Below are 57,671 nucleotides of genomic sequence, written 5' to 3' on the forward strand. Positions count from 1 at the left end.
AGGAAACCCGGGGCGATTCATTCAGAACCATTCTGGATCATCTGAAAACAGCATGCTGGTACTCAGACAGGGACCGAATATAGGACCTTTGGCCCACGATTTATATGACCTGATGCACCCATTGGAGAAAAACCGCAGGTTTTCCCAGCCATCGGCAAACGCCAACCCGGCAGAACCCTCAGAGAGCGAGATTTCGCAGATACTGCCGTGGCGATATTTCATGCCGGTGTTTCCCCAGGTTCCTGAGCTAGGAACCCACAGCCGTAGCTGTTCCTTTTCTCAAGCAAGCTCCTGTCTGCCCGACATCGATAAGCCTTCTCAGATTATCGAGAATATCGAACTCCTTTACTTCTCCATCCTTAGCGATGAGGATCCCGGCTTTAGTCAGCCATAGATACCCTTCCTTGCTTTGATTAGGGATGACAGTCACGACGATATTTAATGTCGGGTCCTGTGGACGACTTTCCGAAACCTTGGATTCAGAGAAATTGAAAGTCAGTTCATTATCATCGCTTGGTGAAACGCTTTGCGCGCTGACAACAGGCAGCCGTGCCTTTGAAGCGGAAGGAAACTCAGCGGAATACAACACACTTCCACCCTGTACCTGCTTGGTTATTCTTAAGAAATATTGCTCCAGGTCTTTCGTATTCGTTGGTGTCGTGCAGTCTTCGCCTTCAGCGGCAAAATATTCCCCCTCAAACTCATAAGAGGGCCCTTTCTCACAGGCTGCAAGGGACAGCGACACTACGCCGGCCAAAACCAACTTCCACTTCTTCACCGCGGTCACTCCATGATTTTCGGGCGTCATTATGCGCAATGCCCCTGGCTGGTACTACCCGGCTCATGACTCGCGCAGGCGTGAATAACTGGCACCAACCTCGTCCAGCCACAAAAAACCGAAACTAAATAGTGCCGAGCAAACCGCCAGAAACTCAGTACAGGATGCTGAATACAGACGTGGAAGGTTTTCGTTGAGACAAGTCTCTCTGCCAGCCAATTCCCCATAAACAATGAGCCACGCTTCAACCAACAACTACAAGAGCGCTCAATTGAATAGCACCGAGGACCTTTGAAACTTCCAGAGCACACTTCTGCCAGTGCTTCGTCGCCCTCTGCCTTTCAATGGCGCTCATTCAAAGCCTGGCAAGTTTTGTTGGGAGGGTGGAGGCAGCCATAAACTGCTCCAAAGCTGAAATATGGTGCCGGAGACAGGAATCGAACCTGCGACCTTCGCGTTACGAGTGCGCTGCTCTACCGACTGAGCTACACCGGCGTGGGCTAAAACCTAGCACCAGTCCCCTGGGCCGGCAACCGAGAGGCTTGTAGCGCAGATAGCAAAACGCCCCGAACCAGTCGGGGCGTTTGCTTGTTCAGCGTAAGGTCAAAGAGCGATTAAACGCCCGAAGCCTTGGCTGCTGCCACGTCTTTGATGGACAGCTTGATACGGCCGCGGTTGTCCACGTCCAGTACCAGCACTTCCACTTCCTGACCTTCTTTGAGGATGTCGGTGACTTTCTCAACGCGAGCGTCGCTCAGCATCGAGATGTGCACCAGACCGTCCTTGCCCGGCAGGATGTTGACGAAGGCGCCGAAGTCGACGATGCGCTCAACCTTGCCGACGTAGATCTTGCCGATCTCGGCTTCCGCGGTGATGCCCAGAACGCGCTGACGCGCGGCCTCTGCAGCTTCCTTGGTTTCGCCGAAGATCTTGATCGAGCCGTCGTCTTCGATGTCGATCGAAGCCTTGGTCTCTTCGCAGATCGCACGAATGGTGGCGCCGCCTTTACCGATGACATCACGGATTTTGTCGGTGTCGATCTTCATCGCGATCATGGTCGGAGCGTTGGCCGACAGTTCGGTACGCGACTGGCCAATGATCTGGTTCATCTGGCCGAGGATGTTCAGGCGAGCTTCCAGGGCCTGGCCCAGGGCGATCTCCATGATTTCTTCGGTGATGCCCTTGATCTTGATGTCCATCTGCAGCGCGGTCACGCCTTTGGCGGTACCGGCTACCTTGAAGTCCATGTCGCCCAGGTGGTCTTCGTCACCCAGGATGTCGGTCAGGACGGCGAACTTCTCGCCCTCTTTAACCAGGCCCATGGCGATACCGGCAACCGGCGCCTTCATCGGTACACCCGCGTCCATCAGGGCCAGGGAAGCACCGCAAACGGAAGCCATGGAGCTGGAACCGTTGGACTCGGTGATTTCCGAAACCACACGGATGGTGTACGGGAACACGTCAGCGGCTGGCAGCATGGCCTGGACCGAACGACGAGCCAGACGGCCGTGGCCGATTTCACGACGACCAGCGCCGCCCATGCGACCACACTCGCCCACCGAGAACGGAGGGAAGTTGTAGTGCAGCATGAAGGGGTCTTTCTTCTCGCCTTCCAGGGTGTCCAGCAGCTGTGCGTCACGGGCAGTACCCAGGGTCGCAACGACCAGGGCCTGGGTTTCGCCACGGGTGAACAGGGCCGAACCGTGAGTCTTCGGCAAAACGCCGACTTCAATGTTCAGCGGACGTACGGTGCGAGTGTCGCGGCCGTCGATACGTGGCTTGCCGTTAACGATGTTTTCGCGAACGGTGCGGTATTCGATCTCGCCGAAAGCCGCTTTGACTTCGCTGGCGGAAGGCTGGCCTTCTTCACCGGACAGCTTGGCGACCACTTGGTCTTTCAGCTCGCCCAGACGGGCATAGCGATCGGCCTTGACGGTAATGGTGTAGGCCTGGGAGATGGCTTCGCCGAACTCGGCACGGATAGCGCCCAGCAGTGCGGTGGCTTCTGGAGCAGCAGCCCAGTCCCAAGTCGGCTTGGCAGCTTCGGCGGCCAGCTCTTTGACAGCCTTGATCACCGACTGGAATTCGTCGTGGGCGAACAGTACGGCGCCCAGCATCTGGTCTTCGGTCAGCTCTTTGGCTTCCGATTCAACCATCAGTACGGCTTCTTCGGTACCGGCCACGACCATGTCCAGGCTAGATGCCTGAAGCTGCTCGTAGGTCGGGTTCAGCAGGTAGCCGGTGCTTTCGTGGAATGCCACGCGAGCGGCGCCGATCGGGCCGTCGAAAGGAATGCCGGAGATCGCCAGGGCAGCCGAGGTACCGATCATCGCAGCGATGTCCGGATCGGTCTTCTTGCTGGTGGAAACCACGGTGCAGACAACCTGCACTTCGTTCATGAAGCCTTCTGGGAACAGAGGGCGGATCGGACGGTCGATCAGACGCGAGGTCAGGGTTTCTTTCTCGGAAGGACGGCCTTCACGCTTGAAGAAACCGCCAGGGATCTTACCGGCAGCGTAAGTCTTTTCCTGGTAGTGAACAGACAGAGGGAAGAAACCCTTGCCTGGATCGGCTTGCTTGGCGCCAACCACGGTCACCAATACGCTGACGTCGTCGTCAACGGTGACCAATACTGCGCCGGAGGCCTGACGGGCGATGCGGCCAGTCTCGAGGGTAACGGTCGACTGACCGAACTGGAATTTTTTGATTACCGGGTTCACGGTGTCCTACCTTCTTTGTGGCTCTTGGGGAAACTTGCTTCTTGCGAAATTCTTGGGCAATGCGGGGAATCGGCCCAGCCTTTGTCCAGGTAAAACGGTGCTGCAGATAAAACTTGAGGCTGGGAGCCTGCCATACGCCGGCGGAAAAACCGCTGACGCATGGCAAACAACCAACCTCATAGCGCAATCGCTGATTAGCGACGCAGACCCAGACGACCGATCAGGGTGCTGTAACGGCTCAGGTCCTTGCCTTTCAGGTAGTCCAGCAGCTTACGACGCTGGTTTACCATGCGGATCAGGCCACGACGGGAGTGGTGGTCTTTACCGTTGGCCTTGAAGTGACCTTGCAGTTTGTTGATGTTGGCGGTCAGCAGTGCAACTTGCACTTCTGGCGAACCAGTGTCACCAACAGCTTGCTGGTAGTCGGTTACGATCTGAGCTTTTTCTTCAACGCTGAGTGCCATGTGGGCATTCCTTATATCAGGAAACTGTTCAAGAACAGTTTCAACAGGCCAGGGACAAATCCCTGTATCTAAAAATGAGTAGTGACCGTGCCTGCTAACAGCCACCCTCTCCAACCTGCTATGACACAGGCTGGTTCCGGTCATTCTGACCGAATCAAGCGACGCGGCGCGATGCGCCCGTCTTCGCTCACTTCACCGATACCGATGAAGCGACCGTTGTGATCCTGTACCCGAACCATGCCGAACTTCGGGGCATCGGGAGCGCGAACTGGCTGGCCGTTGAGCCAATAGAACGCGCTGTGTTCCGAGAACTGCAGCAGCGGCCAATCCAGCAAGCCGCTGTCCGATGGCATGAGGAAGCGGTCTACCGCTTCGTTGCCGCCTTCGGCATGTACAGCTTCAAGCTCTTCCAGAGTGACCGTCTGGGCCAGGCTGAAAGGTCCGGCCTGGGTCCGTCGCAGCTCTGCAACGTAGGCACCGCAGCCGAGTTTTTCACCAATATCCTCCACCAGGGTGCGGATATAGGTGCCTTTGCTGCAGTCCACCGCCAGACGGGCAGTGTCGCCTTCACAGGCGAGTAATTCCAAGCGCGCAATAGTAACAGAACGCGGTTCGCGCTCCACTACTTCCCCTGCGCGAGCCAGTTTGTACAGCGGCTGGCCATCACGCTTGAGGGCGGAGTACATCGGCGGTATCTGTTTGATTTCACCGCGAAATTCCGGCAATACCGCTTCAATATCGGTACGACCAACGGTCACCGGCCGCTCCAGCAAAACTTCGCCTTCGGCATCGGCGGTGGTGGTGGTCTTGCCCATCTGCATCAGGGTTTCATAACCCTTGTCGGAATCGAGCAGGTATTGCGAGAACTTAGTGGCTTCACCAAAGCACAACGGCAGAACACCGGTGGCCAAGGGGTCGAGGCTGCCGGTATGACCGGCCTTCTCGGCATTGAGCAACCAACGGACCTTTTGCAGCGCCGCGTTGGAAGTGAAGCCCAGGGGCTTGTCCAGCAGGATGATGCCGCTGACGTTACGACGGATACGCTTGACCTGAGCCACCGCTTACTCCTTGGCGTCTTCAGGGGCTGGCGCGTCGCCATGCTGGCTGTCTTCAGCCACGGCACGCTCGATCAGGGCCGACAGGTGCGCCCCGCGGGCCACGCTCTCGTCGTAATGGAAGTGCAGTTGCGGCACGCTGCGCAGCTTCATTTCGCGGGCCAACTGCATGCGCAGGAAGCCTGCGGCCGAGTTCAGCACCTTGATGCTCTGGGCGATCTCTTCGGCGTTTTCCTGGCCCATCACAGTGATGAAGATCTTCGCGTGACCGACGTCGCGGCTGACTTCCACAGCGGTGATAGTCACCAGGCCGACGCGTGGATCCTTGACTTCACGACGGATCAGTTGCGCCAGCTCACGCTGCATCTGATCACCGATACGTTGGGTACGGCTGTATTCTTTTGCCATGTCTTGTTACCTGTTACTGCCCCACGGTGAAACCCGTGTGGTCTGAAAGCGGCAAACGCCCGGCCTGACGGAAGCCAGACCGGGCGTTGCGTTTAGAATCCGCTGGAGGCGCCGTGCAATTGCATGGGGCTGACCACCAGGGCTCTTGAAGTGCGCGAGTTAGAGGCTGCGAGCAACCTGGACCTTCTCGAAGACTTCGATCTTGTCGCCGACTTTGACGTCGTTGTAGCTCTTCACGCCGATACCGCATTCCATGCCGGCACGCACTTCGGAAGCGTCATCCTTGAAGCGGCGCAGGGATTCCAGCTCGCCTTCGAAGATAACGATGTCTTCGCGCAGTACGCGGATTGGACGGTTACGGTGCACGACACCTTCGATGACCATGCAACCGGCGATCGCGCCAAACTTCGGCGAGCGGAACACGTCGCGAACTTCGGCAACACCCAGGATGTTCTCCCGAACGTCGCTGCCCAGCATACCGGTCAGGGCTTTCTTGACGTCTTCGATGATGTCGTAGATCACGTTGTAGTAACGCATATCCAGACCTTCCTGCTCGACGATCTTGCGTGCGCCAGCATCGGCACGCACGTTGAAGCCGAACAGTACTGCGTTGGAGGCCAGTGCCAGGTTGGCGTCGCTCTCGGTGATACCACCGACGCCGCCGCCGACTACGCGCACTTGCACTTCGTCGTTGCCCAGGCCATTCAGAGCGCCTTGCAGCGCTTCCAACGAACCACGGACGTCAGATTTGAGGACGATGTTAAGCGTCTTCTTCTCTTCCTGGCCCATGTTCTCGAAGATGTTTTCCAGCTTGCCGGCGTGAGCACGGGCCAGCTTGACTTCACGGAACTTGCCTTGACGGAACAGAGCCACTTCACGGGCTTTCTTCTCGTCGGCCACTACGCTCATCTCGTCGCCAGCGTCCGGGGTACCGTCCAGGCCGAGGATCTCGACCGGGATGGAAGGACCGGCTTCCTTGATCGGCTTGCCGTTCTCGTCGAGCATGGCGCGCACGCGGCCATAGTTCGAACCGACCAGCACCATGTCGCCTTGGCGCAGGGTACCGTCTTGAACCAGAACGGTGGCAACCGGGCCACGGCCCTTGTCCAGGCGGGACTCAACCACCACACCACGGCCAGGAGCCGAAGGAGTGGCCTTGAGTTCCAGGACTTCGGCCTGCAGCAGTACAGCTTCCAGCAGGTCGTCGACACCTGTACCCATTTTCGCGGAAACCGGTACGAATGGAGTATCGCCACCCCAATCCTCGGACGTTACGCCGTGAACCGAAAGCTCACTGCGGATACGGTCCAGGTCGGCGCCCGGCTTGTCGATCTTGTTCACTGCGACAACCAGCGGTACGCCAGCGGCCTGAGCGTGCTGAACGGCTTCAACGGTTTGCGGCATCACGCCGTCGTCCGCTGCAACCACCAGGATCACGATGTCGGTCGCCTTGGCACCACGGGCACGCATCGCGGTAAACGCGGCGTGACCAGGGGTATCGAGGAAGGTGACCATGCCGCGCTCGGTTTCTACGTGGTAGGCACCGATGTGCTGGGTAATGCCACCGGCTTCGCCCGCGGCCACTTTGGCGCGACGGATGTAGTCCAGCAACGAGGTCTTACCGTGGTCAACGTGGCCCATTACAGTCACGACCGGCGCACGGGCAACCGCTTCACCTTCGAACTTCAGGGACTCGGCCAGGGAATCTTCCAGGGCGGTATCGCTGACCAGGGTCACTTTGTGGCCCAGTTCTTCAGCAACCAGTTGGGCAGTTTCCTGATCCAGTACCTGGTTGATGGTGGCTGGAGTACCCAGCTTGAACATGAACTTGATGATTTCAGCAGCCTTGACCGACATCTGCTGGGCGAGATCGCCCACAGTGATGGTCTCGCCGATCTTCACTTCGCGCACGACAGGGCCGGTAGGGCTCTGGAAACCGTGGGCGTTGCGCTTCTTCAGCTTGGCCTTGCCGCGACCACCACGACGGAAACCGTCGCTTTCTTCGTCGGTAGTGCGTGGAGCCACGCGTGGCGCCGGCGCCTTTTCCTTGACCGAAGCACGGTGCGGAGCGTTTTTGCGCTCACCGTCACTGTTGCCACGACGATTGCTATCGTCGCTGCGAGGCTTGTCAGGGCGACGTGGTTCTTCGCGCTTGCGGGCGTCCGCTGCTGGAGCAGGTGCCGCTGCCGGTGCGTCTTGCACAGGTTCGGCAGCCACAGGAGCAGGAGCTGCCACTGCTTCGGCCACTGCTGGCTGAGCAGCTGCTGGCTGGCGACGCGCTTCTTCTTCGGCGCGACGCTTGGCTTCTTCTTCAGCCTTCTGACGGGCAGCATTCTCTACTGCGCGACGTTCTTCCAGTTCACGTTGACGCTCGGCTTCGATTTCTTCCGGGCTGCGCTGCACGAAGACTTTCTTCTTGCGCACTTCAACGCTGATGCTCTTGCTGCCGGCAACACGCAGGGTGCTGGTGGTCTTGCGCTGCAAAGTGATCTTGCGTGGTTCTTCCACTTTCGCCTTGTGGCTGCTCTTCAAATGAGTCAGCAAGGATTGCTTCTCACTGTCGCTCACATGTTCCTCGGCGGCGGTGTGCGGCAGACCTGCCTCACGCATCTGCTGCAGCAGGCGCTCTACCGGTGTTTTGACCTCATCGGCCAGTTGTTTCACCGTGACTTGCGTCATGCACTTCTCTCCTCAGGCCGCGCCTAATTACTCGAACCAGTGGGCTCGGGCGGCCATGATCAACTTGCCGGCACGATCATCGTCAATGCCGTCGATGTCGAGCAGGTCGTCAATAGACTGCTCGGCCAGGTCTTCGCGGGTAATTACGCCGCGCACCGCCAGTTCCATCGCCAAATCCTTGTCCATACCCTCAAGCGAGAGCAGGTCTTCGGCCGGATGGGCGTCTGCCAGCTTTTCCTCAGTAGCGATGGCTTTAGTCAACAAGCGATCCTTGGCCCGAGCGCGAAGCTCGTTGACGATGTCTTCGTCAAAGCCGTCGATGTTGAGCATTTCTTCCAGCGGTACGTAGGCAATCTCTTCCAGGCTAGTGAAGCCTTCATCCACCAGCACCTGCGCCAGCTCTTCGTCGACTTCCAGCTCGTCGATGAAGTTGCGCAGGATGTCGCCGGTTTCTGCTTGCTGCTTGGCCTGGATGTCCGATTCGGTCATCACGTTCAGGGTCCAGCCAGTCAACTGGCTAGCCAGACGCACGTTCTGACCACCGCGACCGATGGCCTGAGCCAGATTGTCTGCGCCTACGGCGATGTCCATGGCATGGGCATCTTCGTCGACGATAATTGCCGCGACTTCAGCCGGCGACATGGCGTTGATCACGAACTGCGCCGGGTTCTCGTCCCACAGGACGATGTCCACACGCTCGCCACCCAACTCGCCGGAAACGGCCTGGACGCGCGAACCGCGCATACCAATGCACGCGCCCTGGGGGTCGATGCGCTTGTCTTTGGAGCGGACGGCGATCTTGGCCCGCGAACCCGGATCACGGGAGGCGGCCATGACTTCGATCAGGCCTTCGGCAATTTCCGGCACTTCGATACGGAACAGCTCGATCAGCATTTCCGGTGCGGTACGCGACAGGATCAACTGCGGGCCGCGGTTCTCGGTGCGGATTTCCTTGAGCAGCGCACGCAGACGCACGCCAACCCGGAAAGTCTCACGGGAGATGATGTCTTCACGGGCCAGCAGCGCCTCGGCGTTGTTGCCCAGATCGACGATCACGTTGTCACGGGTCACTTTTTTCACGGTGCCGGAGATGATCTCTCCCAGGCGCTCGCGATAGGCGTCAACCACCTGCGCGCGCTCGGCTTCGCGAACCTTCTGCACAATGACCTGCTTGGCAGTCTGGGCAGCGATGCGGCCGAACTCGATGGATTCGATCTTCTCTTCGATCACATCACCGACTTTCGCATCGGGATGAGTCTCGCGAGCCTTGCTCAACCAGGTCTCAACCGCTGGATCATCCAGGTCGGCTTCGTCGACCACCGTCCAGCGACGGAAAGTCTCGTAGGATCCGGTGTGGCGATTGATCTCCACACGCAGGTCCACTTCGTCTTCAAAACGCTTTTTGGTAGCAGTGGCCAGGGCCAGCTCCAGCGCTTCAAAAATCACGCTTGCCGGTACGCCCTTTTCATTGGATACCGACTCAACAACCAGCAGTACTTCTTTGCTCATCGTACGCCTCGCCTTTCGCAAGCCATTGGATCCGCGGGATCCGCGTCTCAGTCAAAACTGGGAATTATGTTGGCCTTGTCGATCATATCGATCGGCAACAGGAACTCGTGGTCATCCACCTGCACCACGACGTCCTGTTCCTCCACCCCGCGGAGAAGGCCCTGGAAGTTACGCCGGCCTTCGAAAGGCGAGCGCAGCTTGATCTTCACTTGCTCACCGACATACTTGGCAAACTGTTCAAGGGTGAACAGCGGGCGTTCCATGCCTGGAGAGGAAACTTCAAGGGTGTATTCAACGGAGATCGGATCTTCTACGTCGAGAACACCACTGATCTGGCGGCTGACGATGGCGCAATCGTCCACCAGCACACCGCCTTCTTTATCGATATAAACGCGCAACATTGAGTGGCGACCCTGAGCCGAAAACTCAATACCCCAGCATTCATAGCCAAGGGCCACGACCACCGGGGCCAACAAGGCCTGCAACTGTTCTAGCTTGCTCGACACCTGAACCCCCTCGTGCATGCTTGTGCAAATAAAAAATGGGCGAAACGCCCATCCCGGAAACGCCGTCGAATAGCGGCGTTATAAAGAGTCCAGCTAACAAAAAGCCCCTGAAAAGGGGCTCCGCTAAAACTGGTTGCGGGGGCCGGATTTGAACCGACGACCTTCGGGTTATGAGCCCGACGAGCTACCAGACTGCTCCACCCCGCGACAAAGCTGGGGCGGAAGTATACGACCGATCCCTTTTAGGGTCAATGTAACCTTCCACCTACAAGAAAGCCCGCAACAGCGGGCTCTCCTGATAATTGGTACCGAGAAGGGGACTCGAACCCCTACACCCTATGGGCACAACCACCTCAAGGTTGCGTGTCTACCAATTCCACCACCTCGGCATAGACTGCATTACTGCGTGAAACTCTTCTTACTTCTGCTCTTGAGCTGGAGGTACGTCAGTCGCACTGGTTGCCGACTTTTGCTCTTGAAGCACCGGGACATCATCAGAAGCCGGTTTTTGCTTTGGTACTTCCAACACTGCTGGATCTGGCAAACCTACTTGAGTCAGCTGATGAGCTTTCTCTTTAGCAAAGTAACCTAACCCCAAGCTGGTTATGAAGAAACCGGCGGCAAGTATAGCAGTAAACTTACTAAGAAAGGTAGAGGAACCTTGGCTTCCGAACACAGTATTTGAAGCACCTGCACCGAAAGACGCGCCAGCATCCGCACCTTTACCCTGCTGCAGCAAAACCAGAGCAACTACGCCCAAGGCACCCAGCAGATGAAAAACGACTACGACTGTTTCCAGCATTTTTTCAGTTTCCCGCGGCGCGACAAATCGCACCGAACTCATCTGCGTTCAGGGAAGCCCCACCAATGAGCCCCCCATCGATATCCGGCATGCCGAACAGTTCGACCGCATTGGCCGCCTTCACGCTGCCGCCGTATAGAAGCCGCACACCTCGTGCCACTTCAGAATTCTCTGCCGCCAACTGTGCGCGAATGGCTGCATGCACATCCTGCGCTTGTTGCGGTGTCGCAGTCAGCCCGGTACCAATGGCCCAGACCGGCTCGTAAGCAATAACAGCATTGGCGAACGCACCAACACCCAACTCTTCGATGATGCTGCCCAGCTGACGCCCGACAACCTCAAGAGTCTTCCCGGCCTCACGCTGCTCGAGGGTTTCCCCTACACACAGAATCGGCTTCAAGCCACAAGCCTGTGCGGCCGCGAACTTGCGGTTGAGAGTCGCGTCACGCTCGCCCATGATCAGGCGGCGTTCGGAGTGCCCAACCAGCACCAGGGAACAACCTGCATCCACCAATTGACTCGGGGCAATCTCACCCGTCAGTGCACCTTGCATGGACTCCACCGCAGAATTCTGCGCGCCGACCGAAATCGACTTGCCTTTCAAGCCATCAATCACTTGATTGATATACAAGCAAGGCGGGAATACCGCGACATCAACACCGCTTGGCAAGGCCAGATGACGAAGGCCATTGATCAGCTCAGCGACGCTGGCGCGGGTACCGTGCATCTTCCAGTTACCAGCTACCATAGGGCGACGCATGCTGTACCTCGTCGGTCAAAGTGGGCGCAGATGTTACCCAACCAAAACAACACTGGCAAGCCGAAATCAGGCAGAAACTTCTGCAACCAGTTTTGCCAGCTCATCGGCATAAGCGCGAACCAGTGCCTCATCATCACCTTCGACCATGACGCGGACCAAAGGCTCGGTGCCAGACTTGCGCAACAGAACCCGGCCACGCCCCGCCATAGCAGCAGTAACGCGCTCGCAAGCCTCTTTCACAGCAGGATGCTCAACCGGGTTGTCGCCCCCGCCAAAACGCACGTTGACCAGCACCTGAGGGCACTTGCGCAGCCCCTGACGTGATTGGGCCAGGCTTTCACCACGGGACTTGAGTGCCATCAGCACCTGCAGTGCGGCGATGATCGCATCACCCGTGGTGGCATGACGGAAGCACACGATATGCCCGGAGTTCTCGCCCCCCACCAGCCAGCTGCGCTCCAACAATTCAGCGATCACATAACGGTCGCCAACATTGGCCCGGACAAAAGGAATGCCCAAGTCCGCCAGCGCCAGCTCCAGGCCGAGATTACTCATCAGAGTGCCTACTACGCCGCCTTGCAGCTTGTCACGCTCATGCAGGTCCCGAGCGATGATGAACAGCAACTCGTCACCATCAACAATCGCCCCGGTCTGATCGACCATCAACACCCGATCACCATCGCCGTCAAAGGCAATGCCCAGGTCAGCATGCTCAGCCAGGACGGCAGCCTGCAACTGCCCCATATGGGTCGAGCCGCAGTTTTCGTTGATATTCAAGCCATCGGGCTGAGCAGAGAGCACGGTCACTTGTGCGCCCAGCTCCCGGAAAACGCTGGGGGCCACCTTGTAGGTTGCACCGTGAGCACAGTCGAGCACGACCTTCAAACCCGCAAAGCTGGTGCTGGAGGGCACGCTGCTCTTGCAGAACTCGATGTAGCGTCCAGAGGCATCATTGATCCGGGACACCTTGCCGAGCTTGCTCGACTCCACCACGGTCATCGGTGCATCCAGCAATTCTTCGATCATCAGCTCGACTTCGTCAGGCAGCTTGGTGCCCTCGCCCGAAAAGAACTTGATGCCGTTGTCATGATGGGGATTGTGCGAGGCGCTGATGACGATGCCGGCTTCCGCATGGAAGGTACGCGTCAGATAGGCAATTGCCGGAGTCGGCATCGGTCCCAGCAGGAGCACATCGGCACCGGCAGCCGACAGCCCGGCTTCCAGTGCAGACTCGAACATGTACCCGGAGATACGTGTGTCCTTGCCCACCAGCACCCGACAGGCGCCCATGCTGCGAAAGGCCATGCCCGCCGCCCAACCGAGCTTGAGCATGAAATCAGGAGTAATAGGGAATTCGCCCACACGACCACGAATGCCGTCGGTGCCAAAATATTTCTTAGTCATAAGTACTCCATCATTCTTATTCGGCGGATTCCACTGCCGCAATCATTCGCACTACATCCACCGTCTCGGCAACATCATGGACGCGGATAATTTTCGCCCCCTTGGTCACTGCCAGTGCCGCCAACGCCAGGCTTCCATGCAGTCGCTCGGCCACCGGGCGATTCAACGCCTGGCCAATCATGCTCTTGCGCGACACGCCAACCAGCAGCGGCCGCCCAAGGCCATGCAACTCCTGCATATGCTTGAACAGGCTCAGGTTGTGCTGCAGGGTCTTGGCGAAACCAAAACCGGGATCGAGGACTATCCGCTCGGCACCGATGCCGGCCGCGGCACACTGGGCCATGCGCTCGAGCAGGAACGCCGCCACTTCCTGAGTGACATTCTGGTAATGCGGATTGTCCTGCATATCTCCCGGCTCCCCGAGCATATGCATCAGGCACACCGGCAAACCAGTGGCCGCCGCCGCATCCAGGGCGCCATCACGACGCAGCGAGCGCACATCATTGATCAAGCCAGCACCCAAGCGGGCGGTTTCACGCATCACCGCAGGCGTCGACGTATCAACGGAGATGATCACATCCAACTCGCGGTTAATCCGCTCAACGACAGGCGCAACACGCTCCAACTCCTCCAGGGGCGATACCGCACGCGCACCAGGCCGAGTCGACTCACCACCGATATCGATCAGCGTAGCACCGGCCACAACCATGGCTTCGGCATGCCGCAACGCGACATCCACCTGGCTGAAGCGCCCACCATCGGAAAAGGAATCTGGGGTTACATTCAGGATGCCCATGACATGCGCATGGGCCAAATCAAGAACCCGATTGCCGCAAGGCAACCGGGTGGAGACAGGAACTGAAGTCATTTAAAACCTTAGTGGTCGGCAGCAGGGCCGCCGATGGGTGTTTCCGGACGTTCGTTCTGCACTACTGGAGGAGTAGTACCCGAGCCGCCCTCCCAATCACGAGGTTCACGCGGGGGACGACCAGCCATGATGTCGTCGATCTGATCGGCATCGATGGTTTCATACTTCATCAAGGCGTCCGCCATGGCATCCAGCTTGTCACGGTTGTCGGTCAGGATCTGCTTGGCGGTGCCATAGCACTGGTCAATGATGCTGCGCACTTCAGAATCGATCAGCTTCGCCGTTTCGGCAGACAGGCTGGCATGCTGACTACCCGCACTACGACCCAGGAACACCTCGCCTTCTTCCTCGGCATACATCAGCGGGCCCAGCTTTTCGGAAAGCCCCCACTTGGTGACCATATTCCGGGCAATCTGGCTGGCACGCATGATGTCGTTGGAGGCGCCAGTGGTTACACCGTCAAAGCCCAGGGTCATCTCTTCGGCGATACGGCCGCCGTAGAGCGAACAGATCTGGCTGATCAAGGCGCGCTTGGAAAGGCTGTAACGGTCCTCTTCCGGCAGGAACATGGTTACACCCAATGCCCGACCGCGAGGAATGATCGACACCTTATAGACCGGGTCATGCTCTGGCACGACGCGACCGACAATGGCGTGGCCTGCTTCGTGATAAGCGGTGTTCTGCTTTTCCTTCTCGGACATGACCATGGATTTGCGCTCGGCGCCCATCATGATCTTGTCCTTGGCCAGTTCGAATTCTTTCATCTCGACGATGCGCTTGCCGGTACGAGCCGCAAACAGCGAGGCCTCGTTCACCAGGTTAGCCAGGTCGGCACCGGAGAAACCCGGGGTACCACGGGCAATAACGGCCGGAGCAACGTCATCACCCATTGGCACTTTGCGCATGTGCACCTTGAGAATCTGTTCGCGCCCACGGATGTCCGGCAACCCCACCACTACCTGACGGTCGAAACGGCCCGGACGCAGCAGCGCAGGGTCCAGTACGTCAGGGCGGTTGGTCGCGGCGATAACGATGATGCCATCGTTCATTTCGAAGCCATCCATCTCTACCAGCAACTGGTTGAGGGTCTGCTCACGCTCATCATGACCGCCGCCCATGCCGGCACCACGGTGACGGCCGACCGCATCGATTTCGTCGATGAAGATGATGCAAGGCGCGTGCTTCTTGGCCTGCTCGAACATGTCACGAACACGGCTCGCGCCGACGCCGACAAACATCTCGACGAAGTCGGAACCGGAAATGGTAAAGAACGGCACCTTGGCTTCGCCAGCAATGGCCTTGGCCAGCAGGGTCTTACCGGTACCTGGTGGGCCCACCATCAGCACACCGCGAGGAATACGACCGCCCAGGCGCTGGAACTTGCCCGGATCACGGAGGAACTCAACCAACTCGCCCACTTCTTCCTTGGCCTCGTCGCAACCGGCAACGTCAGCCAAAGTAGTCTTCACCTGGTCTTCGGAGAGCAGGCGCGCCTTGCTCTTGCCAAAACTCATCGGCCCGCCTTTACCACCGGCACCGCCTTGCATCTGGCGCATGAAGAACATGAAGACCGCAATGATCACCAGAATCGGGAAGCTGGCTACCAGCAGTTGAGTCCAGATGCTTTGCTGTTCAGGCTGCTTGCCTTCGACCACAACATGGTTATCCACCAGGTCTCCAATCAGGCCGTTGTCCTGAATGGCCGGGCGGATGGTCTTGAAGCTGTCGCCATCGTTGCGCTTGCCGGTAATCACATAGCCATCAACGGCTACGCGCTCGACCTTGCCATCCTTAACTTGCTGGAGGAAGTCGGAATAGTTGAGGGTCTGCGGCTCGTTAGGGCTGGAGAAGTTGTTCATCACCGTCACCAGGACAGCCGCGATGATCAACCAAAGGATCAGATTCTTTGCCATGTCGTTCAATTAACTACCCTCTGAAGCAAGCTCCGCTACTGGCGCGCGCTTCGCATGATATTCACCGGCCTAACTTACTACATTACTTACAGCTCTGGCAGGCGCTGTCTGTAACCCTATGTGAAACTTAGACTACACAATATGCGCTTAATCCGACGGGACGAAATACGAAAATCCTATCGCCCCAGTCAAAACTCTTACTCACTCACTGCGGCCACGGAAACCGCGTCCCAGCAGGTATTGCTCCCGAGAACGGTCACGGGAAGAGGTCGGCTTGCGCATCTGCACTTTGTCGAACATCTGCCGAACGCTCTTGTGGTACTCATCGAAACCTTCACCCTGGAAGATCTTGATCAGGAAATCACCACCCGGACGCAGTACCCGACCCGCAAGATCCAGTGCCAACTCACACAGGAACATCGCTCGCGGCATATCTACGGCTGGTAACCCACTCATATTGGGGGCCATATCGGAAATCACAAGGTCAACCTCGGAATTTCCGACAGCCTCGAGAATCCGCGCCAACACTGCGTCTTCAGTAAAATCGCCCTGGATAAAGGTCACATCGGGGATGCTGTCCATCTCCAGGATATCGGACGCAATCAATCGCCCCTGCCCACCAATCAGACGACTGGTCACCTGCGACCAGCCCCCGGGGGCGGCGCCAAGGTCGACAACACTCATTCCAGGGCGGATAAGGCGGTCCTTTTCCTGGATCTCCAGCAGCTTGTAGCTGGCACGGGAACGGTACCCATCTTTTTGCGCCATCTTGACGAATGGGTCGTTGAAATGCTCTTTCAGCCAGTTCTGGCTGGTTTTGGAACGGGCCACGGGCCACCTCAAAATAAAACGGGTCGTGATTAACTGGGCGGTCCCGGACTCGCTCGGGTAAACTGGCCGCCGCTTTTTACAAGATCAGACGCAGGGGTCAGATTATGCCGCTCACTCAAGAGCAGAAGAAACAGTACAAATCCATTGGCCACCATCTGAAACCAGTATTGACTGTGGCTGACAACGGTTTGACCGAAGGTGTGCTAGCCGAACTTGAACGCGCCTTGAGCGATCACGAGCTGATCAAGATCAAGCTCAACATCCTCGAGCGCGAGTCGCGCCTGGAAGCCATTGCCGAACTGTGCAAGGCCGGCAAAGCGGATCTGGTGCAAGTCATCGGCAAGATGGCGTTGATCTACCGCAAGAACGCCAAGGTAAACAAGCAATTGTCGAACGTCCATCGTTTCCACTGACGTCGACCCGGGTCAAGGGTGTGCCTGGCGCACCCTGCCACCCCATCCCGGCACCGGCTGCAACACCAGCAGCAGACCGGAAAACCCCAGGATCAGATAGCTGAACAACTGCCAGCGCTGAGCCTCCGGCAAAAAAAAGCGCACGATGAAATACATCGCACACGCGTACATCGCCATCAACAGCAGTTGCCCCCGAATATCCCGCCACAAACTCCTCAAGCCTTCGGACTGGGTCAATATCAGCACCTGAAGAACGAGGCACGCCGCCGAAAAACCCACCAGAAGCGCACTGAGCATCGATGAAATCTCATCGATCAGCAACGGAGCAAGGCCTATCTGCCCCAAAACGGGCAGCATGCCAATATGCAGTAACCACAAGCCGCCGACCCACAACATCTGGGTCAGCTGCCAAAGCATGGCGCCCGCATGCAGCGGGCGCCTTCTTTCAGATGTGACGGACTTCGACAATCTCGTACTCGATAACGCCGCCTGGCGTTTTGACTGCCACCACATCACCCTCTTCCTTGGCGATCAAGGCGCGAGCAATCGGCGAACCGACAGAGATTTTACCAAGCTTGATATCAGCCTCGTCCTCACCAACGATCTGGTAGGTCACGCTTTCGTCGGTTTCGACGTTGGCGATCTCCACCGTGGTGCCGAAGATCACCTTGCCGGTATGAGGAATCGACGTGACATCGATGACCACCGAGTTCTGCAGGCGCCCTTCAATATCCCGAATCCGCGCCTCGACCATACCCTGTTGCTCGCGGGCAGCATGGTATTCAGCGTTTTCCTTCAGGTCACCCAGCTCGCGGGCCGTACCGATGTCCTGGCTGAGCTTCGGACGCACGACCTTGGTCAGGTGGTTATGCTCTTCTTCCAGGGCGCGAGCGCCCTGGACGGTCATTGGGTATTTGGTCATGCCTTCAATCCTGCGTGTAGATCCTGCAAGCGACGCACGGTTTTTTCAGGACCGAACTTCAACGCTTCACAGATAGCTTCGCCAGCAGCAATGGTGGTGGTGCAGTAGATCTTGTGCTGCAAGGCGTTACGACGAATGGAGTAAGAGTCAGCAATCGACTGACGACCTTCGGTGGTGTTGATGATCAGGGTGACTTCGTCGTTCTTGATCATGTCGACCACGTGCGGGCGACCTTCGGTCACCTTGTTCACGCGACGCACTTTCAGGCCGGCCGCCTCGATCAGCTTGGCGGTGCCCGCAGTAGCGACCACTTCGAAGCCCAAGTTGATCAGATCACGGGCTACGCCTGCAACCAGAGGTTTGTCGTCGTCGCGCACGCTGATGAAGGCAGTGCCGCCAGTCGGCAGCACTTCGCTGGCACCCATCTGGGCTTTGGCAAAGGCCTCGCCAAAAGTGTCGCCCACGCCCATCACTTCACCGGTGGACTTCATTTCCGGGCCGAGGATCGGATCGACGCCCGGGAACTTGGCGAACGGGAATACCGCTTCCTTGACACTGTAGAAGTTCGGAATGATTTCCTTGGTGAAGCCCAGCTCTTTCAGGGTCTTGCCGGCCATCACACGGGCCGCGATCATCGCCAGGGAGACACCGATGCACTTGGAAACGAACGGCACGGTACGCGAAGCACGTGGATTGACCTCAATCACGTAGATGTCTTCGCCCTGCAGCGCCAGCTGAACGTTCATCAGACCGACAACGCCCAGTTCCAGGGCCATTTTCTTGACCTGTTCGCGCATCTCGTCCTGGATATGGGACGGCAGGGAATACGGCGGCAGGGAGCACGCGGAGTCACCGGAGTGAACACCGGCCTGCTCGATGTGCTGCATGATCGCACCGATCACCACGTCGGTGCCGTCGCAGACCGCGTCCACGTCCATCTCGATGGCGCAATTGAGGAAGTGGTCCAGCAGCACCGGGCTGTCGTTGGACACTTGCACCGCTTCACGCAGGTAGCGCTTGAGCTCTTCTTCTTCGTAGACGATTTCCATCGCCCGGCCGCCCAGCACATAGGACGGACGCACCACCAGCGGGTAACCGATCTTGGCAGCAGCACGAATCGCTTCGTCTTCGCTGCGCACGGTGGCGTTTGGCGGCTGACGCAGGTTCAGGCGCTCGACCATCTGCTGGAAGCGCTCGCGGTCTTCGGCACGGTCGATAGCGTCAGGGCTGGTGCCGATGATCGGTACGCCGGCGGCTTCCAGGGCACGCGCCAGTTTCAGCGGAGTCTGACCGCCGTACTGCACGATCACGCCTTTTGGCTTCTCGACACGGACGATTTCCAGCACGTCTTCCAGGGTCACTGGCTCGAAGTACAGGCGATCCGAAGTGTCGTAGTCGGTGGAAACGGTTTCCGGGTTGCAGTTGACCATGATGGTTTCGTAACCATCATCGCGCAGCGCCAGAGCCGCGTGTACGCAGCAGTAGTCGAACTCGATGCCCTGGCCGATACGGTTTGGACCGCCACCCAGGATCATGATCTTGTCGCGGCTCGAAGGTGCGGCTTCGCACTCTTCTTCATAAGTCGAGTACAGGTAGGCGGTGTCGGTGGCGAACTCCGCGGCGCAGGTATCAACGCGCTTGTAGACCGGGAACACTTCCAGTTTTTGGCGATGGGTACGCAGGTTCTTCTCGGTCACACCCAGCAGCTTGGCCAGACGCTGGTCGGAGAATCCTTTGCGCTTCAAGCGGAACATCAGGTCGCGGTCGATGGCCGACAGACCCAGGGTCTTGACCTTCTCTTCTTCCTTGATCAGGTCTTCGATCTGCACCAGGAACCAAGGGTCGATCATGTTCATGCCGAAGATCTGCTCGACGGTCATGCCGGCACGGAAGGCATCAGCCACGTACCAGATACGCTCGGCGCCCGGCACGGTCAGTTCGCGCTTGAGCACGTTCATGCTTTCCGGATTGCTCAGGTCGAGCTTCGGATCCAGGCCGCAAACGCCCACTTCCAGGCCACGCAGGGCTTTCTGCAGGGATTCCTGGAAGGTCCGGCCGATGGCCATGACTTCACCCACCGACTTCATCTGGGTGGTCAGGCGCGCGTCGGCCTTGGAGAACTTCTCGAAGGCGAAGCGTGGCAGCTTGGTCACGACGTAGTCGATGGACGGCTCGAAAGAGGCTGGAGTCTTGCCGCCGGTAATGTCGTTGGACAGCTCGTCCAGGGTGTAGCCCACAGCCAGCTTGGCCGCGACCTTGGCGATCGGGAAGCCGGTGGCTTTCGAAGCCAGTGCCGAGGAGCGGGATACCCGCGGGTTCATCTCGATCACGACCATGCGCCCGGTGTCCGGGCAGATGCCGAACTGCACGTTGGAGCCGCCGGTTTCCACGCCGATCTCGCGCAGTACCGCCAGGGAGGCGTTACGCAGGATCTGGTATTCCTTGTCGGTCAGGGTCTGTGCCGGAGCCACGGTGATCGAGTCACCGGTGTGCACGCCCATCGGGTCGAAGTTCTCGATGGAGCAGACGATGATGCAGTTGTCCTTCTTATCGCGGACCACCTCCATCTCGTACTCTTTCCAGCCGATCAGGGATTCGTCGATCAGCAGTTCCTTGGTCGGCGACAGGTCCAGACCGCGGGCGCAGATTTCTTCGAACTCTTCGCGGTTGTAGGCGATACCGCCACCGGTGCCGCCCATGGTGAAGGACGGACGGATGATGCAAGGGAAACCCAGCTTGTCGAGGACCGCATTGGCCTCTTCCATGCTGTGGGCGATACCGGAACGCGGGCACGCCAGGCCGATGGACTTCATGGCGGCGTCGAAACGCGAGCGGTCTTCAGCCTTGTCGATGGTGTCGGCGTTGGCACCGATCATCTCTACGCCGAACTTTTCCAGAACGCCTTCGCGCTCCAGGTCCAGGGCGCAGTTCAGTGCGGTCTGGCCGCCCATGGTTGGCAGCAGAGCGTCCGGACGCTCCTTTTCGATGATCTTGGCAACGGTCTGCCACTTGATCGGCTCGATGTAGGTGGCGTCGGCCATGGCCGGGTCGGTCATGATGGTCGCCGGGTTGGAGTTCACCAGGATGACCCGGTAACCCTCTTCGCGCAGGGCCTTGCAGGCCTGGGCGCCGGAGTAGTCGAATTCACAGGCCTGGCCGATTACGATCGGGCCAGCGCCAAGAATCAGGATGCTTTTAATGTCTGTACGTTTTGGCATGGGTTGTCACTCAAATCCGCAGGTCAGTCGGCAAGCCGTCTTGAACATTCTCTGAGGCACCCGAGGGGATTCCACCGGACTTGCCGGGACCACCCTCAGGTGCTCGCTACATTTTCAAGGCGAGCGCTTAGCGTCGCTTGGCCATCTCGTTGATGAAGCGATCGAACAGCGGCGCCACATCGTTCGGGCCCGGGCTCGCCTCAGGGTGCCCCTGGAAGCTGAACGCGCTCTTGTCGGTACGCTCGATACCTTGCAGGGTGCCGTCGAACAGCGATTTGTGGATCGCCCGGACGTTGCCTGGCAGGGTGGCTTCATCCACTGCAAAACCGTGGTTCTGGCTGGTGATCATGACCACGCCGGTATCCAGGTCCTGGACCGGATGGTTGGCACCGTGGTGGCCGTGACCCATTTTCAGGGTCTTTGCGCCAGAGGCCAGGGCCAGCAGTTGGTGCCCCAGGCAGATACCGAATACCGGGATCTCGGTTTCCAGCACTTCCTTGATCGCCTTGATCGCGTAGTCGCAAGGCTCGGGATCGCCCGGGCCGTTGGACAGGAACACGCCGTCGGGCTTGAGCGCCAACACGTCACTGGCCGGTGTCTGGGCTGGCACCACGGTGACACGGCAGCCGCGCTCCACCAGCATGCGCAGGATGTTCACCTTGACACCGTAGTCATAGGCCACGACGTGATAAGGCAGATCCGCAGCATCGATGGTTGCGTGACTGTCGGTTTTCAGGTCCCAGACAGTCGAACGCCACTCGTAGCTTTCCTTGGTGCTGACGACTTTCGCCAGGTCCATGCCTTTCAGGCCCGGGAAGCCACGCGCAGCTGCGATTGCCGCCTCTTCGGAAATGTTGTCCCCCGCCATGATGCAGCCGTTCTGCGCGCCTTTCTCACGCAGGATGCGGGTCAGGCGACGAGTATCGATACCGGCGATCGCCACTACATTGTTGGCTTTCAGGTAATCGGAGAGGGGCATCGTGTTACGCCAGTTGCTTGCAACCAGCGGCAGATCGCGAATCACCAGGCCAGCCGACCAGACGCGGTTGGATTCGGCATCTTCCGGCGTGGTGCCGGTGTTGCCGATGTGCGGGTAGGTCAGGGTAACGATCTGTTGGGCGTAGGAAGGATCAGTAAGGATTTCCTGATAGCCGGTCATTGCGGTGTTGAACACCACCTCACCAACGGTTTGACCGTCGGCTCCAATGGCTTCGCCGCGAAAAATGCTGCCATCAGCAAGGGCGAGTATGGCTGGCTTAGTCAAGAAGACCTCCCGTAAATAAAGCATGAAGGGGCGATCGCAGGTTGCAAAAAAGCGGAATGACGTATAGACACGTCACCCCGCTTCTTCGTCGAATTATCTGCGCGCTTTTAGTGGACACACTAAAGCTGTAGCTTACAGAAAAAGGCTTTTTCGGTCCACCGCTAATGAGCCTTAAAGGCGGGAGAATGCGACAGAACATCGCTTAGCGGTTCGAGACGGGGCCCAAGCAAGGCTTCAGCCCCGTTTCAGATACATCTCAACGCAGTTCCAGCACATCCTGCATGTCGTACAGCCCGGCCTCGCGACCAGCCAGCCACAAAGCGGCACGCACCGCCCCCTTGGCGAACGTCATCCGACTGGAAGCCTTGTGGGTGATTTCGAGACGCTCACCCTCGGTGGCGAACAACACGGTGTGATCCCCCACCACATCACCGCCACGGACCGTGGCGAAGCCGATGGTTTCACGTGCGCGTGCTCCGGTATGGCCTTCACGCCCATAGACCGCGACCTGCTGCAGGTCGCGACCCAAGGCACTGGCCACCACTTCACCCATGCGCAGGGCGGTGCCCGATGGCGCATCGATCTTGTGCCGGTGATGGGCCTCGATGATCTCGATATCCGCATCATCGCCCAGCACCCGCGCCGCCATGTCCAGCAGCTTGAGCGACAGATTGACCCCGACACTGAAGTTGGCAGCAAAGACGATGGGAATCTCCTTGCCCGCCTCGGCCAGCAGTTGCTTTTCCTTGGCCCCCAACCCCGTGGTACCAATCACCATGGCCTTGCCCGCCTTGCGGCAGAGCGCCAGGTTCTTGAGCATCACGTCCGGCAGAGTGAAGTCGATCAGCACGTCGAACTCATCGATCACCTTTTCCAGGCTATCGGACAACGGTACGCCGAGCCGCCCCAGGGACGCCAGCTCACCGGCATCCGCCCCCACCAGAGAGCTGCCCGGACGCACGATCGCCGCGGTCAACCCAGAGAGCGGAGAACGCTGCTGCACCGCCTCGACCAGGTTCTTGCCCATGCGCCCTGCGGCACCCATCACTGCTATACGTCGCATGCGTTACTCCTTACAGGTCGCCGAAGAAGCGCTTGACGCCCTCGAACCAGCCGGTGGTTTTCGGCGAATGGGAATTGTCGCCATCCAACGAACCACGCAGCTCCTCCAGCAGCTCGCGCTGACGACGACTCAGATTGACCGGCGTCTCCACCGCAACCCGACACATCAGGTCGCCAGCACCACCACCGCGTACCGGAGCAACGCCCTTGCCGCGAATCCGGAACTGCTTGCCGGTCTGAGTCCCCTCAGGAATCTTCAACTTGACCCGACCGTCCAGGGTAGGAATTTCCAGCTCGCCACCCAGGGCCGCATCAACAAAGCTGATAGGCACCTCACAGAACAAGTGCTTGCCATCGCGCTGGAAGATCGAGTGCTCACGCACATTGATCACCACATACAGGTCGCCGGTCGGGCCACCCTGAGTGCCCGCCTCGCCCTCGCCGGACAGGCGGATGCGGTCGCCGGTATCGACACCGGCCGGCACTTTCACCGATAGCGTCTTGTACTCTTCGACCCGGCCTTCGCCATGGCACGACTCGCACGGATCGGAAATGATCTTGCCCTGACCATGGCAACGCGGGCAGGTCTGCTGCACGGAGAAGAAGCCTTGCTGCATGCGCACCTGGCCAATACCGCCACAGGTCGGGCAGGTGACAGGCGACGAGCCTTTCTTGGCACCCGAGCCATCGCACGGCTTGCAGTTGACCAGCGTCGGCACACGGATATTCACCGTGGTACCACGTACCGCCTCTTCCAGGTTCAACTCCAGGGTGTAACGCAGATCGCTACCGCGCTGCGCGCCACCACGGGAACCGCCGCGACCGCCACCGAAGAAATCACTGAAGACATCGCCAAAGATGTCAGAGAAGTTCTGCCCGCCAAAGCCGGCACCGCCGCCGCCCATGCTCGGATCAACACCGGCATGGCCGTACTGGTCGTACGCCGCACGCTTGCTGGAATCGGACAGGACCTCGTAGGCCTCGTTGGCCTCCTTGAACATATCTTCCGACGCTTTGTCGCCGGGATTACGGTCCGGGTGATGCTTCATCGCCAGGCGGCGGTAAGCCTTTTTCAGCTCGGCCTCACTGGTGCCTCGCTCCACACCCAACACTTCGTAATAGTCACGCTTTGCCATAAGTCTTTGCACTCTTAAGGACGTCCGACAAACCTCTCCTGAGCCCTGCCAAACTCGCTGAGCCCCAATACAGGCCCGGACCCAACTCACGTCAATTCAACGATCCTGGACTTGGATGGACGACCCGCTCACGGGCCGCTGATTGCGGTCTTCGCAGCCGGAAAGCAGGAGCTTCTCCGACCCGACCGCCAGCGCACAAATCTAGGCTGCACGCCGTCAATAATTCGCTGACTCCAGACACGCCAACGCGGGAGCAAGCTCCCGCGCGGCGACATCCTACCAGTCACCGCCTGAAGGCAGTCAACCGGCCGACCAACAAGCCATTACTTGTGGTCTTTTACTTCTTCGAACTCGGCGTCGACAACGTCGTCGGCTTTTTCAGCAGACTCGGCGTGTGGCGCCGCGCCTTCAGCAGGCTGAGCCTGTTCGGCGTACATCTTCTGGGCGACTGGCGCCGAGACTTTCGACAGCTCCTCGACCTTGGCGTCGATGGCAGCCTTGTCATCGCCTTTTACAGCGGCTTCCAGGGCAACCACGGCAGCCTCGATGGCGGTCTTCTCTTCGGCGGTCACTTTGTCACCGGCGTCAGCCACCATCTTGCGAGTCGAGTGCACCAGCGCATCACCCTGGTTACGGGCAGTGGCCAGCTCTTCGAACTTGCGGTCCTCTTCCGAGTTGGCTTCAGCGTCACGAATCATCTGCTGGATTTCTTCATCCGACAGACCGGAGTTAGCCTTGATCACGATCGACTGAGTCTTGCCGGTAGCCTTGTCTTTCGCGCCGACGTGCAGAATGCCGTTGGCGTCGATGTCGAAGGTCACTTCGATCTGCGGCACACCACGTGGAGCGGGTGGAATGTCAGCCAGGTCGAACTTGCCCAGGGACTTGTTCTGCGCGGCTTGCTTGCGCTCGCCCTGCAGCACGTGAATGGTCACCGCGCCCTGGTTGTCGTCGGCAGTCGAGAACACCTGGGATTTCTTGGTAGGAATCGTGGTGTTTTTCTCGATCAGCGCAGTCATCACGCCACCCATGGTTTCGATACCCAGGGTCAGCGGGCTTACGTCCAGCAGCAGCACGTCTTTCACGTCACCGGCCAATACCGCGCCCTGGATAGCAGCACCCATGGCTACCGCTTCGTCAGGGTTGACGTCTTTACGCGCTTCTTTACCGAAGAAGTCGGTAACGGTCTTCTGCACCAGCGGCATGCGAGTCTGGCCGCCGACCAGGATCACGTCGTTGATCGCGCCAACGTCGATACCAGCGTCTTTCAGAGCGATGCGGCAAGGCTCGATGGTGCGCTGAACCAGGTCTTCGACCAGCGACTCCAGCTTGGCGCGGGAGATCTTCACGTTCAGGTGCTTAGGACCGGTGGCATCTGCAGTGATGTACGGCAGGTTGACGTCGGTCTGCTGGCTCGAGGACAGCTCGATCTTGGCTTTCTCGGCAGCTTCTTTCAGACGCTGCATGGCCAGCGGGTCACCCTTGAGGTTCATGCCGCTTTCTTTCTTGAACTCGTCGACCAGGTAGTCGATCAGGCGGATGTCGAAGTCTTCACCACCCAGGAAGGTATCGCCGTTGGTGGCCAGAACTTCGAACTGATGTTCGCCATCGACTTCAGCGATCTCGATCACCGAGACGTCGAAAGTACCACCGCCCAGGTCGTAAACGATCACGGTGTGATCGCCCTTGGCCTTGTCCATACCGTAGGCCAGAGCGGCTGCGGTTGGTTCGTTGATGATACGTTTCACGTCCAGGCCCGCGATGCGGCCGGCGTCCTTGGTCGCTTGACGCTGGCTGTCGTTGAAGTAGGCCGGAACAGTGATGACCGCTTCGGTCACTGTTTCACCGAGGTAGTCTTCGGCGGTCTTCTTCATCTTCTTGAGAATTTCAGCCGAGATCTGTGGCGGAGCCATTTTCTGGCCGTTCACTTCGACCCAGGCGTCGCTGTTGTCAGCCTTGACGATCTTGTAAGGAACCATCTGGATGTCTTTCTGCACAACCTCTTCGTCGAAACGACGACCGATCAGACGCTTTACCGCGTACAGGGTGTTGTGCGGGTTGGTGACAGCCTGACGCTTGGCCGACTGACCTACCAGAATCTCGCCATCGTTGGCGTACGCGATGATCGACGGCGTGGTACGCGCGCCTTCAGCGTTTTCGATAACTTTTACGTTGCCGTTTTCAAGAATGGAGACGCACGAGTTGGTGGTCCCCAAGTCAATACCGATAATCTTGCCCATGTTAACTCTCCCGGAACTTTGGATTTGGATGCCGCAGCTGTGGTGGCAAACTGCGGTAGCACTTAAACGCTTGACTGATAAATGGGGGCTCTACAGCCGTTTTCAAGCCTTCTCGTCAATCGAAGGCGAAACCGGTGCAGGCGCCTTGCTGACCACGACCATGGCCGGGCGCAGCAGGCGACCATTGAGCTGATAGCCCTTCTGGAACACCTTCAGAACACTATTGGGTTCGACATCCGCGCTTTCCTGCATGGCCATCGCCTGATGCTGTTCAGCATTGAACGGTTCACCATGAGGATCGATGGCTTCCAGCTGATAGCGCTTGAGGGTGTCGTGGAACATCTTCAAGGTCAGCTCGATGCCTTCACGCATCGGACGAATACTTTCGTCATCCGGATTCGACAACTCCAGGCCGCGCTCCAGGCTATCGATCACCGGCAGCAGGTCGCCGGCAAACTTCTCGAGAGCGAACTTGTGGGCCTTCTCCACGTCCTGATCGGCGCGGCGGCGGACGTTCTGCAGATCGGCCGCAACACGCAAAGCCTGATCCTGCGCACCAGCCAGTTGCTCTTCGAGCACTTGTACACGAGCCACCAGGTCTTCACCCGAAGCCTCGGGAGCCTGATTGGCGTCTAGATTTTGCGTATCCAGCGTCTGTTCGTCAGCCATGAAATTCTCCTTTCAATATCGTCTGTGAGCCGGGCTCACTCTTCTGCCCAGCTATATGGGGTCGCATTTTCAGGGTTCAAGTCCGCAACCGTGGCAAAACTCATCAGCGGCATGGAAACCCGCTCAACAGACATGCTCGAACGCACTAAAAACCCAAGACAGCCAAGCGAATCGAGCTAAGGGAAAGCATTGTCAGGCAGAAACAAAACACTGTATAAATAACCAGACATCTAGTTTGGGAGCGGCCTTAATGCTGGTGCACCTGTCCGTACATAATTACGCCATCGTCGAACACCTGGATCTGGAACTGGATCGCGGGATGAGCGTCATTACCGGCGAAACCGGCGCCGGCAAGTCGATCATGCTCGACGCGCTCGGCCTGACCCTGGGCGATCGTGCCGACAGCGGAGTGGTACGACCAGGAGCCGACAAGGCCGACATCCTCGCCACCTTCGATCTGGCGGATATCCCCGAAGCCCGCACCTGGCTGGCCGAGCGTGACCTCGATAGCGATGGCCCGTGCATCCTGCGCCGGGTCATTACTGCCGAAGGACGTTCCCGCGGCTATATCAACGGTACGCCCTGCCCCCTTGGCGATCTCAAGGCCCTGGGCGAGCTGCTGATCGATATCCATAGCCAGCACGAGCACCAATCACTGCTCAAGACCGATACCCATCGTCGCCTGCTGGATGAATATGCCGGCGCCACCGATCTCGCCCGCCAGGTTCAGTTGGCCGCCCAACGCTGGCGCCAGACCCGCCAGGAGCTGGAGCGCCTGTCCAACTCCGGCGATGAGCAACGCGCTCGTCACCAGTTGCTCAGCTACCAGCTTGAAGAACTGGAGAACCTCGGCCTGGGGGAAAACGAACTCGAACAGCTGGAGCAGGAACACAAGAACCTGACCAACGCCGAAACCCTGCTGGGCATCTGCCGCCAGGTGGTGGAGCAATGCAGCGAAAGTGATTCAGGCAATGTCCTCAATGCCCTGACCGTCAGCCTCAACCGCCTGTCGAGCATCGGCAACTCATCCGGCTCCCTGGGCGAGGCCACCAACCTGCTGGCCAGCGCGCAGATCCAGGTCGAAGAAGCCGTGGGCGAGCTGAATCGCTTCCTCGACCACTTCGACGCCGATCCGGCACGCCTGCAACAGCTCGAAGAACGCCTCGACGCCATCTATACCCTGGCGCGCAAGCATCGCATCCAGCCCTTCGAACTCGCCGCCATGCAGCAAACCCTGCTGGATGAAATCGAGACTCTGGACGCCAATGACGAATCCATCGAACGACTGGGCGAAGAGCTGCAATCCTTCGCTCGTCACTATCAGGAGAAAGCCCAGGAGCTGAGCCAATTGCGCCAGCAGGCCGCGACCAGCCTGGCCAGCGCGGTGGAGCAGGAAATCCAGCGCCTGGGCATGCCCGGCGGGCGTTTCACCATCGAACTGCGCGCCAACAGCAGCGATGAATTGCTGCCCAACGGCCTGGAGCAGGTGGAACTGCTGGTCAGTGCCAACCCCGGGCAACCGCTCAAGGCCCTGGCGAAAGTCGCTTCCGGCGGTGAGCTGTCACGTATCAGCCTGGCGATCCAGGTCATCACCGCGCAGACCTCGCGGGTTCCCACATTGGTGTTCGACGAAGTGGACGTGGGGATTGGCGGCCCGACAGCCGAGATCGTCGGCCAGTTGCTGCGCCGCCTTGGCGAACGTGGCCAGGTATTGACCGTGACCCACTTGCCGCAAGTCGCCGCCCAGGGGCACCAGCACCTGTTCGTACACAAGGTGCGAGGCAGCGATGCCACGCATACCGCGGTATCCAAGCTGGGCAAGAATGAGAGGGTCGAGGAGGTGGCGCGGATGCTCGGCGGCATCGACCTGACCAAGGAGTCCCTGGCCCACGCCAAGAAAATGGTGGTGACCGCCAAGGCCTGAGCCTTCGGCGCTTCTTTTATATAGGCACAAAACACGAAGGCGACCCTAGGGTCGCCTTCGATCGTTTCACGACGATAAACGTCGCGTGAGGGGCTTACTTCTTCTTGCGCACATACAGCACAAGATTGTGATCCACCAACTCGAAACCGTGCTTTTCGACAATCGCCTTTTGAAGCTTTTCGATTTCTTCGTCGAAGAATTCGATCACTTCACCAGACTCCACGTTGACCATATGGTCGTGGTGACCGCCATCCGCCAGCTCGAATACAGCGTGACCGCCATCAAAATTATGGCGTACCACCAGTCCGGCTGCTTCGAATTGAGTCAGTACACGGTAAACCGTGGCCAGACCCACATCCTCACCAGCTTCCATCAGCGCCTTGTAGACATCCTCAGCGCTCATGTGCCGCTGCTCGGTGGAATCGAGCATTTGTAGAATTTTGACTCGTGGCAGAGTCACTTTGAGGCCGGCTTTACGTAGTTCGCTATTTTCAACCATGGTCAGCTTTCTCGCCGATGCTGCTTCGCAGCTTCTCTTAATGCGGGTATGATCGGGGTTTACGTTGTCCCAGCCAAGATAGTGGAAGTCGCCCACCGATGCAAAACACCAAGCTCTTGCTAACCAGTTTCACCTTCGTGGGACTGCTCGCACTCGCCGGTTGTTCATTCCCCGGGGTTTACAAAATCGACATCCAGCAGGGCAATGTCGTCACGCAGGACATGATAGACCAGTTGCGCCCCGGAATGACCCGACGGCAAGTACGGTTTATCATGGGCAACCCTCTGCTGACCGACACGTTCCATGCCGATCGCTGGGATTATCTCTACAGCCTGCAGCCTGGTGGCGGTGAACGCCAACAGGAACGCGTGAGCCTGATCTTCAACGGCAACGACCAGTTGGTCAGCTTGGCCGGCGACTTCATGCCCGGCGTAAGCCGCGACGAAGCCCTGCTGGGCAAGGACAGCGCTAATACTGTCAACGCGCCTGCCGAGAACGTCGAGAAGCCAAAAGCAGAGAAGCCGGCCAAGCCTGGCTCGCTGCTGGACCAGATCCAGAAGGATGTGGACGGCGTGAAAACCGTTCCAGTACCGACGCCGGAACCGCTGGACACTTCGCCAGAATAAATTGTGGCGAAATAAAAAAGCCCGGGCATGCCCGGGCTTTTTATTGCCAGTCACAATCCATCACTGCTCGCGCTTGCGTGCCTCCGCGGCCTTGAGCGCACGCAAACGTCGAACCTCTTTCGGGTCAGCCAGCAACGGACGATAGATTTCGATTCGATCCCCCGCCTGGAGCAAATGTTGCTCAGGCTCAGCGATCTGTTTGCCGAAGATCCCCACGAGACAGGTCGCCAGATCCAGTTCGGGAAACCGCTCCCCTATAGATGAGATCAACAACGCCCCACGCAGGGTCGAACCCTGGGGCACCTGCGCACTGACCAGCAACTGGCGATCGAGCGCAGCGTAGACCACCTCGATGGCAATCAGCGACTCAGCCATGCAGTTGCTTGGCCCGCTGGCAAAACGCATCCACCAGGGTATTCGCCGCCTGGTTGAACAGCGGCCCCAAGGTCGCACGGACCAAGGGGCCCGCATAGTCGAAGGACAGGTCGAGACTGATCTTGCAGGCCTTTTCACCCAGCGGCTTGAACACCCACACACCGTGCAACTGATTGAATGGCCCTTCTTCCAGGTTCATCTCGATCGACTGCCCCGGCACCAGCTTGTTGCAGGTCACGAAGCGCTGGCTCATGCCGCCCTTGGCCACCGCCAGGCTGGCGCGCATCCGCTCTTCGCTGCTTTCCAGCACCTCGGCCGACGAGCACCAGGGCAGAAACTCCGGGTACCGGGCCACGTCATTGACCAGGTCATACAGGAACTGCGCCGGATAGGGCAAAAGGGCCGAACGTTGAATATGGGTCGTCATGTGAGCTTCATTTCCACAACTGGGCGGCAAACACCACAAGAATGCCGACGGGCGCCACATAGCGCATCAAAAACAAGGCCAGGGCGAATAACAGCGGGCTACGTAGCGACAGTTCATCACGAACTGCCTCACGGCCCATCACCCAACCTGCAAATACCACGAAGCACAAACCGCCAAGAGGCAACATGATCCGCGAGGTGAAGAAGTCGATCACGCCAAAGAAGTCCAGACCGCCGGCCGCGCCCCACCGGTAGAGGTGAAAAACGCCACCATCGTTCACGAAAAATTTCGCCTGCTGCCAGATGTTGAAGGAAAACACCGTTCCCAACCCTACGAACCAGCAGCTGAACGCCAGCCAGAATGTCACCCAGCCGCGGCGGATTTTAGTCTTCTCGACGAGATAAGCCACCATCGGTTCCAGTAGGGAGATGGCCGAACTCCACGCCGCAATCGCCACCAGGATAAAGAACACTACGCCCATAAGCTGGCCGAACGCCACATTGCCGAACGCAAAGGGCAGGCTGATAAACATCAGCCCGGGCCCTTCGCTGGGGTTCAGGCCTGCGGCAAACACGATGGGAAATAGCGCCATCCCTGCCACCAGGGAAACGAAGGTATCCAGCAGCGCCACCCCCACCACAGTGCCGGACAGGGACGAATGCTTGGGCATGTAGGCGCCGTAGATCATGATCGAGCCGACCCCCACGCTGAGGGAGAAGAACGCATGCCCCATGGCCGGCAGCAATCCGTCCAGCAGCCGGTCCAGGCTGAAATCGAACATGAAATGCAGGCCCTGCATGAAGTGCCCGGTGGTCATGCTGTAGCCCAGCAGCACCAGCAGCATCACGAACAGCAGCGGCATCATGATCCGCAGGCTGCGCTCGAGCCCGGCCACTACGCCCTTGGCAATCACCCAGGCCGACAACAGCATGAACAGGGTGTGCCACAGCGTCAGGCGCCAGGGATCGGCCGTCACCGCAGAGAAATAGGCCCCGACCTGATCCGCCGTAACGCCCTGAAAATCGCCGCGCCCCATGTCGATGATGTAGTCCAGGGACCAGCCACCCACTACGCTATAGAAGGAAAGGATCAGCAATGCGGTGATCATTCCGGCAAAGGCGCCCCAGGACCACTTGGCCGAGTGCCCCGCCTCGAGCGCCAGCACCTTCAAGGCATTCGCCGGGCTTTGCCGGGCACGGCGGCCGATCAGGGTTTCCGCCAGCATCACCGGCAAACCGATCAGCGCAATGCACGCCAGAAACACCAGGACAAAAGCGCCACCGCCATAGACGCCAACCATGTAGGGGAACTTCCAGATGCTCCCCAGGCCCACGGCCGAACCAGTTGCAGCGAGTATAAAGACCCAGCGGCTTGCCCAGCCGCCGTGGACAGAGACCCTGTCTGTCGACATCGTTAACACGCCCAACCGAAAAAAAAGAGGCCGCATTGTCCGGGATTCAATCAACCTGCTCAAGCACGCTGCGTCACCGTAGCCGACGCGCGCGCAACTCCCTATAATGCCGCCCCTATGGCTAAACAGAAGAAACACCCAACAGGGACCATCGCGCAAAACAAAAAGGCGCGACACGATTACTTCATCGAACATCGGTTCGAGGCCGGCATGGTCCTGGCTGGCTGGGAAGTAAAGAGTCTGCGTGCAGGCAAGGCACAGCTGGTCGACAGTTATGTGCTGCTCAAGGATGGTGAAGCCTGGTTGCTCGGCAGCCACTTCACGCCATTGACCACCGCCAGCACCCACGTCATCGCCGACCCGACGCGCTCGCGCAAGCTGCTGCTCAACCAGCGTGAGCTGGAAAAGCTGTTTGCAGCCGTGCAGCAGAAGGGTTACGCCTGCGTATGCCTTTCGCTCTACTGGAGCAAGCACCTGATCAAGTGTGAAATCGCACTGGGCAAGGGCAAGAAGGAATACGACAAGCGCCATACCGAACGCGAGCGCGATTCCGATCGCGAACTGCAGCGTGCGGTGCGGACCAAGGGCAAGGAAGACTGATCTTCCTGCCTTGAGGTCGCTTTCGCCGGCAAGCCGGCTCCTACAACACCCTGGTAGGAGCTCGCTTGCCGGCGATTTGCCTTATATGCCCTTGCGCCGTTCGGCCCGGGCCACTCGCTGCACTTCCTGACGCACTTCTTCCAGCACTTCCTGCACATAGAGAATGTGCCGGCTGGAGATTTCCCGCGCCTCTTCGGCTCGCCCTTCGATAATCGCCTGGTACAGGTCGCGGTGCTGACTGATCAGCATGTCGCGGGTTTCCGTACGCTGCTTGTACATGCCGCCGATGTTGGTCACCACGTTGCGCTTGAGCAGGTCGAACAGCCCGCGAATGGTGTGCAGCAACACCGCGTTGTGGCTGGCCTCGGCAATTGCCAGGTGAAACTTGGCATCCGCCGCCCCCTCCTCGATACGGCTGACATCGTCGGAACGTGAGTAGCAATCCTGCAACTCCTCGAAGGCTTGAGTCAGCCGCTCGCGATCCACCGCCGTCGCCCGCAACGCCGCGTAATAAGCACAGGACGCTTCCAGGGTATGGCGGAATTCCAGCAGGTCGCGCTGGGCATCGGTGTTGTTTTCCAGCAGGTGCAGCAACGGATCGCTGAAGGTCGAGCCCAGGGATTCCACCACATAGTTGCCGCCGCCCTGGCGGCTGATCAGCAGCCCCTTGGCCGTGAGCTTCTGGATCGCCTCGCGCAGTGAAGGCCGGGAGACACCGAACTGCTCGGCCAAGGCGCGCTCGGCAGGCAGCCGCTCACCGGCCTTCAAGGTACCTTCGAGAATCATCCCTTCCAGCCGCTCGACGATATCGTCGGACAAACGGCGCTGGCGTATCTGATCAAAGCCCATCACTCACTCTCCACCCTCCCGACCCTTCGCCGGGGGGCTCTATTCTGGCCTATTCACGGCGCGCCAACACCTGGCAGAACACAGCCATTTGTACCCATCAGATGGCCGCCACATAGCGCATTCGACAAAAGTTTTAGGGCGGCAAATTGACACACCGAGCACAAGGCTTTTACCCTAGCCAACAGCGATTGTAAATTGGTCTTACCAATTAACCAAGACGCTAGCAGTGCCTGACCAACAACAATTAGGGGCCACCCCATTATGCAAACCTGGCAACAGCTCTATAGCCCGCTTGGCAGCCTCGGCCTGTCCGCCCTCGCCGCCGTCATCCCGATCGTGTTCTTCTTCCTGGCTCTGGCCGTGTTCCGCCTCAAAGGACACGTCGCCGGGAGTATCACCCTGGCCTTGTCGATCCTGGTGGCGATCTTCGCCTTCCAGATGCCCGCCGACATGGCCCTCGCTGCCGCTGGCTATGGATTTGCCTACGGTCTGTGGCCCATCGCCTGGATCATTGTCGCCGCCGTTTTCCTCTACAAGCTGACCGTGAAGAGCGGCCAGTTTGAAATCATCCGCAGCTCGGTGCTGTCGATCACCGACGACCAGCGCCTGCAAGTGCTGCTGATCGGCTTCTGCTTCGGCGCCTTCCTTGAAGGAGCGGCGGGCTTTGGCGCACCGGTGGCGATCACCGCCGCCCTGCTGGTGGGCCTGGGCTTCAACCCGCTGTACGCCGCCGGCCTGTGCCTGATCGCCAACACCGCGCCGGTGGCCTTCGGCGCCCTGGGGATTCCGATCATCGTCGCCGGCCAGGTCACCGGCATCGACGCCTTCAAGATCGGCGCCATGACCGGCCGCCAGCTACCGCTGCTGTCGCTGTTCGTGCCGTTCTGGCTGGTGTTCATGATGGACGGCATGCGCGGTGTCAAAGAAACCTGGCCAGCCGCGCTGGTAGCCGGCCTGAGCTTCGCCGTCACCCAGTACTTCACCTCGAACTTCATCGGCCCGGAACTGCCGGATATCACCTCGGCCCTGGCCAGCCTGATCTCCCTGACCCTGTTCCTGAAAATCTGGCAGCCCAAGCGCACCGCCGGCGCGCAGATTGCCGGCGCCACCTCCGGCGTCGCCATCACCGCCAGCGCCGGCGGTTTCGGCCAGCCACGCCAGACCCAGGCCTCGCCCTACAGCCTGGGCCAGATCTTCAAGGCCTGGTCGCCGTTCCTGATCCTCACCGTGCTGGTGACCATCTGGACCCTCAAGCCCTTCAAGGCGATGTTCGCCGCCGGCGGCTCGATGTACGCCTGGGTATTCAACTTCGCCATCCCGCACCTGGACCAGATGGTGATCAAGATGGCGCCGATCGTGACCACGCCAACGGCCATCCCGGCGGTGTTCAAGCTCGACCCGATCTCGGCCACCGGCACGGCGATCTTCTTCTCGGCGCTGATCTCCATGCTGGTGCTGAAGATCAATTTCAAAACTGGTCTGACCACTTTGAAAGAGACCTTCTACGAGCTGCGCTGGCCGATCCTGTCCATCGGCATGGTGTTGGCGTTCGCCTTCGTCACCAACTATTCGGGCATGTCTTCGACCATGGCCCTGGTTCTGGCGGCCACCGGCGCGGCATTCCCGTTCTTCTCGCCGTTCCTGGGCTGGCTCGGAGTGTTCCTCACCGGTTCCGATACCTCGTCCAACGCCCTGTTCAGCTCGCTGCAGGCCACCACCGCGCACCAGATCGGGGTCAATGACACCTTGCTGGTCGCGGCTAACACCAGCGGCGGCGTGACCGGCAAGATGATCTCGCCACAATCGATCGCCGTGGCCTGCGCCGCCACCGGCCTGGTGGGCAAGGAATCGGACCTGTTCCGCTTCACCCTCAAGCACAGTCTGTTCTTTGCCACTATTGTCGGTCTGATCACCCTGGCCCAGGCCTACTGGTTCACCGGCATGCTGGTGCACTAAGCAACACCTGCGACACCGATGGAACCGACGCCGCCCTCACCCGCGGCGTCAGTCATTCACCACCCGGTCTGCAAGGCTGCTGAAAGCTTGCTGGTTTATCTTTCAGCCGCCTCGACGGACGAATAACCGGGACCACCCGGAGACACGCCTGATGAGCGAGCTTTTCTACAACGCCGTGCCCAATGCGACCCGTGTCGCACCGCCGCTGGCCGAACCCCGGCAGTACCCCAGCACGAAACCGTCGCGGGTCTACCTGTTCGGCACCTGCGTGGTCGACCTGTTCTATCCCGAAGCCGGGATGGACGCGATTCACCTGCTGGAGCGCGAAGGCATTCGCGTGGACTACCCGCAAGGGCAAAGCTGCTGCGGACAACCGGCCTACACCTCGGGTTACACCGAGCAGGCGCGCACCGTGGCCCGCTCGCAACTGGCGCTGTTTGCCGGTGACTATCCGGTGGTGGTGCCGTCGGGTTCCTGCGCAGGCATGCTGCGCGAGCATTACGCGGACTTGTTCAAGGACGAGCCCGAAACCCTGCAACAGGTGCAGGCCCTGGCCGCCCGCACCTATGAGCTGGCCGAGTTCCTGCTGCACGTGTGCAAGGTGCAGCTCAAGGACAGCGGCGCGCCGGTCAAGGTGGCGCTGCACACCTCGTGCTCGGCACGTCGGGAAATGAACACCCACCTGCACGGCCGTGAGTTGCTGTCACAGCTGAGCAACGTGGAACGGGTAGAACACAGCCACGAAAGCGAATGCTGTGGCTTTGGCGGGACTTTCAGCGTCCGAATGCCGGACATCTCCGGCGCCATGGTCGCGGACAAGACCCGCGCGCTGAAGGAATCCGGCGCCCACCAGGTACTGAGTGCCGACTGCGGCTGCCTGATGAACATCAACGGCGCCCTGGAGAAACAGCAAGAGGCATTGCGCGGCCAACACCTGGCGAGCTTCCTCTGGCAACGGACTGGAGGTGCGCAATGAGCACCCCAGAGCTGATTCCGACCACTACGGTGGCGGACGATTTTCGCACCCGAGCCCACCAGGCCCTGGGTGACAAGCAACTGCGAAACAACTTTCGCAGCGCCATGGATTCACTCATGGCCAAACGTGCGGCTTCGTTCAGCGATGCCCACGAAAGAGAACACCTGCGCGCCCTGGGCAACGCGATTCGCGCCCGGGCGTTGTCCAAGCTGCCCGACCTGCTCGAGCGCCTGGAACAGAACCTGACCCGCAACGGTGTGACAGTGCACTGGGCGGAAACGGTGGACGAGGCCAATGGCATCGTCCTCTCGATCATCCGCGCTCACGAGGCGCGGCAAGTGATCAAGGGCAAATCGATGGTCAGCGAAGAGATGGAAATGAACCATGTCCTCGCTGAACAAGGCATTGAATGCCTTGAGTCGGACATGGGCGAGTTCATCGTCCAGCTCGACCACGAGAAGCCTTCACACATCATTATGCCGGCGATCCACAAGAATGCCGGTCAGGTCGCGTCCTTGTTCCACGACAAACTTGGCGTGGAGTACACCAAGGACGTTGACCAACTCATTCAGATCGGTCGCAAGGTCTTGCGGCAGAAATTCTTCGAAGCCGATATCGGCGTCTCCGGCGTCAACTTCGCCGTGGCCGAGACCGGCACCCTGCTGCTGGTGGAAAACGAAGGCAACGGGCGCATGTCCACCACCGTGCCGCCGGTGCACATCGCCGTCACCGGGATCGAGAAAGTCGTCGAGAACCTGCGGGACGTGGTCCCGCTGCTGTCGCTGCTGACCCGCTCGGCCCTGGGCCAGCCCATCACCACCTACGTCAACATGATCTCCGGCCCGCGCAAAGAGCATGAGCTGGACGGCCCCCAGGAAGTGCACCTGGTGCTGCTGGACAACGGCCGCAGCCAAGCGTTTGCCGACAGCGAACTGCGCCAGACCCTGAACTGCATTCGCTGCGGTGCCTGCATGAACCACTGCCCGGTCTACACCCGGATCGGCGGCCACACCTACGGCGAGGTCTACCCGGGGCCGATCGGCAAGATCATCACCCCGCACATGGTCGGCCTGGCCAAGGTACCGGATCACCCCAGCGCCTCGTCGCTGTGCGGCGCTTGCGGCGAAGTGTGCCCAGTGAAGATCCCGATCCCGGCGTTGCTGCGGCGCCTGCGGGAAGAGAACGTCAAGGCCCCGGACAGCCCTCATCAAGTGATGCGCGGCCAGGGCAGCAAGTACTCGCGCAAGGAACGTTTCATCTGGAACGCCTGGGCCCGCCTCAACAGCTCGCCGACCCTGTATCGCCTGTTCACCCTGGCGGCCACCCGGCTGCGCGCCCTCACCCCGAGCAAGGTCGGCCCCTGGACGCAGAACCACAGTGCGCCGAAACCAGCCGCCCGGTCGCTGCATGACCTGGCCCGTGAGCACCTGGCAAAACAGGGAGACCGCTGATGAGCGCGAAACACAAGATCCTCGCCAAGCTGCGTAACAGCCTGACCGGCACCACGCCGATTGTGGATAACTTCGACGAAGCGCTGGTTACCGAGCCTTACACCTACAGCGCGGAGCAACGCATCCCGCAGCTGCGCAAACAGATGGAAGCGGTGCACACCGAAATCCACCTCAGCACCGAGGCCGCCTGGCCAGAGCTGCTGGCTCGCCTGCTGCAGGAGCGCCAGCTGCCCAGCCTGCTGATCGCCCCGAGCACGCCCCACGGCCAGCGCGTCACCCAGTACTGGGCCGAGCACCCGCAACTGCCGGCGCTCAAGGCCTACGACCGGCCGGTGGAAGAATGGAAAGCCGAGCTGTTCAACGACACCCCGGCCAGCCTCACCGGCACCCTGGGCGCGATCGCCGCCACCGGCAGCCTGATCCTCTGGCCAACCCGGGAAGAGCCGCGGCTGATGAGCCTGGTGCCGCCGGTGCATTTCGCCCTGCTCAAGGCCAGTGAGATCCGCGACAACTTCTATCAGGTGCAGCAACAGATGAACTGGGCCGCCGGCATGCCGACCAACGCGCTGCTGGTGTCCGGCCCATCGAAGACCGCTGATATCGAGCAAGTCCTGGCTTACGGCGCCCACGGCCCGAAAGACCTGGTGGTGCTGATCCTGGAGGACCAATGAGCCTACCGGCCGCTTTTCTGCGTGACGCCCAGCAACTGATCCCTCAGGAGCGGCGCTTCGACGACCCGCTCTCGACCCTGGCCTTCGGCACCGATGCCAGCTTCTACCGACTGATCCCCAAACTGGTGATCCGCGTCGAATCCGAAGATGAAGTGGTCGCCCTGCTCAAGCTGGCCCAGCGTGACCGGGTGCCGGTGACCTTCCGTGCGGCGGGCACCAGCCTTTCCGGGCAGGCCATCAGCGACTCGGTGCTGATCGTGCTTGGGGATAACTGGAACGGTAAGGAGATTCGCCACCAGGGTACGCAGATCCGCCTGCAACCTGGGGTGATCGGCGCCCAGGCCAATACCTGGCTGGCGCCGTTCGGGCGCAAGATCGGCCCCGACCCGGCCTCGATCAACGCCTGCAAGATCGGCGGCATCGTCGCCAACAATGCCAGCGGCATGTGCTGCGGCACCGCGCAGAACACCTATCACACCCTGGCCGGCATCCGCCTGGTACTGGCCGATGGCACCCGCCTGGACACCGAAGATAGCGCCAGCGTCGCCACCTTCCGCGCCAGCCATGCCCCACTGCTGGAGCGCCTGGCCGAACTGGGCCGCAGCACCCGCGCCAACAGCGAACTGGCAGCGAAGATCCGCCACAAATACCGGCTCAAAAACACCACCGGCCTGTCCCTCAATGCCCTGGTGGATTTCGACGAGCCGCTGGAGATCCTCAGCCACCTGCTGGTGGGTTCCGAGGGCACCCTGGGCTTTATCAGCGCAGTGACCTACGACACGGTGATCGACCACCCGAACAAGGCCTCGGCGCTGATCGTGTTTCCCGATGTGGACACCTGCTGCAACGCGGTGACCGTGCTCAAGAACCAGCCGGTGTCGGCGGTGGAGCTGCTGGACCGCCGTAGCCTGCGCTCAGTGCAGGACAAGCCCGGCATGCCGGCCTTCGTCCAGCAACTCTCGGCCAATGCCTGTGCGCTGCTAATCGAGTCCCGCGCCGCGTCCTCATCACTGCTGCATGAACAACTGGCGCAGATCATGAATTCCCTGGCCGCCTTCCCGGTGGAAAAGCAGGTGGATTTCAGCGAAGACCCGCAGGAAAACGCCAAGCTCTGGGCGATCCGCAAGGACACCTTTCCGGCAGTGGGCGCGGTGCGCAAGACCGGCACCACGGTGATTATCGAAGACGTGACCTTCCCCGTGGAACAGCTGGCCATCGGCGTCAATCGACTGATCGAGCTGTTCGACAAACACCACTACGACGAAGCGATCCTGTTCGGCCACGCCCTGGAGGGCAACCTGCACTTCGTCTTCACCCAGGGCTTCAACAGCAGCGAGGAAGTGAACCGCTATCAGGCGTTCATGGACGACGTGGCGCAACTGGTGGCGGTGGAATTCGGCGGCTCGCTGAAGGCCGAGCACGGCACCGGGCGCAACATGGCGCCCTTCGTCGAGCTGGAGTGGGGCAGCGATGCCTACCAGTTGATGTGGCAGCTCAAGCGCCTGCTGGACCCCAACGCCATCCTCAACCCGGATGTGGTGCTCAGCGAAGACCCGCAGATCCACCTCAAGCACCTCAAGCCGCTGCCGGCGGCCGACGAGATTGTGGATAAGTGCATCGAGTGCGGTTTCTGCGAGCCGGTGTGCCCGTCCAAGGGGCTGACCCTGAGCCCGCGCCAGCGCATCGTCATCTGGCGTGATATCCAGGCACGCAAACGCGCCGGCATCGACACCACTGAACTGGAGGCGGCTTATCAGTACCAGGGCATCGACACCTGCGCCGCCACCGGCCTGTGCGCCCAGCGCTGCCCGGTGGGCATCAACACCGGTGAGCTGGTGAAGAAACTGCGCAGTGAACACGCCACCCACAACGGCACCGCCGACTGGCTCGGCTCGCACTTCGCCAGCACCTTGCAGGGCGCGCGCTTCACCCTGCACGTGGCCAACGGCGCGCGCATGCTCCTCGGGGCACCGCGCCTGAGCAAGTTGTCGGCGAGCCTGACGCGACTGTCCAAGGGCCAGGTGCCGCAGTGGAGCAACGCCATGCCGCAACCGGAAAAGGCCATTCGCTTCAGCCCGGCGGTGAGCGATTCGCGTCCGCGGGTGGTGTACCTGGCGGCCTGTGTGTCCCGGGTCATGGGGCCGGCGGCGGGGGACAAGGAACAAATCTCGCTCTACGAGAAGACCCGCGGCCTGCTGGAAAAGGCCGGCTATCAAGTGGTGTTGCCGGACAACCTGGACAACCTCTGCTGCGGCCAGCCGTTCGCCTCCAAGGGCTACGCGACCCAGGCCGAGGACAAGCGCCAGGAACTGATCGGCGCCCTGCTCCACGCCAGCCGTGGCGGCCTCGACCCGATCTACTGCGACACCAGCCCCTGCACCCTGCGCCTGGTACAAGACCTGGGGGACGTACGCCTGGACCTCTACGACCCGGTGCGCTTCATCCGCACCCACCTGCTGGAGCGCCTGGAGTTCACGCCGCAGGAAGCGCCGATCGCGGTGCACGTCACCTGCAGCACCCAGCACCTGGGCGAGAGCCAAGCACTGATCGAACTGGCCCGGCGTTGCAGCAACAACGTGGTGATCCCCGAAGGCATCCACTGCTGTGGTTTCGCCGGCGACAAGGGCTTCACCACCCCGGAGCTCAATGCCCACTCCCTGCGCAGCCTCAAGGATGCGGTGCAGTATTGCAGCGAAGGCATCTCCACCAGCCGCACCTGTGAAATCGGCCTCAGCCAGCATGGCGGGATCGACTATCACGGGCTGGTGTACCTGGTGGATCGGGTGACCCGGGCCAAGCTGGTCTGAGCCATCGATCCGGGAAAAAAAGGGGCGTTTTCGCCCCTTTCTTTTGCCTGGCAGAAGGCGCCCCTGGCTTTTTCATTTCTTCGAAAAAAAAACAGAACCCCAGCGCACGGCTACAGTCCATTTTCTAGGCCCGCAAAAAGGGCTTAGCCCCACTCGGCAGCCGGCCCTGTTGACCGGCAGCACCGAGCCCCTGCGATCAAGGAGATAACCATGAAGCGTTCCGCACTGGCTGGACTGTTCATTACCGCCGCGATGCTGGCCTCCCCGGTGTTTGCTGCCGGGCAAGAGGACCTGTGCCAGATCAACCTGCAAAAGATCAAGGATGCCAAGGTCAGCACCGAAGCCATGAGCTCGGACCTGAGCAGCGACATCGACGCCACGGTGCAGCAAGCCACCGCCGAACAGGCCAAGGGCACCGAGCAAGGCACCAAGAACTGCATCTCCCTGACCACCCAGGCGATCCAAAAATTGCAGAACAATACCAAGGGCGATCAGTAAGCGGCCGCTCAAGGCCAACCTTCGGGTTGGCCTTCTGGCCTCGGTTAGCGTAGACTCTGTTCACCTGTTGGTTATGCACAACAGGTTCGGGGCCGTTTAGGATTCGACGCCGGTTGCGAAACTTTAGGTGCATGCCGAGTTGGTAACAGAACTCGTAAATCCACTGTTGCAACTTCCTATAGTTGCCAATGACGAAACCTACGGGGAATACGCTCTCGCTGCGTAAGCAGCCTTAGCCCTTCCCTTCTGGTACCTTCGGGTCCAGCAATCACCAGGGGATGTCTGTAAACCCAAAGTGATTGTCATATAGAACAGAATCGCCGTGCAGTACGTTGTGGACGAAGCGGCTAAAACTTACACAACTCGCCCAAAGCACCCTGCCCGTCGGGTCGCTGAGGGTTAACTCAATAGACACGGCTAAGCATGTAGTACCGACAGCGGAGTACTGGCGGACGGGGGTTCAAATCCCCCCGGCTCCACCAACTGAACAAAAAAAGACGTCCCTGGACGTCTTTTTTTGTGCCTGAAATTCAGCAAAATCAAGAATTTCAGCGCCATTGCCTTCCGTAGAAGAACTTTGAGTTCCGCTCGATTTGATATTCCAAATGCTATCAGAGGTAGCTCTCGTGCCGACTCAAGCCCATCCCAGTGACAATCGGAATGACAACTCCCAATGTCAGACATCTCGAACTCTCACCACCATGGCCGCAACCCCTTATCGGCAGCCTTACCTGGCCTAGACAAGAAACAGAGCAAACCGCATAATCGGCTCATATCACGAGCCAAATAAAGAGAGTCAATTTGACTCACATGAGATTCTTTCCCTATGCGCAATGCTGATTGGATTTGGCAGCACCCCGACTGGCCGAAATTTACCTGGCAGTCGGAACGCTTGTCACCATTGTTGCGATCCTGTATCGAAACGCAAGGCCGACTACTGGGTATAATTGGTGCCGTTGATAGCGTTGCAGTAACACAAAATAGTCTTGACGCGATGTTGCAGAATATAGTTTCTTCATCTGCCATCGAAGGCGAACCAATTAATGTAGAATCCGTGCGCTCTTCATTAGCTTACCGTCTTGGAATAGCTGGAGAGAACAATCCAGGTTCTCGCAGTGAAAACCTAGTGACATTGCTGATGGACGCCATAAGTGGTGATGATCAACCATTGAATGAGCAACGCCTATTTGCTTGGCATAGTTGGTTATTTACCCGAGATGATTTCTCGCTCGTTGGGTGCGAAAAAATTGGCCAATTACGCGGTGAGGAGCCAATGCAGGTTATCTCCGGCCGCTTGGATTGCCCGACCGTGCATTTCGAAGCTCCTCCTCGTACAAATCTAGAAAGACAACTAGCTGATTTTTTGGATTGGCTAGAAACCAGCCAAAAAGATCTATCTCTGGACCCTCTTCTTCGAGCAGGAATCGCTCATTTTTGGTTTGTCACTTTACATCCGTTTGAGGATGGTAACGGCCGTCTGGCCCGAATTGTTACTGACATGGCTCTCGCACAGGGCGGAAGTAACGCTATTCGCCACTACGCTATGGCGGCTAGCATACTCACTAATCGCGCTGGTTATTACCAAGTGTTAGAAACTCGGCAAAAAGGTGATTTGAACATTACAGATTGGCTAGAGTGGTTTCTCACTACCCTTCTGTGCAGTTTGGATCAGGCGTTATCACATTTAGACAGTATCTTAGCCAAGACCCGCTTTTGGGAGGCATACCGTGAGGCCGGATTATCCTCGGAGCAAATAAAAGTGCTTAACCGTCTACTTGATGGCGGCGAAAAAGGATTCGAGGCCGGAATCAGCGCAGCTCAGTACCAAGCCTTATCCAAAGTATCTAAAGCTACTGCTACGCGTCACTTGAGCGATCTGCTTGAGAAGGGCTGCTTGCGGCGTCTGCCCGGCGGAGGACGAAGCACCCGTTACCAGATAAACCAGCCTGGCAGCACATGCTGCCCGACACTTACATTGAGTAATGCATGACTAACATCGACATCGTCCATAAACTCTGGAGCCTGTGCGACGTACTGCGCGATGATGGCATCAACTACAGCGATTATGTGACAGAGCTCGTTCTGCTGTTGTTTATAAAAATGGAGTATGAACAGGTACAGAACAGCTTAAACTTTGAGCATAAATTGCCGGTTGGCTGCCGCTGGACAGATCTCACCGGCAAAGTCGGTTTGCTTCGTCTAAATCACTATAGGCAGATGCTAACGGATTTGGGCGCGAGCTCCGACCCATTGATCGCTGCTATATACTCAGAAGCCCAAACTCGCCTCATTGAACCACACCATTTCGACCAGCTAATTAAGAATCTCGACGCAATCGACTGGTTCAGTGCTCGCCAGGATGGCCTTGGAGATCTCTATGAGGGTCTACTTGCGAAGAATGCAAGTGAAACTAAATCAGGCGCTGGTCAATACTTCACTACACGCCCACTAATCGATAGCATTATCCGCGTTATACAGCCCCGAGCAGGTGAGGTGATCCAAGATCCCGCAGCTGGAACAGCCGGCTTTTTGATTGCTGCCGATGCCTATATCAAGCAAAACAGCAACGATCATGCAGATTTGGACGAGCGGGGTCGCCACTTCCAGCGCAACGGCGCTTTTATCGGTATTGAATTAGTTCCCGGCACCCGTCGCCTTGCACTGATGAATTGTTTACTACATGGTATTGAAGGTAACAGCGAAGGAGTTATACGGCTAGGAAATACCCTCGGCCAGGCTGGAGTAAACTTACCCAAAGCTGATCTGATTCTTTCCAACCCTCCTTTTGGTACTGCCAAGGGCGGTGGTGGCCCTACACGGGATGACCTTACTCACAAGACAAGTAACAAGCAACTAGCGTTTCTTCAGCATATTTATCATGGACTCAAGGCCGGTGGGCGAGCCGCAGTTGTGGTGCCAGATAATGTCCTATTCGACGCTGGTGTCGGTACCGACGTACGTCGTGAACTAATGGACAAGTGCAACCTGCATACCATCCTCAGACTGCCCACAGGCATTTTCTATGCACAAGGTGTCAAAACTAACGTTCTATTTTTTCAGAAAGGAAGTGTCGAGAATCCCAAGCAACAAGAAGGCTGTACTCAGCGAGTATGGGTGTACAACCTACGCAGTAATATGCCTAATTTTGGGAAGCGCACAACCTTTGGGGCATATCACCTCCAGCCTTTCGAAGACGCATACGGAGATGACCCAAATGGAAATAGTCAACGGGCAGAAAATGTAGAAGGTATTGGTGATTTAAGTCGTTTTCGAGTATTTACTCGCGAGGAAATCAGGGAGCGAGGCGATTCATTGGACATTAGTTGGTTAAAGGATACGGACAGTCTTAATTCGGTTGATCTACCGACGCCGGAAATACTCGCTAGCGAAATTATGACTGAGCTTACTGAAGCCCTCCATGACCTCGAACAACTGATGCAAGAGCTGGAGGCTGGGTATGACTGAACTCCCAGCTTCTTGGCTCAAAGTGACTCTTGGTGATGTGGTCAACTATGGAAATACTACTACCGTTCAGCCTCAGGACATGGATTCATCAGCGCTGCTAATTGAGCTTGAAGACGTCGAGCGTGATACATCCAGACTAATAGATACTAAAACCGTAAAGGAACGCGCACCGAAGAGCTCTAAAAATAAGTTTACAGCAGGGCAAATTCTTTACGGAAAACTACGACCCTACTTGAATAAAGTTCTTAAGATAGACCAGGATGGTTATTGCTCAAGCGAAATAATTACCATATCGCCCGGACTGCTTGATCGTGGCTATCTGTTTTACTCGCTAAAGTCGCCGTCATTTCTCGAGTATGTAAAAGAGGCATCTCACGGCATGGGTATGCCACGCTTAGGGACACCTAAAGCAAAAGCAGCCCCTTTTGTTTTACCTCCTCTTCATGAGCAAATTTATATTGCCAAGAAGATAGATGGCTTAATTGCACGTGTTGGCATGCTTAAAGCCAGAATTGACGCGTTTCCTATCCAAATTAAAAAATTTCGCCAATCTGTCTTCACAGCCGCTGTCTCTGGCCGACTCACAGAGAATTGGTCAACAGCTAGCCGTTCTGCTTGGTCTTACAAGAAAGCAATGGATATTTGTGAAAAAGTTCAAAGTGGCGGTACGCCAAAAACTGGATTTTCCCAAAGCGGTATCCCATTCTTAAAGGTCTATAATATCGTTGATCAAAAAATTGACTTCGAATATAGATCGCAATTTATTGAAACGTTTATACACAAAACCTCATCCTCAAAGTCAATAGCATTACCTGGCGATGTAGTTATGAACATCGTAGGCCCACCACTCGGTAAGATTGCAGTAATTCCAGATTCTTATCCAGAGTGGAATCTTAACCAGGCAATTGCACTGTTCCGGCCGAGCAAAGAAATTATTTCTGGCTGGATTAATATTGTACTTGAGGGGGGAGACAATCTAAAAAACATAATGCATGAAACAAAGGGGTCGGCTGGACAGATAAACATCTCACTATCTCAGTGTCGAAACTTCTTATTTCCTGTCCCATCTCTTGAAGAGCAAAAGGAGATAGTTCGACGCGCTGAAAAGCTCCTCGCTTTTGCCGATCGGTTCGAAGCAAAAGTACTTGAAGCACAAGCGCATGTTGACCGTTTGCCACAAAGCATCTTGATGCTAGCTTTCAGCGGCGAACTCACAGCTGACTGGCGCGCGGAAAATCCAGACTTAGTTAATGGAGAAAATAGCGCAAAGACACTACTGAAAAAAATAGAAGCTGAGCGCAAGGCTTTGACCAAGCCGTCAATTCCAAAGAAAAATGGCATAAGAAAAATGAAAAACAAGATCGCAAGCGATCAACCTATTAAAGTTGTAGATGCGCTTAAAAAATCTGGCAAACCTTTAAGCGGTCAGCAACTTTTGAGTGCTGCTGGCTATCCCCGCGATAGTAACGTTGAGCAACTCGAACAGTTTTTTTTGGATATCCGATCTTCCTTAAACTTGCAGCAAATTATCAAGCAATATCGGGATAACGACGGCCAAGACTGGTTCGCCTTGAAAGAGACAGAATAGAATTGCTAGGGAAGGCTCATGAAAGTCGATAAGCTACATATTCGGTCACGCTTCAAAAACCTGGAAAATGTTCTTGTTGAGTTTGATGAGAACAACTTGATGACTGTTATTGTTGGGCGTAACGGCTCTGGCAAATCCAACGTATTGGAAGCTTTAGTATCGATTTTTCGAAATCTGGACTTGGGCGAAGCTCCACCATTTTCCTATCATCTAGTCTATCGGCTCGGACAACAACCTCACGAGGACAACCCCAGTGATAACTGGTTAGAGGTAACCATTGACGGAGAACCAAATCGGGGCACGCTTGCCAAACAATATGAGGTTAAGGTCATAGATCTTCTAACTCTTGAGTCTTCGAAATTGTTCGGTGAAGCAGTTGGTTTAACCGTTCCATTTTCCAAAGTAAAAAGAGACAAGGATGGTAACGCCCCTTATCTTCCTAAGTATGTTTTTGCTTATTACTCCGGCCCTAGCGATAGGCTTGAAAAATACTTTCATAGACATCGTGCAAATTTTTATAAAAGGTTGCTCGAGAGCAAAGTTGACCTCAAGGGTGATATCCGGCCGTTATTCTATGCCAAACCTAATCATAGTCAGTTTGTATTGCTTGCTTTTTTTCTTACTGACAAAAGTGAAACTCAAAGTAGTTTTCTTCGAGAGCATCTAGGTATCGAAGGGCTAGACAGCATTCATTTTGTTATGAGACGTGCAGCATGGACTCAGTCAGATAAAAAGAAAGAGCTTTTCTGGGGGGCATTTGGTGTCGTAAGAAAATTTCTAGATGCTCTATATCCCCATGTAATAGCTCCGGTAAAAGTTGAGCGAAACGAAGGGATGACCTTAACGGGAAAGGGAAATAAAAATGAGTTTTTTCATTTGTTTTTGCCAAACTTGGATTCATTACGCGAATTTGCTGAAGGGTTGACAGCAGCTGAGCTATTTAAAATGCTGGAAAGCACACTTCTTTCTGAAATAATTTCAGAAGTTAGTATACGCGTCAAAGTTTCTAGTAGTAATGAAGCATTAACTTTTCGTGAGCTTAGCGAAGGTGAGCAGCAATTATTAACGGTGCTAGGCTTGTTAAGATTTACAGGCGGTAAAGATTCATTGTTTTTATTGGATGAGCCCGACACCCACTTAAACCCCTCTTGGGCCATAAAGTACCTCCAATTTTTGCGAGATTTTGTACCCAATCACGAAACCAGTCATTTGCTTATGGTTACACACCACCCGCTAGCAATAGCGGAGCTCAAAAGACAGCAAGTCCAAGTGATGTGGCGGGACGACAATTACAGGGTCCATTCAAGGGAGCCATATGTAGATCCTCGTGGCATTGGATTTATGTCAACTCTAACGGAGATCTTTGGGCTAAATACAACGTTAGACTTAGAGACTCAAAAGCTTGTAGATGATCGTAATGAGCTGGCTCATATTCAATTACGCTCCCCTGAACAAGATGATGCTCTGGCCGTACTTAATGATGAACTTAATCGCTTGGGATTTTCCTTCGAAAACAGGGAGCCACTTTATAATGAGTTTCTTTTGGCTTGGCAGGACTTGCGATATGCTGAAAAACCACCGTTAACGCCTGACAAAGCTGCGAGAAGGCGCGAAGCAATGAAAAAAGTTATTACCGCTCTATTAGAAAAAGAGGTCCTGAGCAAATGATTTATATCAATAGAAATGCTGATATTATTCCTCAGAAAGTTCTTGATGTCGCTTCGCGTGCTCAGATAAAGCTGGAGCAACTACCTATAGAGAAAAGAAAAGATTACATTAAGAGCAAGTCTCACATTTGGCGTGGCTTCGCTAAGCACCTCTCAAAGATGTCGCATGGGAAATGCTGGTACTCCGAGGCAAAGGATGCGGGCGCCAATTTTGACGTAGATCATTTTCGTCCAAAGTCAGAGGCTAAACGCACTGAAGAAATTATGGACGAACACGGCTACGCATGGCTCGCCTTCAGTTGGGAAAATTTCCGCCTTTCAGCCCAGAATTGTAATCGTTTGAATAAAGATGAAGGCAATGAAGTTACCGTAGGCAAGGGAAGTTGGTTTCCTTTACTGGACGGCAGCAGAAAAGCTAGTTGGGACGATCGTTGCATTGATGATGAGTTACCGTTATTACTTGACCCGCTGGTTAGAGGTGATCTGAATTTTATAGATTTTGATGACCGTGGACTTTTCGTTAAGAGTTTATTTTGTGTTGGTTTACCAGCGAGACGTATCAAAGAGTCAGCTATTATTTATGGGCTAAACTTCGAGCGCATGAGGGAAGCTCGATTTGCGGCAATGAAAGAGGCAAAGGAGCTTTATGAAACCATACAGATAAGTGCTGAGGATCTAGATATGCTGGGCGATCAGGCTCCAATGCGAGCAATTGAACGGCAAATTGAGGCACTCAAGGCGAAAACTCGTGCCGATGCAGCATTTAGCCGGGCTGTGCGCGTACAGCTCCAAAAGCTTGGAGCATCAGATATATTCATTGATAGAGCTATGGATGCGGCTTAAATACAGGGATTGAATGCGTGCGGCACCTTAGAGCCCAACCCTTAGATCGCCCCTTCTACAATTACTGACTAGAAGTCCCTCGAGAATTTTAGAAATTAGTTTCAAATAAAGTACGAGTAACAAACACGACTTAATTACAAAGCCCCGAACAGCGGCGCTATTTAGGCATCCTACGCTTCTTTTTTGGGGTGATTTCAATATACAACTCTAAGGTAGGTATAACCTTTTTAAAGGATGACTGCGTCATTGACCGACCTACGGCCAACGAAAGGCCGTTGATGGCCAGTTTTTTTGTCGTAGTCTTCCGTCTCGGATCAATTGCTGCCACCTGTCCTGACTGCCGCACTAAAATTACTGTTAATCATGAATGCGAAGCAATATTTCTGGTTGAATCCAGGCGGCTCGATGGAAACGCTATTTCATGATGTATTCCAATTGGTACTCCAATAAAAATACAAAATTCATATTGACGCTAATAATCAATGACCTAGAAGACCGATTCAGATTACCCCGGCCCACCAAACGAAGCACCAACAAAGCCCGCCTTGTGCGGGCTTTGTTGTTTCTGGCCTTAGCGTTTCGTCACTATCGCCAAGTCCCCCCTCCCCGCACTCATAGACCACGCCTTCCTTCCTCTGGAGCAGCGTTATGTCTCTTTCTATTGTGCGAACTTTCCTAGAAACTCCTAGCCGCTTGCGCCTGGTGTACCCGCTGGCTAGCCTCGATCCGTCACTGCAAATTCAGTGATCGGGTTTAGCAGCTCGATGTGTAACTAGGCGCATGGCGCCCCCATTACGTGGCGCTTTTTTTGGCTCCGCTTTATGGCGGCCGTGCGCAGGGCACCTTCGGGTGCGCCGGGTTCCTAGTACACCGGTCTGCTAACCTGCGAACGGCCGCCACCCTATCGTTTAGCAGCGACGGTGAAGGCTCCTATCTCTGTACTAGGAGTTACACCATGAAAAAGCTCGTCCCCGATCCTCCCCACACTGCAACCCATCGCGGCAGAAACCCCGAGCACGATCTGGCCAATCAGCAGATCCGGCAAAAACTGTCACTTCACCCTGCCGATGCCTCTCTGATCCAGTCGCTGAACAAAACCATCAGTACCCCGGTGAGTCGCGATTCCTTGTTCTCGGTACGCGGCGGCATCAACGCCGAAGAAGCCCTGCTCCACGTCTCCCTGCTGCTGAAAAGCGCCGAAGAGGTTTCCGATGAAATCACCGAACGCGGCAGCGGCATCGAGCGCGGTCTGATCTGGTCCCTGGTGCACTCGGTGGAGATGGCCCGGGCCGTGGTGGATGCCTTACTCGATGGCAGTCGCCACAGGCCATCGCTGAAGTAGAACGCCCCACGAAAGCACCGAGCGGCAGTTGGACCTGTCGCGCAGTTGCTGGATGATGAGGGGCTTCAGCGCTCCGACATCACCACCATCACCTCCGCATCCTCCTCCCCTTCCGCCAGGTAGATATGGCCGACGCTGCTGTTGAAGTAGGCGGTCTCCTGCGGGCCAATGCTCACCGCTTCCCCGGTCTCGAACTGAATCCGCACCCGCCCCGACAGCACCAGGGCGAATTCCTGCCCGGGGTGGCGGATGTAGTCCTCGAACTGCTGCAACTCGCGGGCGAAGATCCGCGCATACATGGGGGTCATGCTGCGCCCGGGAAAGTCGCCGGCCATGGGATGGTAGTCGTAGTTGCCGGTGCTGTAGCCGGGGGCGTCGGCGATGGTGGTGCTGACCACGGTCGGTTGCACCTGGGCGCTGCGGGTCTGGGTCAGGTTCGGCGCCGGGGTGAACAGTTGGGCAATGTCGATGCCCAGGGCGCGGGCCGCGGCGGCGAGTTTTTCGTAGCTGACCGAGACCTGGGCCAACTCCATTTTCGACAGGGTCGACAACGCGACGCCGGAGCGTTCCGAGAGCTGTTTGAGTGTCAGCTTCTGGGTTTTGCGGATACTCCGCAGGCGGGCGCCGACCTGGGTCCGGTCGATCAGTGGATGGGCGTGGGAGCTCGAGGCGGGCTGGGCTCGGTCGGAACTCATTGGGGCTCTCTGTCAGGCAAATAAGGGTAACCGCGACGCTGGCCGGGGCACGTGGCGAAATATTAACCCAGGACCCCGGGTTGACTGGAAAATTCTCATATCTTACATTTCTCGTATGTGAGAATTTTAATCCCCTGTCATTTTCCAGCGATTCAGGAACCCCGGCATGCACGCGAACCAATGCTTCGACTTCGTCATTATCGGCGCCGGTATTGCCGGTGCTTCCCTGGCCTACCGCTTGGCCGGGCAGGCCAGCGTGCTGGTGCTGGAACGTGAATCGCAGCCGGGCTATCACTCCACCGGGCGCTCTGCGGCGATGTTCATGGAGGCCTACGGCACTCCGCAGATCCAGGCCCTGACTCGCGCCAGCCGGACTTTCTACCAGCGGCCGCCGCAGGGTTTCTGCGAACACCCGCTGATGGAACCTCGCGGCTGCCTGTACGTCGCCAGCGAGGAACAGCTGGACCAGTTGCAGCAGACCTACGACGAAACCCGCGCCCGCTCCGCCAACGTGCGCCTGATCACGGCCGAGCAGGCCCGGGCCCTGGTGCCCTGCCTGCGCCCCGATGCCGTCGCCGGGGCGATGCTGGAAACCGCCGCCCAGGACCTGGACGTGCACGCCCTGCACCAGGGCTTCCTGCGGGCCATGCGCCGGGCAGGGGGGCAGCTGGAGTGCGACACGCACATCGTCGAAGCCAGCCGCGAAGACCGCCACTGGAACCTCAGGCTCAGCGATGGCCGTTCCCTGCAGGCGCGCAATCTGGTGAACGCTGCCGGTGCCTGGGTCGATGAGGTGGCCCAGCTGTGCGGCGTGGCCCCCATCGGCCTGCAAACCTGCCGGCGCAGCGCCTTCACCTTCGACGGCCCGCCGGATGAGGATTTCAGCCGCTGGCCGGCGGTGATCGGTATCGACGAAAGCTTCTATTTCAAGCCCGACGCCGGCCAGTTGCTCGGCTCCCCGGCCAATGCCGACCCGGTGCCGCCCCAGGACGTGATGCCCGAAGAGCTGGACATCGCCACTGGCATCTACCACATCGAGAACGTCACCTCCCTGAGCATCCGCCGCCCGCGCCACAGCTGGGCCGGCCTGCGCTCCTTCGTCGCCGACGGCGATCTGGTGGTGGGCTGGGATGACAACTGCGAAGGCTTTTTCTGGCTCGCCGCCCAGGGCGGCTACGGCATCCAGTCGGCGGCCGGCGTCTCGCAACTGGCCTGCGCCCTGCTGCTGGGCCACCCGGTCCCCGAAGAACTGCTGAGCCAGGGCGTCGATGCCCAGGCCCTGGCCCCCACTCGCTTGCGTTAACCCACCCAGCCCACGAGGCCCTTGCCATGTCCACTGATATCCAGCGTTACCCCAGTCACCTGCCCTACCCCTTCTCCCGGGCGATCCGCGTTGGCGGCTTTCTGTTCCTCTCCGGCCAGGTGCCCATGAGCGCCGAAGGCGAAGTGGTGCACGGCGACATCCGCGTGCAGACCGAAGCCGCCATGGCGCGCATCGGCGAGACCCTGGCCGCGTGCGGCGCCAGCTTCGACCAGGTGGTGAAGAGCACCGTCTGGCTCACCGACATGCAGCACTTCGCCGGCTTCAACGAGGTTTACCAGCGCCACTTCAAGAACGGTTTCCCGGTGCGCTCCACCGTCAGCGCCCAGCTGGCGCTGGGGGTCGATGTCGAGATCGAAGTCCAGGCCTGGGTCGGCGAAAACTGAGTCACCCGCCCCAGCCCTCAAGTGCGATGCCCAGGACCGCCACGCCAATAGATGACGCGGCCGTCCACCCCACATAACAACAACAAATCGAGGCTAATCGTCATGAAAGAAAGTCTGAAGATCGCCGGCGCCTTCGTCGGTGTGATTGTCGGCGCGGGGTTCGCCTCCGGTCGTGAATTGCTGTTGATGTTCGTCGACTTCGGCGTCTGGGGCCTGGCGGGCGCGGTGGTCAGCGCGGCGCTGTTCACCTTCCTCGGCATGGCCTTGGCCAGCATGGGCAGCCGCCTGCGGGCGGCATCGCACAAGGGCGTGGTGCAAGCCCTGTGCGGCAAGCACCTGGGGGCCCTGGTGGACCTGATGATCACCTTCTTCATGTTCGCCGTGACCGTGGTGATGCTGGCCGGCGGCGGCGCCCTGCTGGAGCAGCAGTTCGGCATTCCGGCCATTGCCGGCAGCGTGCTGGTGACCCTGATCGTGGTGGCCATCGTGTGCCTGGACGTGCACAAGGTCATCGGCATGATCGGCGCAGTGACGCCCTTCCTGATCGTCACCGCCGTGGGCGTGGCCCTGTATGGTGCCGCCACCCGCGACCTGAGCTTCGGTGAACTCAATCAACTGGCGGCCAAGCAAGAAGCCGGCGCCAGCCACTGGCTGCTGGGCGCCTTACTCTATGTGTCCTACAACATCGTGGCCGGGGTGCCGATCCTGGCGATCATGGGCGGCGCAGCCAAGGGCGAGAAACAGGCAATGTGGGGCGGCATTTTCGGCGGCGCACTGCTGGGCCTGCTGATGCTGGTGATGAGCCTGGGCCTGCTGTCGCGCCTGGACAGCGTGGCGGACCTGCCGATGCCCATGCTGTCGATCGCCAGCGAAGTCTCCCCGGCGCTTGGATTGCTGATGGCGCTGATCATCTTCTGCATGATCCTCAACACCGCCGTGGGCACCTTGTACTCCTTCTCCGCGCGGCTGTTTCCGGCCGGCACCCGACAGTTCCGCCTCGGCTCCATCGCCGCCGGCGCCCTGGCGTTTGTCGGCAGCCTGGTGGGCTTTATCAGTTTGGTAGGACAGGTGTATCCGTTCTTCGGCTACCTGGGGTTCCTGCTGATTGCTGCGGTGGTGATTGGCTGGCTGCGGCCACGGCGGGTGGTGGTGGCGTAGGCACCCGGGATGTATCCACGGTGCCTTGAGTTCAACCCGGCGTTGTAGGAGCGAGCTTGCTCGCGAAACTCCCGAGAGCGCCGCGTTCCCTCAGCGAACCGGCGTTATCGTTGACGTCCATCGCGAGCAAGCTCGCTCCTACAAGGTGGCGCCCGGTTCAGGCAAACCGACTGCCCTTGAGCGCCTTGAGGAAGGTGTAGGACGCATGGTTGAGGGTCTCTCGCGGGGCGGTGATCACGCTCACCGAGCGCACGATGCGCTGGTCTTCCAGGCGCAGGAAGTTCAGTTGGTCCCCCGCCGCCGAGCGGCTCAGCAGTTCCGGTAGCAAGGTCACGCCCATGCCCTGGGCCACCAGGGCCAGCAACGAGGTGGTGTTTCTGACGCTGAGGGTTGAATGGTCGCGGATGTGCCGGAACTCGGCGGCGTTGATCTCGGCCCCCAGGCCGCTGTTGATGAAGTGCTGCCCGTCCAGGTCGCTCCAGCGCAGCGGGCGCGCCAGGCGGTTGAGGGGATTGTCGCTGGCGCAGACCACGCAGAAGGCGTCGGAGAACAGGAAGTCCTGGTCGATGTTGGGGATGCTCGCCGGCACGGTGCCGATGCCGATGTCCACCTCGCCGCTGAGCACGGCCTGTACCACTCGCTCGGAATCCATGTCGCGGATATCCAGGTGGAACTGCGGGTGCTGTTCATGGAATTGCTTGAGCAGCGGCGGCAGCAGGGTGATGGCGAAGGATGGCACCGCCGCCACCCGTACCAGGCCGGTCTCGGCCTTGGCGTAGGTCTTGATGGTGCTGATGGTGCGGTCGAAATGCGCCAGTTCGCGCTGGGCTTCCAGCAGCACGAAACGCCCCAGGGGGCTGAGCTGGTTCTTGCGTTCGCCTTCGAACAGCGCGCCCCCCAGTTCTTCTTCCAGCTGCTTGAGCGACAGCGACACCGCCGCCGGTGTGCGGTGCAGGCGCTGGGCGGCCTGGGTCAGGCTCTGGCTGGTGGCAACCGCGACGAAAAACTGCAGGTTGGAGATCTTGATGCTCATGGCGGCGCGTCCTGCTGGCAAAGGCAAAGCTTAAATTTTACTTAAACAAGCTTAAAAATTATTAGATTTACTTAACACAAGGCCGACTCATAATCCTCCCAGAACCGCACAAAGGCAACGCCCCGCCTGGCGTGCCGCCCTGGAGGATTTCATGAGCGACAACCATCACAACTACATCGCCGGCCAATGGCTCAAGGGCGCCAGCGAGATCGAGAATCGCAACCCGTCCGACACCCGCGACCTGATCGGCCTCTACGCCCAGGCCTCCCGGGCGCAGTTGGACAGTGCCATTGCCGCCGCCGGCGAGGCCCAGCGCATCTGGGCCCGCAGCGGCATCGAGCAGCGCTACAAGGTGCTGATGGCCATCGGTCAGGAGCTGATGCAACGCTCCGCGGACATCGGCAAGACCCTGTCCCGGGAAGAAGGCAAGCCCATGGCCGAGGGCGCCGGCGAGGTGTACCGCGCTGGACAGTTTTTTACCTACTACGCTGCGGAAACCCTGCGCCAGCTGGGCCAGACCGCCGACTCGGTGCGCGACGGCATCGAGATCGATATCCGCCGCGAGCCCATCGGTGTGGTGGCGGTCATCTCGCCATGGAACTTCCCCATGGCCACCGCCTGCTGGAAGATCGCGCCGGCCTTGGCCTTCGGCAACGCCGTGGTGTGGAAACCGGCCAACCTGACCCCGGCCAGCGCGGTGATTCTCAGCGAAATCATCGCCCGCCAGGACCTGCCCAAGGGCCTGTTCAACCTGGTGATGGGCGCCGGTTCCGAGATCGGCCAGGCGCTGATCGAGCACCCGGGCATCAGCGCCATTTCCTTCACCGGCTCGGTGGACGTGGGCAAGGGCATCGCCGCCTCGGCCGCCGCCAACCTGACCAAGGTACAGCTGGAGATGGGCTCGAAAAACGCCCTGGCGGTGATGGACGACGCCGACCTCGACCTGGCGGTGAGCTGTGCGGTGAATGGCGCCTTTGGCGGCACCGGGCAGAAGTGCACCGCCTCCTCGCGGCTGATCGTGCATGAAGGCATCCACGATGCCTTAGTGGAAAAACTGCTGGCGGCGACCCAGGCGCTGAAGGTTGGCCACGCCCTGGAAGCCGGCACCCAGATCGGCCCGGTGGCCAGCGCCGCGCAACTGGAGGCCAACCTGGCGAACCTGCAACTGGGCCAGCAGGAAGGCGCTGAACTGCTCACCGGCGGCCAGCGCCTGGAGCTGCAAACCCCGGGCTACTACCAGGCACCGGCGCTGTTCATTGGCGGCAGCAATGCCATGCGCATCAACCGCGAAGAGCTGTTCGCACCCATCGCCTGCGTGATCAAGGCCGGCAGCTACGAAGAGGCCCTGAGCCTGGTCAACGACACCCGCTTCGGCCTTACCGCCGGCATCATGACCCGCTCCCTGGCCCGCGCCAGCCACTTCCGCCGCAACGCCCGGGTCGGCTGCGTGATGGTCAACCTGCCCACCGCCGGCACCGACTA

General features: G+C 58.4%; 49 protein-coding genes, 3 tRNA genes and 1 other RNA gene (1 of these 53 running past the window's edge). 21 read left to right on the forward strand and 32 right to left on the reverse strand.

Annotation, left to right across the window (positions count from 1 at the left end):
- Nucleotides 1-247: 247 nt before the first annotated feature.
- From U873_RS0128040 to rlmE, 17 genes are all read right to left on the reverse strand, one after another.
- Entirely contained in the window at nucleotides 248-778 is a 531-nt protein-coding gene (locus tag U873_RS0128040; RefSeq protein WP_025131405.1) for a hypothetical protein, read from the reverse strand.
- Nucleotides 779-1,197: 419 nt separating this feature from the next.
- A tRNA-Thr gene (locus U873_RS0128045) sits at nucleotides 1,198-1,273 on the reverse strand.
- 119 nt (nucleotides 1,274-1,392) lie between these two features.
- Nucleotides 1,393-3,498, reverse strand: coding sequence for a polyribonucleotide nucleotidyltransferase (gene pnp / locus U873_RS0128050; RefSeq protein ID WP_025131406.1), 2,106 nt, complete (start codon nucleotides 3,496-3,498; stop codon nucleotides 1,393-1,395).
- A 194-nt stretch (nucleotides 3,499-3,692) separates the two neighbouring features.
- Entirely contained in the window at nucleotides 3,693-3,962 is a 270-nt protein-coding gene (gene rpsO / locus U873_RS0128055; RefSeq protein WP_011059205.1) for a 30S ribosomal protein S15, read from the reverse strand.
- Nucleotides 3,963-4,102: 140 nt separating this feature from the next.
- Nucleotides 4,103-5,020 (reverse strand): tRNA pseudouridine(55) synthase TruB, encoded by a 918-nt coding sequence (gene truB, locus U873_RS0128060; RefSeq protein ID WP_025131407.1) that lies wholly within the window; start codon nucleotides 5,018-5,020, stop codon nucleotides 4,103-4,105.
- A gap of 3 nt (nucleotides 5,021-5,023) precedes the next feature.
- Entirely contained in the window at nucleotides 5,024-5,425 is a 402-nt protein-coding gene (gene rbfA, locus U873_RS0128065; protein WP_025131408.1) for a 30S ribosome-binding factor RbfA, read from the reverse strand.
- Between the two features lie 159 nt (nucleotides 5,426-5,584).
- On the reverse strand, nucleotides 5,585-8,104 hold the full coding sequence (gene infB, locus U873_RS0128070; RefSeq protein ID WP_025131409.1) for a translation initiation factor IF-2: 2,520 nt from the start codon (nucleotides 8,102-8,104) through the stop codon (nucleotides 5,585-5,587).
- A gap of 27 nt (nucleotides 8,105-8,131) precedes the next feature.
- Nucleotides 8,132-9,613 (reverse strand): transcription termination factor NusA, encoded by a 1,482-nt coding sequence (gene nusA / locus U873_RS0128075; protein ID WP_025131410.1) that lies wholly within the window; start codon nucleotides 9,611-9,613, stop codon nucleotides 8,132-8,134.
- A 47-nt stretch (nucleotides 9,614-9,660) separates the two neighbouring features.
- Nucleotides 9,661-10,119, reverse strand: a complete 459-nt coding sequence (rimP, locus tag U873_RS0128080) for a ribosome maturation factor RimP (RefSeq protein WP_025131411.1) — start codon at nucleotides 10,117-10,119, stop codon at nucleotides 9,661-9,663.
- A 130-nt stretch (nucleotides 10,120-10,249) separates the two neighbouring features.
- Nucleotides 10,250-10,326: transfer RNA gene (locus U873_RS0128085), tRNA-Met, on the reverse strand.
- A gap of 96 nt (nucleotides 10,327-10,422) precedes the next feature.
- A tRNA-Leu gene (locus U873_RS0128090) sits at nucleotides 10,423-10,508 on the reverse strand.
- A gap of 29 nt (nucleotides 10,509-10,537) precedes the next feature.
- Nucleotides 10,538-10,921: a preprotein translocase subunit SecG gene (gene secG / locus U873_RS35505; protein WP_081818720.1), complete on the reverse strand. Its 384-nt coding sequence runs from the start codon at nucleotides 10,919-10,921 to the stop codon at nucleotides 10,538-10,540.
- Between the two features lie 4 nt (nucleotides 10,922-10,925).
- The gene (gene tpiA, locus U873_RS0128100) at nucleotides 10,926-11,681 is read right to left on the reverse strand and encodes a triose-phosphate isomerase (RefSeq protein WP_025131413.1); all 756 of its coding nucleotides are present in this window, start codon (nucleotides 11,679-11,681) and stop codon (nucleotides 10,926-10,928) included.
- Between the two features lie 66 nt (nucleotides 11,682-11,747).
- On the reverse strand, nucleotides 11,748-13,085 hold the full coding sequence (gene glmM / locus U873_RS0128105; RefSeq protein WP_025131414.1) for a phosphoglucosamine mutase: 1,338 nt from the start codon (nucleotides 13,083-13,085) through the stop codon (nucleotides 11,748-11,750).
- A gap of 16 nt (nucleotides 13,086-13,101) precedes the next feature.
- Nucleotides 13,102-13,953, reverse strand: a complete 852-nt coding sequence (gene folP / locus U873_RS0128110; protein ID WP_025131415.1) for a dihydropteroate synthase — start codon at nucleotides 13,951-13,953, stop codon at nucleotides 13,102-13,104.
- Nucleotides 13,954-13,961: 8 nt separating this feature from the next.
- Nucleotides 13,962-15,866, reverse strand: coding sequence for an ATP-dependent zinc metalloprotease FtsH (ftsH, locus tag U873_RS0128115; protein ID WP_029978716.1), 1,905 nt, complete (start codon nucleotides 15,864-15,866; stop codon nucleotides 13,962-13,964).
- 201 nt (nucleotides 15,867-16,067) lie between these two features.
- Nucleotides 16,068-16,697 carry a 23S rRNA (uridine(2552)-2'-O)-methyltransferase RlmE gene (gene rlmE, locus U873_RS0128120; RefSeq protein WP_025131417.1) on the reverse strand — a complete coding sequence of 210 codons (630 nt, stop codon included), beginning with the start codon at nucleotides 16,695-16,697 and terminating at the stop codon, nucleotides 16,068-16,070.
- A 104-nt stretch (nucleotides 16,698-16,801) separates the two neighbouring features.
- Between rlmE and U873_RS0128125 the strand changes: the two genes are divergently transcribed.
- Complete coding sequence (locus U873_RS0128125; RefSeq protein ID WP_007920867.1) at nucleotides 16,802-17,110, forward strand: YhbY family RNA-binding protein; 309 nt, start codon at nucleotides 16,802-16,804, stop codon at nucleotides 17,108-17,110.
- A gap of 12 nt (nucleotides 17,111-17,122) precedes the next feature.
- On the opposite strand, the gene U873_RS0128130 is transcribed toward U873_RS0128125, so the two are convergent.
- The 8 genes from U873_RS0128130 to grpE form a co-directional block, all read right to left on the reverse strand.
- Nucleotides 17,123-17,527, reverse strand: a complete 405-nt coding sequence (locus tag U873_RS0128130) for a hypothetical protein (RefSeq protein WP_025131418.1) — start codon at nucleotides 17,525-17,527, stop codon at nucleotides 17,123-17,125.
- A gap of 28 nt (nucleotides 17,528-17,555) precedes the next feature.
- Nucleotides 17,556-18,032: a transcription elongation factor GreA gene (gene greA / locus U873_RS0128135; protein ID WP_025131419.1), complete on the reverse strand. Its 477-nt coding sequence runs from the start codon at nucleotides 18,030-18,032 to the stop codon at nucleotides 17,556-17,558.
- Nucleotides 18,029-21,250: a carbamoyl-phosphate synthase large subunit gene (gene carB, locus U873_RS0128140; protein ID WP_025131420.1), complete on the reverse strand. Its 3,222-nt coding sequence runs from the start codon at nucleotides 21,248-21,250 to the stop codon at nucleotides 18,029-18,031. Before carB ends, greA begins: the two co-directional genes overlap by 4 nt.
- A gap of 127 nt (nucleotides 21,251-21,377) precedes the next feature.
- Nucleotides 21,378-22,514: a glutamine-hydrolyzing carbamoyl-phosphate synthase small subunit gene (carA, locus tag U873_RS0128145; protein ID WP_025131421.1), complete on the reverse strand. Its 1,137-nt coding sequence runs from the start codon at nucleotides 22,512-22,514 to the stop codon at nucleotides 21,378-21,380.
- 256 nt (nucleotides 22,515-22,770) lie between these two features.
- A complete protein-coding gene (gene dapB / locus U873_RS0128150; protein ID WP_025131422.1) occupies nucleotides 22,771-23,577 on the reverse strand; it encodes a 4-hydroxy-tetrahydrodipicolinate reductase in 807 nt (268 codons plus the stop codon).
- 10 nt (nucleotides 23,578-23,587) lie between these two features.
- Nucleotides 23,588-24,712 (reverse strand): molecular chaperone DnaJ, encoded by a 1,125-nt coding sequence (gene dnaJ, locus U873_RS0128155; RefSeq protein WP_025131423.1) that lies wholly within the window; start codon nucleotides 24,710-24,712, stop codon nucleotides 23,588-23,590.
- A 323-nt stretch (nucleotides 24,713-25,035) separates the two neighbouring features.
- Nucleotides 25,036-26,952: a molecular chaperone DnaK gene (dnaK, locus tag U873_RS0128160; RefSeq protein WP_025131424.1), complete on the reverse strand. Its 1,917-nt coding sequence runs from the start codon at nucleotides 26,950-26,952 to the stop codon at nucleotides 25,036-25,038.
- Between the two features lie 102 nt (nucleotides 26,953-27,054).
- A complete protein-coding gene (gene grpE, locus U873_RS0128165; RefSeq protein WP_025131425.1) occupies nucleotides 27,055-27,621 on the reverse strand; it encodes a nucleotide exchange factor GrpE in 567 nt (188 codons plus the stop codon).
- Nucleotides 27,622-27,871: 250 nt separating this feature from the next.
- Here grpE and recN point away from each other — a divergent pair, with 250 nt between their 5' ends.
- Nucleotides 27,872-29,545, forward strand: a complete 1,674-nt coding sequence (gene recN, locus U873_RS0128170) for a DNA repair protein RecN (RefSeq protein ID WP_025131426.1) — start codon at nucleotides 27,872-27,874, stop codon at nucleotides 29,543-29,545.
- A 94-nt stretch (nucleotides 29,546-29,639) separates the two neighbouring features.
- On the opposite strand, the gene fur is transcribed toward recN, so the two are convergent.
- Nucleotides 29,640-30,044, reverse strand: a complete 405-nt coding sequence (gene fur / locus U873_RS0128175; RefSeq protein WP_011059185.1) for a ferric iron uptake transcriptional regulator — start codon at nucleotides 30,042-30,044, stop codon at nucleotides 29,640-29,642.
- A 98-nt stretch (nucleotides 30,045-30,142) separates the two neighbouring features.
- Here fur and U873_RS0128180 point away from each other — a divergent pair, with 98 nt between their 5' ends.
- The gene (locus U873_RS0128180; RefSeq protein ID WP_025131427.1) at nucleotides 30,143-30,670 is read left to right on the forward strand and encodes an outer membrane protein assembly factor BamE; all 528 of its coding nucleotides are present in this window, start codon (nucleotides 30,143-30,145) and stop codon (nucleotides 30,668-30,670) included.
- A 60-nt stretch (nucleotides 30,671-30,730) separates the two neighbouring features.
- On the opposite strand, the gene U873_RS0128185 is transcribed toward U873_RS0128180, so the two are convergent.
- Genes U873_RS0128185 through U873_RS0128195 form a run of 3 tightly spaced genes read right to left on the reverse strand, consistent with a single transcriptional unit; the run spans nucleotide 30,731 to nucleotide 32,883 of the window.
- A complete protein-coding gene (locus U873_RS0128185) occupies nucleotides 30,731-31,045 on the reverse strand; it encodes an RnfH family protein (protein ID WP_025131428.1) in 315 nt (104 codons plus the stop codon).
- Nucleotides 31,038-31,472: a type II toxin-antitoxin system RatA family toxin gene (locus U873_RS0128190; protein WP_025131429.1), complete on the reverse strand. Its 435-nt coding sequence runs from the start codon at nucleotides 31,470-31,472 to the stop codon at nucleotides 31,038-31,040. Before U873_RS0128190 ends, U873_RS0128185 begins: the two co-directional genes overlap by 8 nt.
- A gap of 7 nt (nucleotides 31,473-31,479) precedes the next feature.
- Entirely contained in the window at nucleotides 31,480-32,883 is a 1,404-nt protein-coding gene (locus U873_RS0128195; protein WP_025131430.1) for a sodium-dependent transporter, read from the reverse strand.
- A 117-nt stretch (nucleotides 32,884-33,000) separates the two neighbouring features.
- Between U873_RS0128195 and smpB the strand changes: the two genes are divergently transcribed.
- Nucleotides 33,001-33,483: an SsrA-binding protein SmpB gene (gene smpB / locus U873_RS0128200; RefSeq protein ID WP_025131431.1), complete on the forward strand. Its 483-nt coding sequence runs from the start codon at nucleotides 33,001-33,003 to the stop codon at nucleotides 33,481-33,483.
- 81 nt (nucleotides 33,484-33,564) lie between these two features.
- On the opposite strand, the gene U873_RS0128205 is transcribed toward smpB, so the two are convergent.
- A complete protein-coding gene (locus U873_RS0128205) occupies nucleotides 33,565-34,332 on the reverse strand; it encodes an FCD domain-containing protein (protein WP_025131432.1) in 768 nt (255 codons plus the stop codon).
- 261 nt (nucleotides 34,333-34,593) lie between these two features.
- Here U873_RS0128205 and U873_RS0128210 point away from each other — a divergent pair, with 261 nt between their 5' ends.
- From U873_RS0128210 to U873_RS0128270, 13 genes are all read left to right on the forward strand, one after another.
- Entirely contained in the window at nucleotides 34,594-36,288 is a 1,695-nt protein-coding gene (locus U873_RS0128210) for a lactate permease LctP family transporter (protein ID WP_025131433.1), read from the forward strand.
- 151 nt (nucleotides 36,289-36,439) lie between these two features.
- Nucleotides 36,440-37,264 (forward strand): (Fe-S)-binding protein, encoded by an 825-nt coding sequence (locus U873_RS0128215; protein WP_025131434.1) that lies wholly within the window; start codon nucleotides 36,440-36,442, stop codon nucleotides 37,262-37,264.
- Nucleotides 37,261-38,715: a LutB/LldF family L-lactate oxidation iron-sulfur protein gene (locus tag U873_RS0128220; RefSeq protein WP_025131435.1), complete on the forward strand. Its 1,455-nt coding sequence runs from the start codon at nucleotides 37,261-37,263 to the stop codon at nucleotides 38,713-38,715. Before U873_RS0128215 ends, U873_RS0128220 begins: the two co-directional genes overlap by 4 nt.
- Complete coding sequence (locus U873_RS0128225; RefSeq protein WP_025131436.1) at nucleotides 38,715-39,386, forward strand: lactate utilization protein; 672 nt, start codon at nucleotides 38,715-38,717, stop codon at nucleotides 39,384-39,386. The genes U873_RS0128220 and U873_RS0128225 overlap by 1 nt, the downstream gene beginning before the upstream one ends.
- Complete coding sequence (locus U873_RS0128230; protein WP_025131437.1) at nucleotides 39,383-42,193, forward strand: FAD-binding and (Fe-S)-binding domain-containing protein; 2,811 nt, start codon at nucleotides 39,383-39,385, stop codon at nucleotides 42,191-42,193. The genes U873_RS0128225 and U873_RS0128230 overlap by 4 nt, the downstream gene beginning before the upstream one ends.
- 210 nt (nucleotides 42,194-42,403) lie before the next feature.
- Nucleotides 42,404-42,691, forward strand: a complete 288-nt coding sequence (locus U873_RS0128235; RefSeq protein ID WP_019095638.1) for a hypothetical protein — start codon at nucleotides 42,404-42,406, stop codon at nucleotides 42,689-42,691.
- Nucleotides 42,692-42,779: 88 nt separating this feature from the next.
- Nucleotides 42,780-43,173, forward strand: a transfer-messenger RNA (tmRNA) gene (gene ssrA / locus U873_RS34880).
- 344 nt (nucleotides 43,174-43,517) lie between these two features.
- Complete coding sequence (locus tag U873_RS35510; protein ID WP_081818721.1) at nucleotides 43,518-44,681, forward strand: Fic family protein; 1,164 nt, start codon at nucleotides 43,518-43,520, stop codon at nucleotides 44,679-44,681.
- A complete protein-coding gene (locus tag U873_RS0128240; protein ID WP_025131438.1) occupies nucleotides 44,678-46,156 on the forward strand; it encodes an N-6 DNA methylase in 1,479 nt (492 codons plus the stop codon). Before U873_RS35510 ends, U873_RS0128240 begins: the two co-directional genes overlap by 4 nt.
- The gene (locus U873_RS35515) at nucleotides 46,149-47,744 is read left to right on the forward strand and encodes a restriction endonuclease subunit S (protein WP_081818722.1); all 1,596 of its coding nucleotides are present in this window, start codon (nucleotides 46,149-46,151) and stop codon (nucleotides 47,742-47,744) included. Before U873_RS0128240 ends, U873_RS35515 begins: the two co-directional genes overlap by 8 nt.
- 18 nt (nucleotides 47,745-47,762) lie before the next feature.
- Nucleotides 47,763-49,412: an AAA family ATPase gene (locus U873_RS35520; RefSeq protein ID WP_081818723.1), complete on the forward strand. Its 1,650-nt coding sequence runs from the start codon at nucleotides 47,763-47,765 to the stop codon at nucleotides 49,410-49,412.
- The gene (locus tag U873_RS0128265) at nucleotides 49,409-50,254 is read left to right on the forward strand and encodes a hypothetical protein (RefSeq protein WP_025131441.1); all 846 of its coding nucleotides are present in this window, start codon (nucleotides 49,409-49,411) and stop codon (nucleotides 50,252-50,254) included. Before U873_RS35520 ends, U873_RS0128265 begins: the two co-directional genes overlap by 4 nt.
- Nucleotides 50,255-51,209: 955 nt before the next feature.
- A complete protein-coding gene (locus tag U873_RS0128270) occupies nucleotides 51,210-51,596 on the forward strand; it encodes a DUF6124 family protein (RefSeq protein ID WP_025131442.1) in 387 nt (128 codons plus the stop codon).
- Between the two features lie 65 nt (nucleotides 51,597-51,661).
- Here the strand turns inward: U873_RS0128270 and U873_RS0128275 are convergent, their stop codons facing one another.
- Nucleotides 51,662-52,291 (reverse strand): helix-turn-helix domain-containing protein, encoded by a 630-nt coding sequence (locus tag U873_RS0128275; RefSeq protein WP_025131443.1) that lies wholly within the window; start codon nucleotides 52,289-52,291, stop codon nucleotides 51,662-51,664.
- A 166-nt stretch (nucleotides 52,292-52,457) separates the two neighbouring features.
- On the opposite strand from U873_RS0128275, the gene U873_RS0128280 reads away from it, so the two are divergent.
- From U873_RS0128280 to U873_RS0128290, 3 genes are all read left to right on the forward strand, one after another.
- Complete coding sequence (locus tag U873_RS0128280; protein WP_025131444.1) at nucleotides 52,458-53,594, forward strand: FAD-binding oxidoreductase; 1,137 nt, start codon at nucleotides 52,458-52,460, stop codon at nucleotides 53,592-53,594.
- A gap of 26 nt (nucleotides 53,595-53,620) precedes the next feature.
- Nucleotides 53,621-53,998 carry a RidA family protein gene (locus U873_RS0128285; protein ID WP_025131445.1) on the forward strand — a complete coding sequence of 126 codons (378 nt, stop codon included), beginning with the start codon at nucleotides 53,621-53,623 and terminating at the stop codon, nucleotides 53,996-53,998.
- Between the two features lie 102 nt (nucleotides 53,999-54,100).
- On the forward strand, nucleotides 54,101-55,156 hold the full coding sequence (locus U873_RS0128290; RefSeq protein WP_025131446.1) for a membrane protein: 1,056 nt from the start codon (nucleotides 54,101-54,103) through the stop codon (nucleotides 55,154-55,156).
- Between the two features lie 157 nt (nucleotides 55,157-55,313).
- Here U873_RS0128290 and U873_RS0128295 read toward each other — a convergent pair whose 3' ends face one another.
- Complete coding sequence (locus U873_RS0128295) at nucleotides 55,314-56,189, reverse strand: LysR family transcriptional regulator (protein ID WP_025131447.1); 876 nt, start codon at nucleotides 56,187-56,189, stop codon at nucleotides 55,314-55,316.
- Nucleotides 56,190-56,340: 151 nt separating this feature from the next.
- Here U873_RS0128295 and U873_RS0128300 point away from each other — a divergent pair, with 151 nt between their 5' ends.
- Nucleotides 56,341-57,671: the 5' portion of an aldehyde dehydrogenase family protein gene (locus U873_RS0128300; protein ID WP_025131448.1), read on the forward strand. Its footprint extends 121 nt past the window's final position; the window shows 1,331 of its 1,452 coding nt (coding positions 1-1,331); the start codon lies at nucleotides 56,341-56,343; the stop codon falls past the right edge of the window.

Source organism: Pseudomonas sp. PH1b (assembly GCF_000633395.1).
In the GTDB taxonomy this organism is placed as follows: domain Bacteria; phylum Pseudomonadota; class Gammaproteobacteria; order Pseudomonadales; family Pseudomonadaceae; genus Aquipseudomonas.

Excerpts from the sequence above, each read along its gene's own strand:
- rpsO (WP_011059205.1), bottom strand. The coding sequence starts at position 3,962 with ATGGCACTCAGCGTTGAAGAAAAAGCTCAGATCGTAACCGACTACCAG.
- rbfA (WP_025131408.1), bottom strand. The coding sequence starts at position 5,425 with ATGGCAAAAGAATACAGCCGTACCCAACGTATCGGTGATCAGATGCAG.
- infB (WP_025131409.1), bottom strand. The coding sequence starts at position 8,104 with ATGACGCAAGTCACGGTGAAACAACTGGCCGATGAGGTCAAAACACCG.
- nusA (WP_025131410.1), bottom strand. The coding sequence starts at position 9,613 with ATGAGCAAAGAAGTACTGCTGGTTGTTGAGTCGGTATCCAATGAAAAG.
- secG (WP_081818720.1), bottom strand. The coding sequence starts at position 10,921 with ATGCTGGAAACAGTCGTAGTCGTTTTTCATCTGCTGGGTGCCTTGGGC.
- tpiA (WP_025131413.1), bottom strand. The coding sequence starts at position 11,681 with ATGCGTCGCCCTATGGTAGCTGGTAACTGGAAGATGCACGGTACCCGC.
- glmM (WP_025131414.1), bottom strand. The coding sequence starts at position 13,085 with ATGACTAAGAAATATTTTGGCACCGACGGCATTCGTGGTCGTGTGGGC.
- folP (WP_025131415.1), bottom strand. The coding sequence starts at position 13,953 with ATGACTTCAGTTCCTGTCTCCACCCGGTTGCCTTGCGGCAATCGGGTT.
- ftsH (WP_029978716.1), bottom strand. The coding sequence starts at position 15,866 with ATGGCAAAGAATCTGATCCTTTGGTTGATCATCGCGGCTGTCCTGGTG.
- U873_RS0128125 (WP_007920867.1), top strand. The coding sequence starts at position 16,802 with ATGCCGCTCACTCAAGAGCAGAAGAAACAGTACAAATCCATTGGCCAC.
- U873_RS0128130 (WP_025131418.1), bottom strand. The coding sequence starts at position 17,527 with ATGCTTTGGCAGCTGACCCAGATGTTGTGGGTCGGCGGCTTGTGGTTA.
- greA (WP_025131419.1), bottom strand. The coding sequence starts at position 18,032 with ATGACCAAATACCCAATGACCGTCCAGGGCGCTCGCGCCCTGGAAGAA.
- carB (WP_025131420.1), bottom strand. The coding sequence starts at position 21,250 with ATGCCAAAACGTACAGACATTAAAAGCATCCTGATTCTTGGCGCTGGC.
- dapB (WP_025131422.1), bottom strand. The coding sequence starts at position 23,577 with ATGCGACGTATAGCAGTGATGGGTGCCGCAGGGCGCATGGGCAAGAAC.
- dnaJ (WP_025131423.1), bottom strand. The coding sequence starts at position 24,712 with ATGGCAAAGCGTGACTATTACGAAGTGTTGGGTGTGGAGCGAGGCACC.
- dnaK (WP_025131424.1), bottom strand. The coding sequence starts at position 26,952 with ATGGGCAAGATTATCGGTATTGACTTGGGGACCACCAACTCGTGCGTC.
- grpE (WP_025131425.1), bottom strand. The coding sequence starts at position 27,621 with ATGGCTGACGAACAGACGCTGGATACGCAAAATCTAGACGCCAATCAG.
- recN (WP_025131426.1), top strand. The coding sequence starts at position 27,872 with ATGCTGGTGCACCTGTCCGTACATAATTACGCCATCGTCGAACACCTG.
- fur (WP_011059185.1), bottom strand. The coding sequence starts at position 30,044 with ATGGTTGAAAATAGCGAACTACGTAAAGCCGGCCTCAAAGTGACTCTG.
- U873_RS0128180 (WP_025131427.1), top strand. The coding sequence starts at position 30,143 with ATGCAAAACACCAAGCTCTTGCTAACCAGTTTCACCTTCGTGGGACTG.
- U873_RS0128185 (WP_025131428.1), bottom strand. The coding sequence starts at position 31,045 with ATGGCTGAGTCGCTGATTGCCATCGAGGTGGTCTACGCTGCGCTCGAT.
- U873_RS0128190 (WP_025131429.1), bottom strand. The coding sequence starts at position 31,472 with ATGACGACCCATATTCAACGTTCGGCCCTTTTGCCCTATCCGGCGCAG.
- U873_RS0128195 (WP_025131430.1), bottom strand. The coding sequence starts at position 32,883 with ATGTCGACAGACAGGGTCTCTGTCCACGGCGGCTGGGCAAGCCGCTGG.
- smpB (WP_025131431.1), top strand. The coding sequence starts at position 33,001 with ATGGCTAAACAGAAGAAACACCCAACAGGGACCATCGCGCAAAACAAA.
- U873_RS0128205 (WP_025131432.1), bottom strand. The coding sequence starts at position 34,332 with ATGGGCTTTGATCAGATACGCCAGCGCCGTTTGTCCGACGATATCGTC.
- U873_RS0128210 (WP_025131433.1), top strand. The coding sequence starts at position 34,594 with ATGCAAACCTGGCAACAGCTCTATAGCCCGCTTGGCAGCCTCGGCCTG.
- U873_RS0128215 (WP_025131434.1), top strand. The coding sequence starts at position 36,440 with ATGAGCGAGCTTTTCTACAACGCCGTGCCCAATGCGACCCGTGTCGCA.
- U873_RS0128220 (WP_025131435.1), top strand. The coding sequence starts at position 37,261 with ATGAGCACCCCAGAGCTGATTCCGACCACTACGGTGGCGGACGATTTT.
- U873_RS0128225 (WP_025131436.1), top strand. The coding sequence starts at position 38,715 with ATGAGCGCGAAACACAAGATCCTCGCCAAGCTGCGTAACAGCCTGACC.
- U873_RS0128230 (WP_025131437.1), top strand. The coding sequence starts at position 39,383 with ATGAGCCTACCGGCCGCTTTTCTGCGTGACGCCCAGCAACTGATCCCT.
- U873_RS0128235 (WP_019095638.1), top strand. The coding sequence starts at position 42,404 with ATGAAGCGTTCCGCACTGGCTGGACTGTTCATTACCGCCGCGATGCTG.
- U873_RS35510 (WP_081818721.1), top strand. The coding sequence starts at position 43,518 with ATGCGCAATGCTGATTGGATTTGGCAGCACCCCGACTGGCCGAAATTT.
- U873_RS0128240 (WP_025131438.1), top strand. The coding sequence starts at position 44,678 with ATGACTAACATCGACATCGTCCATAAACTCTGGAGCCTGTGCGACGTA.
- U873_RS35515 (WP_081818722.1), top strand. The coding sequence starts at position 46,149 with ATGACTGAACTCCCAGCTTCTTGGCTCAAAGTGACTCTTGGTGATGTG.
- U873_RS35520 (WP_081818723.1), top strand. The coding sequence starts at position 47,763 with ATGAAAGTCGATAAGCTACATATTCGGTCACGCTTCAAAAACCTGGAA.
- U873_RS0128265 (WP_025131441.1), top strand. The coding sequence starts at position 49,409 with ATGATTTATATCAATAGAAATGCTGATATTATTCCTCAGAAAGTTCTT.
- U873_RS0128270 (WP_025131442.1), top strand. The coding sequence starts at position 51,210 with ATGAAAAAGCTCGTCCCCGATCCTCCCCACACTGCAACCCATCGCGGC.
- U873_RS0128275 (WP_025131443.1), bottom strand. The coding sequence starts at position 52,291 with ATGAGTTCCGACCGAGCCCAGCCCGCCTCGAGCTCCCACGCCCATCCA.
- U873_RS0128280 (WP_025131444.1), top strand. The coding sequence starts at position 52,458 with ATGCACGCGAACCAATGCTTCGACTTCGTCATTATCGGCGCCGGTATT.
- U873_RS0128285 (WP_025131445.1), top strand. The coding sequence starts at position 53,621 with ATGTCCACTGATATCCAGCGTTACCCCAGTCACCTGCCCTACCCCTTC.
- U873_RS0128290 (WP_025131446.1), top strand. The coding sequence starts at position 54,101 with ATGAAAGAAAGTCTGAAGATCGCCGGCGCCTTCGTCGGTGTGATTGTC.
- U873_RS0128295 (WP_025131447.1), bottom strand. The coding sequence starts at position 56,189 with ATGAGCATCAAGATCTCCAACCTGCAGTTTTTCGTCGCGGTTGCCACC.